Here is a 46,408-nt window from a genome sequence, read left to right as displayed (position 1 = left end):
TGCATTATAGAATTTGATGCTGCGGCCGTTTTCTGACACCGAATGAATTGCGCGCTTTAAGGTATTCCCCTGCAAATTGGCCCTGAGCACATCCAGTGAAGCACCATCCAGGTCGCATAAATGCTCAATCTTAATGCCTGCATTTTTCAGGAGCAGGAGCGCCTGTTCACATTCGCGCCTCCGATCGTTATACGCGCTGTCGCGGAGCGAGTGCTTTACCCCGCTGTTTACCAGGATAAAGTGGACCTTGTTTGGATCGACCCCCACGTATTCAAATGATAAATCACGCGTATCGAGGATCATTGCAGCATTTTTTCTTCCGTTAATGACCGCAAACTGGTCCATAATTCCACAGGAGACCCCTGCGAATTCCTGTTCGACCCTTTGGCCCAATCTTGCAAGCCCCGGCGAATCAATCCGGATGCCGTCCATTGCGGAAACCGCGAAGAGCGTTATCACGGTAATTGCGGCGGAGCTTGATACACCTGCGCCGGAGGGTATCGAATTATCAAAACTCAAATCGTAGCCTTGCGTACCCTCAAGTTTTAGCAGGCTGATAGCCCCGTACGGATACAGCCAGACTTTTTCAACATCCGTACCAGGTCTAAAATCCCCCGGTTGGAAATCCTTCCGCGCGTTGAAAAGGAGATCATTGAACCGAATGAGGCCGAGATCATTTTTAGAGATCGCCACATGAATCCTTTTATCGATCGCGGCGGGGAATACGTGGCCCCCGTTGTAGTCTATATGTTCACCAATGAGATTGATTCTGCCCGGGCAGGAAAAACACCGGATGTCGGCTTTCCCGGGGAAAGATTTCCTATGCCGGGCCTTTAATTGAATGCAAGGATCCATCATGTCGTTAATCCTTGTCGGCAAATGTGGCCGGGCGGCCTTGAGTCAACGAGGACGCAATCAATGCGGATTTTGGAGACCCGACAGGAACTTTCGTCCCTGTTCGGTCAGACAAACCTTGACGGAATCCTGCCCGCCGGTTTCTTCATACAACAGGAGTCCGAAATACTTCATCCAGGTGAAAAAGTAGAAGTCGAGAAACGAGATCATATGCAGATCATTTATTCTGGAAAAACCGGTCAGGTCAAAAAAGGCGTTCGAGGCATCGTCAACGGTGAAGCTCCCGTGATGCTTCAACATGATATCGATAAGAATATATCGATCCTTTTTAAGATCTCGTGCGGCGCTTTCATTCGAAGGAAATATATCCTCCCATCGTACGCTGTTCCAGAACGAGGAAAAAACCAACATGAAAAGAGAAGTTCCTGAAAATATCCTGTCGGTGATACGAGCCTTCCCCCGTTCCGAAACAAGCACGCCGGACTGCCTGAGCATGATGAGAGCCTGTTTTAAATTGATTTCCAGTATCTCGGCGTCCGCGTGTTCCGGGACAATTTCCTTTTCCGTGAGTTCGCGGATGCAAAAGGTATAAAAATCTTTACTGAACCTGTAATCCCTGGTGCAGGAGATTGCAGATCCCTGGAATTTTTCAATAAGGAATGAACAAAGCTTGACCGCGAAGCATTCGTAGAATTTTTCCTCGGAAATGTACTCCTTCTCGAGCAATATCGTACGCGCAGAACCGCCCGTAGTAACGTGTTTCACGGGTTCGTATACGGTTTCGTAGCATCGCCGCATGACTTTTAGAAGAATCCTTTCCCTAATCGCGTTTCCGGAGTCCGCAAAAAGCATATCGATTTCCCTGAGAACCCGTTTCCTGGAATAATTATTGCTTACAGCCTTGTGCGCTAGTAAATTAATTTCCACTTCCCGCCGGCTTATCCTGGCCTGTGACGCACTTTTCATGTAAACGGGTTTCTCCTCGTTTATTCTGTTGGAAATGAATGGGAAGCAAATCGAATTTTAACGGCTATCCCGTCAATTATACTCAAATTAATTTTAAGTCAATTATATTTTGAGAAAATCCTCTGAAATTTAAAAAAATATCCTAAAGTCAATTAATTTCTTATCCACATTTCGTCAACACTGGCGGCTTTGTGCTCGCGCTAAACAATGATTTCAGTCAAGCTGTTCATAATATAAATATTAATATATTTCTGTTTTTGACAATTAATTGACTTCCACCTGCGTACTTCGACTTTGGATTTAATCTTTCCCCTCGTATTTAAGAAATAATCTTGAAATATTTCGCCTCTTATCCATATGAATCCATGTATCGTGAATTAATAACAGTTAATCACAAACAACTCACATGCTGCACACAATATTTAACAGAAACCGCGCCGCGAAACGTGAGATACTTCATAACTCTCACGCGATTATCGATTTTCTCTCAAATTCGCTCGGAGAGCGCACCCTGAGAAAATACGAGAACCTGGCCGCGGCTTCGACCTACATCGCGAACAGGTTCGCCCAGTTCGGCCATATACCGATCGAAGAAGGGTACAGGGTTGACGACAAGCGCGTTCACAACATAATCGCCGATATCCCGGGAAAGGATCCGTCCAGGGGACTTGTTCTTATCGGAGCCCATTACGATACGATCTCTGATACCCCGGGCGCGGATGATAACGCCTCCGGCATCGCCGGGCTGCTGGAAGTATACCGGCTTCTCTCCGCCGGATCGTACGCACGCACGATCCGATTCATCGCGTTTACCCTCGAGGAACCTCCGCATTTCTCCGGGGATACCATGGGGAGCATGGTGAGTGCGAAAAATTCCCGCGACCGCGGAGACCGGATCGATCTTATGATCTGCCTGGAAATGCTCGGTTTTGGGGGAAAACACGTTGAGCAGCATGTCCCTTTCCGGGATATGGCCCGCAAAACCCCAAAGCGCGGAGATTTCCTGGCCGTGGTTTCGCTCCCCTCTTCCTCTGCATACACGTTTTTGTGGAAAAAACTTTATAACGGCCGGGCGCGCCGTGAGATTATCGACATGGTAGGTCCTTCTTCAATCCCAGGAATCAGCCATTCCGACCATTACAGCTATGTAAAACAGGGTTACCCGGCAATAATGCTCACGGACACCGCTTTTTATCGAAATATGAACTACCATACCGAACTCGATACCATGAAGACCATTAACTTCCAATTTCTAACCGAGAATATCTGGAATATACACCTTACGCTGGCCTCGCTGGCGAACCTGGAGACACTGGTTTCCGCATCAGATTCAGGGCTCAATCGTTGAGGGGGCCGAAACTGTAGGAAATGGCGATAACAGGAGAATGATACGCGGCTTGCAAATCTGGTTACATGAAGTTCTCGAATCGTTCTTTTTTTGCTTTGCAGACGGGACAGACCTCGGGCGGCTCCTCCCTTGCACACAGGTAGCCACATACCGTGCATCTCCAAACCGGATATGCCAGGCTCTGCGTGTCGGATACCTTCGCCATTTTCTCCGCTTTCGCGAGCCTTTCCTCATCCGGGAGGCGTCGCTCAGGTATGGGATGAACCGTTACTTCTCCAGCAAGGACCCTTAAAGAAACGTACAGACCGCAATAGCATGCATCAAATTCGCCAAGATCCGCGTCCCTGTAATCGCACGGGCAAATAATGTCCAGGTCGTTTTTTTTCGATCCCGAGGCGAGCCTGCATGGGCACGCCCAGTAGCCGTATCGGTTTTCATTGATTAAAAGCCCGATAATGAGCTCCCGTGTGAAGTCAGCATCGGGATTCAGATGATATCCGCCCGATTCCGCGTCCTTATTAAGCGCCCGATAATTTCTTTCTACGTCCGTTGCGGGAATTTCCATGGCAGCTCACCCGAGTTCCTTGAGAATCTTACCCTCGTCGAATCCTACGACACACCTCTCTCCGTCGAAAATGAGCGTAGGAAAAGAACAAAGGGGATTCCATTTTTTAATGTCTTCCTTGATCTTGGAATTTTCTTCGGATTCAAGGAGGTCGACATAAATGTAAAAATACTCAACCCCCCTTTCATCAAGAAGGTTTCTCGCCTTCTTGCACCACACGCACGTGCTTATCGCGTAAAGCTCGATTCTTCCTTTATCCTTCCCTTCGACACGGGTGAAATTTGCCATATCCGGTTTCTCCTTGCCCTGTAAAAATATCTTTTGCGATTGCCGATGTCAAATAGTAATAACGCAGTGGGTTTTTATTTAATAATGTCAGCAGGGGAAATAGTGGTTGAACGTCAGGGGTATATCGAATAAGCAGTAATGGTCGAGCGGCATAATTGTAAACGGAGCCCCGTCAATGAAGAGAATACCGCCTATCCTTCTGATCCTTGCGAGCATAGGCGTATTGCATATCGCCGCCTTCTCTCAGGTATTGTCCGGCATTCCCGAATCGATGCAGAATCCTCCCGGAATAGAGTGGAAGAAAATTGAAACGGAACATTTCCAAATCCTTTTCCCCGCAGAAATCGAGAAGGACGCACAAAGGGTCGCCAACACGCTTGAACACCTAAGGAATTTCAATTATAAAACCCTTCCTGCAAAATCGGGTAAGCTGACTGTCCTGCTCTTTAATAAATTCGCCGACTCCAACGGTATGGCGACGCTTGCACCGCGCCGATCGGAGTGGTACAATGTCCCCCCGCAGCATCCCTTCATAGGAACCAACGACTGGTACAACGTCCTGGGCGTTCACGAATACAGGCATATCATCCAATTCGACTTTATGAACAGGAATGTGAACACCTGTTTGTATTTTCTCGGCGGGGAACAGGGCCTGCTTATCGCGGAATTCGTTTCTGTCCCCCTGTGGTTTTTCGAAGGTGACGCCGTTGTCATGGAAACGGCGCTCAGCGACAGCGGTCGCGGAAGGGAGCCGTCGTTTGACGTGGAGCTTCGGGCTCAGCTCCTGAGCGGCATCCGTTATCCCTACTATAAGGCCATGTTCGGGTCTTACTTTGACTGGGATCCGCTTCAATCTCCCTATCTCATGGGATACTACATGGTTTCATACGCACGAAGGCACCATGGGGCCAATACGTGGAGCCGTGTTATCGACAAAACCACCTGCCTGCCGGTTCCCTTCTGGTTTCATTATTCCCTGTATGCCGACACGGATAACGGCGCGGTCGGAACCTACGAGGCCGCTATCGATGAAATTCAAAAATTATGGCGCAGTCAGGTAGAGGGGCTCACGCTGACCGGCGCGACAACGCTCACCACCGGGAGCGAATCGGCGTGGACCTATTATAATGCGCCCCAGTTCACCTCCACCGGGGATATCCTGGTTTTAAAGTATGGAATGGAAGACAGGTTCGAATTTGTTAAAATAGACCCTACGGGCAGGGAAATTCCAGTATTCAAGCCCGGAATGATCAGCCACCTAAATTCCTCGGTCGTGGGTGATTCCGTGGTATGGACGGAAAGTGTTCCCGACCTGCGCTGGGGGCAGCAGAGCTACTCGGTCATTAAGCGCTATAACGCCCGGACCGGGGCGCTACACACCTTCCGCTCACGATCAAATTTATACGCGCCCGCGCTTTCGTCGGACGAAAAAGAAATCGCCTGCGTCGAGTTCACCGAGCAGAACCTCTGCTCCCTGGTGGTCCTCGATGCCGCGACCGGCGAAGAGCGATCCCGCATCCCCAATCCCGGAAACCCGTTCATCATGACGCCGCAATGGACCCCCGGCGGAACAAGCCTGGTGTACACGAAGATCGACAGGAACAAGGGAAAAGCGCTCATGCTGTACGATATCGGCACCGCAAAAGAAGCTGATATTATCACTTACGCGCATCTTGACGCCCAGACGCCCGTATCGGACGGCAAATACATATATTATGGCTCTCCCTTCTCGGGGATCGACAACATATACGCCGTCGAAATCGCCACCCGCCGGGTGTGGCAGGTCACCAGCAGGAAGTTCGGCGCCTATAATCCCGCCCTGTCGCCCGATGGGAAAATACTGCTTTTCAATGATGTCACTGCGCGCGGATACATGGCTGCCCGCCAGGAGCTCGATCCCGCTGCGTGGATTCCCCTGGAAAAAGTCGAAAAGCGCAGTGTCGATTATTTTGCTCCGCTGATACGGCAGGAAGCCGGCTCGTCCATTTTAAAGGACATTCCGAACCAGGAATTCCCGGTGCGCGACTATGGCGGTCCCGATGCGCTTTTCACCCTGCACAGCTGGAATCCTATGCCCGGCCCAAACCCGAGCGATCTCACGCTGCTCGTTACCTCGACCAACATGCTCAATACGCTGCAATTGTCCGCCGGCTACATATATAACTACAATGAGCGCACCCACACCGGTCTCGCGCTCCTCAGCTACGCCGGCCTGTACCCGATCGTCGATATCGGAATTTTGTACGGAGACCGCACCTCGACCTATGACATCGAGTTCCCCGGCGGAAAAACAGAAACCAGGTATTATTCATGGAGGGAAGTTTCTCCCACCGCCTCGATCCGCGTGCCGCTCAACCTGACAAGGGACCGTTATATGACGCTCCTGGAATTGAAAACCGATATCGCGTATACCTTCATCTCGGACCTTGAGCTTCCCGAATCCCATAAGAATAATAACGGTACATTTGCGCCCCTTACCTATTCATTGAATTTTTCCAGGGGATACCAGTGGATTAAGGATATTTACCCGGTCCTCGGGCAGCAGGCTTCGGTATCGTATGCCCATACCCCGTTCGAGGGGGATTACCACGGCAGCCTGTTTTCCGCATGGGCCACCATGTTTTTTCCCGGTCTTTTTTCTCATCAAAGCCTGTATTTCCAGGGGGCCTATGAGCGCCAGCGGGAGCATAACTATAGATTTGAAAGCATGGTCCTCTTCTCCCGCGGGTATGAGTACGTCTTTTTCGACGATTTTTACCGGGTAAGCTCGAATTACACAATACCGTTGTATCTGACAAACCCCGGATTGCAGGCGCTTGCCGATTTGAAGCATATGTATCAGCACTACCTGGGAGGGCTGATATACATAAAAAGGATTTTTATCAATGCCTTTTATGATCATGGCACAGGCATGGGCAATAACCGGCAGCTCTTGTTCCGTTCAGCGGGGGCGGAACTCAATTTCGAAACCCATCTGCTCACCCTGCCCATCCCGTTGGTCATAGGCTATCGCCAGTCCTACCTGTTCGACCAGAAAAACAGCAAGAATCGCAATGAACAGACCAGGGAGATATTTTTCGCGATCCTGGCCGCTCGAATGTAAGAATGTAGTAAATATCTTTCAACCTGGATCGATTCTTCTTGTCTTTTATCGGTATGGAGCGTAAAAAATTATTGACAAAATGATGAGTGATCCTTATGTTGTGAGTGAGCACTCACTCGTTTTGTTTCGAGCTGCTTAAGAAAAAGCCTTTACTATCTGAATCCGTCATGGAGGAAACCATGTTAATCAAGCTGACGTACCTGATCTTCTCGTTCGTGTTTAAGACTTCGATCGTAAAATACTTTCATCGCAGGAATCTTCAGGCGCAAAACGCACCCCGGTAGAACCACGCGGGGATGTCCCTGATTTTCAGCGAACCGAGTATTTTCTTGACAACGGTGTAGTTATCACTCAGATGGAAAGGGCGGGTGCAGAGCCTGCCTTTTTCATGATACCTGTGAAGATTACGCTAGCAGAGGGCGCGCGCCTGCCGTCCTATCAGAGCCATGGGGCCTCCGGGGCCGATATTTTCGCGCTCATGGATGCGCCCCTGAGCATTCAGCCCGGATCAATAGCGCTCATTCCGACCGGGATGGTAATCGAACTGCCCGAGGGTTTCGAGGCGCAGATTCGTCCCAGGAGCGGACTCGCCTTGAAGCATGGCATCACCCTTCTCAACACCCCGGGCACCATTGATTCCGACTATCGCGGCGAAGTCAAAATTATAGTGGCCAATCTCGGCAAGGAGCCTTTTCTCGTGGAGAACGGGATGAGAATAGCCCAGATGGTGTTCGCGCGCGTATTCAGGGGCGATTTTGAGCTTTCGGGGGAACTTTCGGGCACAGAGCGCAATGACGGAGGATTCGGTCATACCGGTATATGAAACATAGCAGGGAACAAAAACTGACCATTATCCCGATAGGCGGCCTCGCGGCTATCGGAACCAATATGACGCTCTTCGAGTTCGGGGACGATATAATGGTAGTCGATTGCGGCATCATGTTTCCCAACGAGGAGATGCCCGGAATAGATTTCATCATCCCGGATTTTTCGTATGTGGTCAAGAACCGGTCCAGGGTGAAGGGGGTCATCATAACCCACGGACACGAGGACCACATAGGCGCCGTCCCCTACCTTATGCAGCAGATATCCGCGCCCATATACGGGACAAGGCTGACCCTGGGTCTCATCCAGAGCAGGCTCGAAGAAAAACCGCCGGCAGAGAAACCCGTCCTGATCGAAGTGGAACCCGGTTCACAGGTTCGGATCGGGGGATTCCTCGTGGACTTTCTAAGGGTTAATCATTCTATTATCGACGGAACGGCCCTCGCGATCTCGACCCCCGTGGGCGTCATTATTCACACGGGCGATTTCAAGATCGATTATTCCCCGGTTGACGGAAAGGTAACCGACATCTTTCGCTTTTCGGAATATGGAGAGAAAGGCGTGCTCCTTCTCATGTCCGACAGCACGAACGCCGAAAGGAAGGGGTACACCCGCTCCGAAAGCGTTCTCGCCTCAAAGCTGTTCGAAATATTCGCCGATGCGCGGGGAAGGATCATCGTCGCCACGTTCGCGTCCAATATCCATCGCATACAGCAGGTACTCGACGCGGCCCGAAAATACAACCGGAAGGTCGTCTTCTCCGGCACCACGATGATCAAGAATGTCGAGATCGCGAAAAACCTGGGCTACCTCACCTACAAAGACAATCTCGTGGTGGATATCAAGCAGGCGGGTTCAATCCCCCAGAAGCGCCTCGTGGTCATTTGCACCGGATCCCAGGGCGAGCCCATGTCGGCGCTCGCACGCATGTCCTCCGGAACGCACAAGAATATCATGGCAGGGGCCGGGGACACCGTGATAATAACCGCATCGGTCATTCCGGGGAACGAGCGCACGGTGTACACGGTGATAAATGCCCTCATGCGGATGGGGGCCGATGTTTTCTACGAACAGGACGAGGATATCCATGTCTCGGGTCACGCGTCGCAGGAAGAGCTGAAGCTCATGATTTCCCTCACGCGACCCAAGTTTTTTCTCCCCATCCACGGCGAATACCGCCACCTCCGCGCGCATGCCCGGCTTGCCGAATCCATCGGAATCCCTACTTCCCGCATCCTTATCGCCGAAAACGGCGACGTACTCTCTCTTACGGGTAAAAGCTTCGAAAAATCGGGCAAGATCGAGCTCTCCCAGGTCTTCGTCGATGGAAACGAAATTGAGGACATCTCGAGCGCAATCATCACGGATCGCAAATCGATGTCCCACGAGGGCATCGTGGTGGTAACTGCCGTCGTATCGGAAGGTATGCTCGTACGAAGACCCGAGGTGCTCGCACGGGGGTTCATCACCGGTCGCACCACGCGCATCGTCGACATGATCAGGGCCGATGCGGAGGAACAGGCGCACAAGCTTCTTGAAGACGGCACCCCCGCCCGGGAAATTGCCATAATCTTGAAGAAAAACCTCAAGAACCATGTATATCGCCTCACCCGCAGGAATCCGCTCATCGAGGTACTGGTCCTCGAAGTTTAAGGCAGTATCGGATCCTTACGAAGCCGCCGTCCCGGAAACAGGGCCCGGCCCGCCGGGAGATCCGCCTTCCTTTCAGCTAACCCAAAAGACCGGGGAATTCGTGAAGGCGCTCCTTGTGCAGGCCGGTAGTATCGGTCATATTGTCTGAATCCGTTATTATTCTCGTTTGCTCAAGGCGCCATATTTTTACCCTCTGGTGCCGGGTGCCGGCTTAATCCACTAAAAAATCGCCTTCGTTGAACCGAAAATCAGAGGAGACAGGGAAAAGTCACCAGCCCGGCGCGGCGTCTTCAGGGGAATGCCCGATTTTATTCCCGCGTGGAGATATTCCGCCATTCCGGTGAATGCCGCGGATGACGGGCCTACTCTCCGTCAGCCGCAGTCCTGTGCGGGACTGGATGAAATTTTAGTGCATCGAGCAAGGAGGCATTGGGTGTTAAGCGACCGGCGGTACCAGGAGATTGCGGGCGTTTTGATTATAGTGTTTACTATTATCCTGATGCTCACCCTCGCAAGCTTCAGCCTGAACGATATTGACCAGCTTCAGCAGAACAGGCCGGTCAAAAATCTCATTGGCCCGTTTGGCGCCTGGATGGCCAATTTCCTCCGCACGGCATTCGGGTACTCCGCGCTGGTTCTGTGCGGCATATTCGGACTTTCCGGATATTCCGTGCTCACAAGGGGAAACATATCGCAGGATATTGAGCGGATATTTTCCCTGTCCTTTCTCCTCCTGACATTATCCGTGCTCCTGTCGCTCGTATTTGCGAGCAGGATGCCCCAAGATGCGGGCGGGTTCGTAGGCTTGTACGTTCACACCTTTCTCGATCGCTGTATGGGAAGCGTCGGATCTTCTTTGGTGATCGTACTTCTCAATCTCATAGGGCTGATATTACTGGGGGCGTTATCGGTGACCCGGATCATTAACAGCTCTCATTTCAAGTCGGTACCCGCGTTCAAGAACCGGCTTGCGTCGCTCACCCGCGTATTTTCCAGGAACCATTCCGCCCCGTTGAATTCCATTAACGAGGATCTTGACGACGCGCACCAAAAAGCGAAAAAGCCCCCCTGGGTCACCAGGAAGCGCGTAAAGGTGTATAAAGGCAAAATCCAGGAGGACGAAAGCGGCAGGGGCAGGTTTGCGCTCAACCTCCTGGAATTTCGCAATTCGCTTTCGGCGGAAACTACCGAACCCACGGGCGCGCCGGTACCGGATGGGTTCCCTGCAGAAAGCGACGAAGGATGGAATTCCGCGTTGGATTCCCGGGAATACGCTCCCCCCGCGGAAATTACGGTCGATTACAACCCCGTTACGGAGATATTGTCCGCGCCCGAAGAGGAAAATGCCCGTCCCGACGGCTTCGAGGAAGGCGATGTGCAGATAATAAAAAAAGGCCGCTTCACCATCTCCGATAACGAGGAAGAATTGAGGGATGCTGTCCGCAGCGCCCAGGCGGACGAAATCCTTGCGGCGCGGACGGCGCCGGTCGCGGATTTTCCCATCACGGAGACGATGCCGTCGCAGTCGGAAATTCAAAGCCCTGTTCGCAAGGGCGGCTCCCCGGGAGAGGTGCAGCAGACCTTCGACTTCGGGGGGATTGAAGCCGGCATGACACCGGAGGATAAGGTTTTCGAGGAAATCCCCATAAATCACGAGTATATAGTGCCCACCGCGTTTCTACAGTCATCCTCCGTGGTCGACGGGGACAGCTGGCGCGCCGAAATCATTAAAAATTCAGAATTACTGGTAACCACGCTTCGCGACTTCGGGATCGAGTCCAGGGTGATCAATGTAAACCGGGGCCCGGTTATCACCCTTTACGAGATGCAGATCGCGCCCGGCATCAAGGTCAACCGGATCGTGAGCTTATCGGACGATATCGCCATGGCGCTTGCCGGTTCGCGGGTGCGTATCGTCGCTCCCATCCCGGGAAAATCCGCAATCGGGGTCGAGGTTCCCAACGGCCACCGGGAGATGGTGTCATTGGGCGATGTCCTGGGCTCGCGCGAGTTCCAGGGTTCAACCGGCCAGCTCAAGGTCGCACTGGGAAAGGACATCCTGGGGAAACCCGTTATGCTCGACTTAAAGAAGCTCCCGCACCTCCTCATCGCGGGGGCGACGGGATCGGGAAAATCCGTGTGCGTGAACTCCATTATCACAAGCCTTTTGTACTGCTACGATCCCAATTTTGTGCGCTTCATCATGGTCGACCCGAAGATGGTGGAGCTCCAGCTTTATAACGGTATACCGCACCTTCTCCATCCCGTGATCGTCGACGCCCAGGTGGCGCCCAAGGCATTAAAGTGGGCCATGTACGAGATGGAGCGGCGCTATCGCCTGCTTTCCCAGCTTAACACGCGGGACATCGATCGCTACAACCAGAAGGTGAAGGGATATGGAACCACATACGAACGGCTTCCCTACATCGTCATCATCATGGACGAGCTCGCCGATCTCATGATGGTGGCGTCCAAGGAGATCGAGGGCTGCATTACGAGGATCGCGCAGAAGTCCCGCGCGGTCGGAATCCACCTGGTGCTCGCCACGCAGCGTCCCTCGGTGGACGTCATCACCGGCGTGATCAAGGCCAATTTTCCGGCGCGCATCGCCTTCCAGGTGGCCCAGAAAACCGATTCCAGGACCATAATAGACCAGAATGGCGCCGAGAAGCTCCTTGGAAAAGGAGACATGCTGTATCAGTCCCCCATGAGCTCTTTTCCCATGCGCATCCAGGGTGCGTTCATTTCCGAGGACGAGATCCAAAGCATAGTCTCGCACCTGCGCTCAATGGGAAGTCCCAACTACATTGACATCGATGAAAGCATTTTTGAGGAAGAGTTATCGGACGAAGATGAAGGCGATGACGACGAGCTTTTCGTCGAGGCCCTGAAGATAGTCGAAGAAACGAAAAAAGCCTCCGCATCGTACCTGCAGCGGAGGCTTTCGATCGGCTACAATCGCGCGGCCCGCATCATCGAGCTCATGGAAGAGCGGGGCTACATAGGCTCCCAGCAGGGGAGCAAACCGCGAGAGGTGTTCGTGTAGGGTGGAACGCTACTCCGCCTTTGTCCAGGTTTCGGAGCGGCCTATGAACGAGAATCCGATATATCCCTTCACCATGAGAACGCCGGAACCTTCCATCCACATAATACACTTATACGTGTCGCCGGAATCGGGATCATAAATAAAACCGTTTTCCCACTTTTCGCCGTTAAAATCGAAATTCCAGAGCATTATCTTGCCCAGGATTTTATCATTGCGGCGCGCCGGATCCGGGTTCTTCGTGTCGAGGTCGTCCGGATTCGTCTTGAGCCAGCTTATCTTTCCACAGATTTTATCTTCGCATTTGAAAATGGTGATTTTGGCGTCCTTCTTCGCGGTAAACCAGGTTCCCAGCGCATCGTCCCCTCCGGCCTTGACCGCGTTGGGCAGCATGAAAAGCGAAAGTGACAGGACTGCTACAGACAGAATTCTAAACATCGTTGATCCTCCTTCAGGGATTATAAGCGCATACAACGCCGCCACCATATATCACCGACCTGTCCTGTTCAATGCGAAAATTTCGCATTATGCGCGATTTCATATTTATTTTGCGCTATTTTCACTCAGGCTGACCGGTCAGCTTTTCCGTGGAAGAGGAATTTGCCGCTCTTCATCGGAATATGGACGATCTTCAAGGGATTCTTTCCCGTCATGGGGGGCTTCAAAATCGACTTGACCCGAAAGACACGCCATTCACTATAAGGAGGATTGATGTCCATGATAAATACTCCACACCATACCTCATTTTAGGAGACCCTGTATGAAAACCCGCATTACCAAGCTTTTCGGGATCGAATATCCCATAATACTCTCCGGCATGAGCTGGATCAGCGTACCCAAACTCGTCGCCGCGGTTTCGAACGCCGGCGGACTGGGCATTCTCGCGACCGGCGTCATGAGCGTCGATGAAACCAGGGCCGCGGTGAAAGAGATCAGGTCGCTCACCAAGAAACCGTTTGCGGCGAACATTACCCTCTATTTCCCGGGGGCGGAGCGCAACGCGCAGATACTCATCGATGAAAAGGTGCCCGTCATCAACTACGCGCTTGGAAAAGGGGACTGGCTGGCAAAGAAGGTACACGCCTACGGGGGCAAGGTCGTCGCCACGGTAACCACCCATAAGCATGCGCTCGCGGCGGAGCGCGACGGCGCCGATGCGCTCATAGTGACGGGATACGAGGCGGCCGGTCACGGCGGCGACATCACCTCCATGGTCCTCATACCGAGCATTGCCGAATCCGTCAAAATTCCGGTAATCGCCGCGGGCGGCATCGGCGACGGGAGGGGACTTGCGGCGGCATTAGCGTTGGGCGCAGAGGGCGTTTCCATGGGCTCACGCTTCATGAACACCGTCGAGAGCCCGGTTCACGAGAACATGAAAAGACTCAGTATCGAAAAGACCATCTACGATACCGTGTATACTCCGAAGGTGGACGGTCTTCCGGCACGTTTCATGAAATCGAAAAAGGTCAAAAAAATAATGTCGCGCCCCCTCAACCTGCTTACCGCGGCTATCAATTCCCGCGAAATCGCCCAGGCTTTGGGATATCCGTGGATAAAGATAGCCCTTGCAATCCTCCTGCAGGGTTACGGACGGGCCAAGAAAATGGCGACCATGGCCAACGGGTTTAAGGCATTCAGGGTGGGTACGATGGAAGGCGACAATTCCCAGGGCGTGCTTCCCCTGGGGCAGGTTACCGGCCTGATTCACGACACGCCAAAGGTTGCCGATCTCGTCAAGAGAATCGTCAAGGAAGCGAAGGAAGCGCAAAAAGCCTTTAATGCTAAAATGAAGTAATGCCGCGGCTCGAGTTGGCAGGGGGTTCGTAGAGACGTCCCGCCGGGACGTCTCTACGAACCCCCTGCCAACCTGGCCCTTTGCTTTAATCACATTTTTTTCTTGACCGAAAACATAACGTTGTTATGTTGTGTCTATACGGTACTTCTCATGAGAAAAAACAACCGTGAACGGATTCTGGATACTGCGCGTTCCCTACTGCCGCGCTACGGGTATAGCGGTATCTCGATCAGGGCCATCGCCGCCCGTGCGCGGCTTACCACGGGTGCGATATACTTTCATTTCGCCAGCAAGCGCGATATTTACAAAACCATCTGCTACGAGGCAATCGATCTCCTCCTCACCAGGTTTAGGGAGGGTATCGCCGGCAGAAGCACCCCCAACCAGAAGCTCATCTCGATATACGACTCCTACATCGAATTCTTTCACCGGCACAGGGATTACTACAACATCCTCATGGAGTACAAGGCCCATTACGGGTCCCAAGAATCCGGCTCCGATGAAATCGCCCGAAAATTTACCGAGCTCACCAGGGTTACAGAGGAGACGATTTCGCTGGGAATAAGCGAGAATAGAATACGCGCCATCGATCCGCTCATGCTCTCGGTTTTCCTTGCAGCGGTCACCGAGGGCATGCTCCAGTACAAAAAGCTCGGTCTTCTCGACGCGCTTGATATCACGGATGAGCGATTCCGCGGCTTCATGGCCGAGATCGTGGATCGGGGAATACATATTTAATATGCATTGCCGGAATAATCGATTCCGGCGGATGCCTGATAATGCACCTTTTGGCGATCGCACATCGCTGTTATTTATTTCACTTTTTAAAGGAGAAGACAATGAACACGAAGATCACAAAGCTGTTCGGCATCAAGTACCCCATCATTCTTCCGGGAATGAGCTGGATCAGCACCCCGGAGCTCGTCGCGGCCGTCTGCAACGCGGGCGGACTGGGTATACTCGCAACCGGCCCCCTCAACCCGGAACAGACGCGCCAGTCGATCAAGCGAATCCGCGCGCTCACCAACAAGCCCTTTGGCGCGGGAGCCACCCTGCTCATGCCGGGGGCCCGGGAAAACGCCGAGGTGCTCCTCGAGGAAAAGGTGCCGGTTATCAACTTTTCGCTCGGCAAGGGCGACTGGATCACCAAGCGCGCCCATGCGTACGGGGGCAAGGTTATCGCGACGGTGGTCACCCTGAAGCACGCGCTCGCCGCGGAACGCGACGGCGCGGACGCGCTGCAGGTGACCGGTCACGAAGCGGCGGCGCATGGCGGCATGGTTACCTCGCTGGTCCTCGTTCCCACGATCGTGCGCGCGGTTAAAATTCCCGTGATAGCCACCGGCGGCTTTGGTGACGGATACGGGCTCGCGGCCGCACTCGCCCTGGGCGCCGATGGTATCGCAATGGGTACGCGCCTTTCGGTGACGAAGGAAAGCCCTGTGCATGAAATAACAAAGAAGGCAACGATAGAGCGGGGAATGGACGATACCATTTATTCTAATCGCTTTGATGGACTTTATTGCCGCGTTATGAAGACGCCCGCCGCAAAGTCGTCAATCCGCAGGGGCATGAGCCTTCCCCGTGCGTTCGTCGCGTCAATCTCCATCACCCGCCAGCTCAAGCTCCCCTGGTTCAAGCTCATGCTGGGTACGCTGGTCAAGGGGCCTAAGATGATGATCCAGCTTTCGCAGATGGCCACCGCGTTTGCCCAGATCCAAAAAGCGACCGAGGCGGGCGATCTCAAAAAGGGTGTGCATCTCATAGGTCAGGTCCAGGGCCTGGTATGCGATATGCCCCCGGTAAAAGAGCTCTTTGATCGCACCATCGCGGAGGCCAAGGACGCGCTTAAAAAAATGAATGCGATGCTTAAATAGCAGGACGCCAGACGAGGTTCGCAAAAAAAGGAGAGGACTATGTTTCCGTATCTTTTCAGCCCGATAACAATAAATAAATGCGAAATAAAAAACCGTATCGTCTACCCGTCGCTCGGATTGCTCTATTCCTACGACGGGAAGCTCAACGACCGATACGTGAATTACTTCCGTGAGCGCGCCCGGGGCGGCGCCGGCGTCGTGACCGTGGGTCCCGTCGGTGTCGACCTCGTGGGTATCGGGTCCGTCGCGATGTCGCTCGCCAATGACCGCGAAATACCTTCGTTTAAAAGCCTTGCGGCCGGCATAAAAAGCGAAGGGGCCCGCGCATGGGTCCAGTTGTACCATGCCGGCGCTTATGCATATTCATTCCTGATAAACAATGAGAAGCAGATAGCGCCATCGGCTGTTTATTCCAAGATGTCGAAAAGCACCCCGCGCGCAATGACCATCGAGGATATCAAGAAGCTGCAGGAAGACTTCACACTCGCCGCGCTCAGGGCCAAGGAGGCCGGGTTTGACGGCGTCGAGATTATCGCCTCCGCGGGGTATCTCATCACCCAGTTCCTTTCACCGCTCAAGAACCTGCGCACCGACGAATACGGGGGGAGCTTCGACAACAGGGTTCGGTTCGGGCGCGAGCTTGTCGAGCTCATGCGGTCCAGGCTCGGGAGCGATTACCCGCTTACGATCAGGATCGCGGGCAACGATTTCGTTCCCGGGAGCAACACCTCGGCTGAAACCGTAGAATTCGCAAAGGTGTACGAGCGTGCCGGGGTAGACGCGATCAGTGTGACGGGCGGCTGGCATGAGTCTCATGTTCCCCAGCTCCCCATGGAAGCCCCGCGCGGTGTTTTTTCCTACCTCGCGCTCAACATCAAGCGCGCGGTCAAGATTCCGGTGTACGCATCAAATCGCATTACCGATCCGGAACTTGCCGAAAAAACGATCCGGGACGGGCTTGCCGATCTGATCAACCTTGGGAGGGTGCTCATCGCCGACCCGGAATGGCCGGTCAAGGCGCGCGAAGGACGTGTCGACGAGATCCGGCCGTGCGTCGCGTGCAACCAGGGCTGTACCGACGAGCTTTTCAGCGGCAGGCCGGTCTTTTGCGTGGGCAATCCCCGCGCGGGATTCGAGGCGGAGAGGGTGATAAAAAAAGCATCCTCCCCGAAAAGAGTGATGGTTATCGGTGCGGGACCCGGGGGACTCGAAGCCGCCGTGACCGCGGCGCAGGCAGGGCATGATGTGTCCCTGTATGAGAAATCGGACGATATCGGCGGGCAGCTCTGGATAGCGGGGGCGCCGCCACACAAGCATGAGCTTCTTCAATTCATCCGGTATTATCGGACCATGCTGAAAAAGCTTGATGTTCCGATATTCTTGAATACCGAGGTGACCGCGGCGACCGTTTCCGAACGCAAGCCGGACCAGGTAATCGTGGCCGAGGGCGCCGAACCGATCCTTCCGAAAATCGAGGGGATCACGGAGCCGACATCCGTTTCCGCGTGGGAGGTTCTCAGGCGCGATCCCATGCTGGGACAGGACATAGCCGTGATCGGGGGCGGCGCGGTGGGAATCGAAACCGCGCTCTTCCTGGCAGCCAAGGGCACCCTGTCCCCCGAGGTGCTTCATTTCCTCATGGCGTTCGATGCGGAGTCGTCCGACAGGCTGCAGCAGTACATGTTCCATGGATCGAAGTCGGTCACCATTTTCGAGATGCTCCCCACAATAGGCAAGGACGTGGGACGCTCGACCCGGTGGATACTCGTCGATCGCATCAAGCGTTTCGGCGTCCGCGTGGTGACGGGCGCGAAGGTGCTCTCCATTTCCGGCGGAAAGGTTCGCTACGAAAAGGAAGGCCGCGAAGACGCACAACAGTTCGGATCGATCGTGCTCGCGTTCGGCTCGAGGTCCGTAAAAAGAACGACGGCAGAAATCGAGAAAACGGGCGTGCCCTTCAAGGCTATCGGGGACTGTGTGCGCCCTGCGAAGATCAACGACGCGATCCACGAGGGATTTCTCGCGGCGCTGTCCATTTAATAGAATACAATTTACAACTGGCGAAAAACAGGTAGAGATTGGCAAATCCAGGTAGAGACGCGATTAATCGCGTCTCTACCTGGATTAATCGCGTCTCTACCTGTTTTTCGTCACCGGACCTGCCTCTGTATATACGCGCTGTAATCCTTAATCGCGGGGCTGTAGTGCTCGTTCAGGAGATGCGACGAGATCACGAAATCCGCGGTGGACCTGTTGCACGCGGTGGGAATATTGTAGAGAACGGCGATGCGAAGCAGCGCCTTTATATCCACGTCATGCGGCTGGGGCTCCATGGGATCCCAGAAGAATATCATGATATCTATGCGCCCTTCCGCGATCATCGCGCCGATCTGCTGGTCCCCGCCGAGCGGCCCCGATTTCAGCTTGGTCACCTCGACGCCAGTGCCGTTCCCCAGGCCGCTGCCCGCGAGCCTGGGGTTTATCGCGTTTTCCACGAGCTTTCCGGTCGTCCCAGTACAGATGAGATTATGGCGCATCAATACCTCGAAATTCCATTCCACCCATTCTATAAGATCCTTTTTCATGTTGTCATGCGCCACGAGCGCTATGTTCTTGATCTTGTCCATTAGTCCTCTGCCTTTTATTACTTCTTTTTACGATATCAGGGGATCGTGTTCGATTCCCGTCCTTTGAAAATGCTCAAGTTTCATGATATTTCAAATGATTTTCATTAAATATTCATCTATTCCCGCCGATTCGGGCCAGAACGGCCACCCCGGACCTGAATCACTCGTCTCTGCATTTAGTACTTGCATTTTTGCATTAATTCTCCCGTTTTGTAAATCTGTCGATATCGTGTTATTTCAATTTACCTTATCAACCGATCGGTGAATTCATGCTCGGAGAAATATTCAGCTTTTCCCAACAATCGGTGCACTGGTTCGATATCGCGCTCATAATCGCATACCTCGTCGGAATAGCCCTTTACGGGCACATATTCAGTTCGCGCATACATTCTTCCCATGATTATTTTCTTGCGGGCAAGTCCCTTTCCTGGTGGGTAATCGGCATGTCGATTATCGGCACCAATATCGGCTCCAACGATTACGTGGGCGGGGCCGGAGGAGCGTACAAGATCGGCATCGCGCAGGCGAACTTCGAATGGATCGGGGCCATCCCGGCGATGATCATCGCGGCGTTCATCTTCATCCCGTTCTACTGGCGCGCGGGCGTATTCTCCATCCCCGAGTACCTGGGCAGGCGCTACAGCGATCCGGTCAGGGTGATCTCGGCGGTGATCCTGAGCGTATTTTCCGTACTCATCGTGGGCGTATTTTTATGGTCGACCGCGATCATGCTGGAAATGTATATCGGCTGGTCCATCTGGTTCAGCATACTCCTGACCGCGGGCGTGGTGGGATTTTACACGGTCTCCGGCGGGCTTGCGGCAGTTACCTACACCGACGCGGTCCAACTGGTCATCATGTTTATCGGCGCCATTGTCGTCGCGATTCTCGGGATACATGAGATCGGGGGCGTCGATATATTCGTGTCCGAAATTCAGACCAAATTCCCGGAACATGCCCTGGCGTTCCTGCCCTCCACCCATGAGGAATTCCCCTGGCCGGGGGTGCTTCTGGGACTTGCGATGGTGCTCTCCCCGGCATACTGGTGTACAAACCAGGCTATATTGCAGAGATGCCTTGGGGCCAGGTCGGAATGGGACGGCAAGGCCTCCATGATGATGGCTGCGTTCGCGAAAACGCTCGTCCCCCTTCTCATCGTGCTTCCCGGTTTTTTCGCCCTGCTCCTTTGCAAGGATAAGCTCGCCAACGCCGATCAGGCCCTTCCGTGGGTCGTAAAGAATCTTCTGCCTCCCGGCGTATCGGGACTCTTGTTCGTTTCTTTTATCGCGGCCCTTCAATCCTCGATTTCCTCCACGCTCAATTCCACCTCGGTGATGGTGACGCGCGATATAATGGGCGTTCTCTCGAAGCGGGACGATGACGCACTGGAACTCAGACTGGGACGCAGGATCACCATGATCGCGCTTGTCGCCGGAATTTTCTGCGCACCGCTGACCGGCGAGTTCAGGGGCATTTACGTATTCGTTCAGCAGTTGCTCTCATTCTTCCAGGGTCCGATATTCGCCCTGATTTTAATGGGTATTCTCTCGAAAAAGATTACCCCTCGCGCCGGGCTCTGGGCGCTGGTCCTGGGGGTCATTCTTGCGGCACTGCTTTTTTATCTCGACATGAACATGCTCTATATGGCTTTCTGGAGTTTCCTGTTCTCCATCATCGTGCTCGTCACGATCAGCAGGTATACCGTTCCCAAAGGCGACGAGGAGCTCCGGAATCTCACCTATTCCACCGCGGAGAAGGAGGCCTGAGATGCCCGACTGGATACACGGACTTCCCCTCTGGACTGCAAAAATCGGTGCGGGCATTTTTTTCTTGAGTATCCTGGTCATTGCCTGGATCATGCCCCTCGAGTTCGTATTTCACGGGGCTCCCGACCGCGCGCGCTGGAGAGACCTTCGGATCTGGGCGACGATACTGGTTGCTGTCCAGTGCATCCTGTATTATATTTTTTAGCCGATGCCATCACCATGCGAATAAAATGAAGACCAACAACGACACTATTTCTCCAGGGCGATTTCAAGCAGCGCTGCTCATAATCCTGTTAAGCTGGTGTTCCTCCGCATATTCCTCCGAGGGCTTCAATTTTTACGTCCAGAGCGCCATGCGGGCCGCGACCATCGAGGATAAAATCGCCAATCTTACGAAGGCGCTCGAATTGTGCGGCCCGGAGCACGGAAAAGCGCTCAAGGCGCGGATCCTTTACAACAGGGGATCCGCCTATGTTAAGAAAAAATTTTACCAGCAGGCATATGACGACTTCAGCCGCGCCCTCGAGCTCGAACCGGGTTTTGCAAAGGCCTACAACAACAGGGGCATCGTGGCGCAGATACTTACGAGTACCGATCATGCCATCAACGATTACTCGATCGCCATCTACTTGAAATACGACTTCTACGAAGCCTACTACAACAGGGGAATCGCCTATTCCGGGCAGGGGCTCTACCTGAGAGCGATCGACGATTATTCAAGGGCGATCGCGTTTAACCCGTCGTACGCAAATGCATATAACAACAGAGGGGTCGCCTATCTCAAGCTTCGGGAGAATGACCGCGCAATCTTCGATTTCAACAAGGCGATCGATCTCGATCCCCGCGACGCCGCCTTCTACAATAATCGCGGTGTAGCCCTTTCCCGAATATCCCAGTTCACAAGCGCGATCGACGATTTTTCAAAGGCAATCAGCCTCAATCCTGCCAACCACGTCCTGTATAGCAACAGGGGCGTCGCCTACCATCGCAACCATGAATACACGGCTGCCGCACGCGATTATTCGCAATCCCTGCGCATAAATCCGCAGGACGACGAGGCCTATCGCAACCGCCAGTTCGCACTTCAAAGCGCGAAAATTCCCTCCTCGCCACTCGAATCGATTCCCAAACCGAACCCGCTGTACCGCCAATACGCCGAGGCCTCCTACGTTCAAGGCACTGCTTATTTAGAGAAAGGATATTACGATCTCGCCATAATGGAATATAACCGGGCCCTTGCGGCGGACCCCGGATTCGAGAGCGCGTATTCCAAGCGCGCCATCGCCTATGCGGAAAAGGGAAACTTTACGAGCGCGATTGAGGATTACTCGTTTGCGCTGCGCATCAACACCGACAATGCGGATATATTCTACAACCGGGGAGTGGCATATTTTAACCAGAAGCTCTACGCGCAGGCCGCGGAGGATTTTTCATCCTCGGTGAAAATCAATCCGCGTCATGCCATGTCGTTCAATAACAGGGGAAGCGCGTATTTCAATACGGGAAGCGTCCAGAGGGCAATCGATGATTATTCCAGGGCGCTTTCGATCTGGCCCGATTATTCCATGGCATACAGCAACCGGGGTATAGCCCATTATTTTGCCGGGGAGTATACGAAAGCGCTCACCGACCTCTCCGAATCGATCCGCCTGGACCCGGGCGATTTCATCAGTTTTCACAACCGGGGCATCGTCCGGTACATTCGAGGCGAGTACAAGGAAGCCATGGATGACTTCAGCGCGTCACTCAAAGCGAATCCGGCATATTCATACAGCGCCGCGTGGAGGCTTCTTGTAGCAGCGGCAATCTCCAAGGCGGAGTACGAAAATACCGTCAAGATCACCGCACCCTGGTACTCGGCGCCTTCCCCTTACTGGGCCCATACCGTGGTACGCTACCTCCTGGGCAAGGTAACTGAAGCGGAGCTTGCGGCGATCGCGCAGAAGGGCGTCGACGCTGAAACTGTCGGGAAGCAGGTTTCCGAATCGAATTTCTATGTCGGGATGAACCGGTTACTGGTAGTGAAGGATTCCGCCCGCGGGAATGAGTATCTGAAAAAGTGCATTAATAAGGACCTGAATTTTTTCTATCCCAATGTGGTCGCATCGTACGAATTGACCCGCGACAAGGGCACCACACGCTGATCTCATCTCCCCGCATTGCGGTACACGACTTCGCCGTCGCAAATCGTCCACTCCACCGACCCGTATAGTTCCCTGTTGATGAAGGGGGTGTTCTTGCAGCGGGAGGCGATGAATTCCTCGTCGATTCGCACCTTTTTATCCGGGTCTATTACGACGATATCGGCGATCTTGCCGGCTTTCAATTCGCCCCGATCAATCTTTAAAATTCTCGCGGGATTGATAGTCAGCTTGCTGAACGCGTCCAGGTAGGAAAAACCGTTTTCCTTCACCAAAATGCTTATAATGAGAGGCACCGCGGTCTCGAGGCCGATTATGCCGAACGGGGCATACTCGAGTTCCTGCATTTTTTCGTTCATGAGATGCGGCGCGTGATCGGTGGCAATCACGTCGATAACGCCGCTTCGCAGTCCCTCGATCATTGCCTCACGGTCGGTTTTTGTGCGCAAAGGCGGGCTCATCTTGGCCATCGCAAGATGCTCCCTGATGGCGTCGTCCGTCAGGGAAAAATAATGCGGCGCGGTTTCGCAGGTGACCCTGACGCCCGCATCCTTGGCCCACTTGATGATCTGGATCGATCCGCCCGAGGAGACGTGGGCGACATGGAGCCTCCCCTTCGTCAGCCGCGCAAGCAGGACGTCGCGCGCGATCATGACCTCCTCGGCTTCCCGCGGAATCCCCTTGAGGCCGAGCAGCGTCGAATTGACGCCTTCGTTCATGATTCCCTCGTCGGAAAGGAGAATATCCTCCGAATGGGTGATTATCGGAACATCGAACATTCGAGCGTATTCAAGGGCGCGCCTCATGAGTACAGAGCTCATCACCGGCCTGCCGTCGTCCGAAAAGCCCACGGCGCCGCCCTTGACAAGCTCGCCCATTTCCGTGATCTCTTCGCCTTTCGATCCCTTGGAAATGCTCGCGATGGGGAATACGTTTATCGGACCCTTCTCCGCCTCGAGTATTATGAACCTGACCAGCGCCTGGTTATCGATCACCGGTGTCGTATTGGGCATCGTGCACACGGAGGTAAATCCCCCCTTCGCGGCGACTATCGATCCCCCGATGATGGTCTCCTCATCCTCGCCGCCCGGTTCGCGAAAATGCGCGTGCATGTCAATGAGACCGGGAAGCACAAGGCACCCCTTCGCATCGATTACTTCGCTTCCGGGGGGTGCGACGATGGACTTCGCGATCTCCGCGATACCGGCGCCGGCGATCCTCACGTCCATTTTGCCTTCAAAGCGCGATTCCGGGTCCAGGAGCGTGCCGTTTTTTATGACTAATTCCATTGGGTAATCCTATTCCATGTCCTCGAGCGGGGTGCCGCCTGCGAGCAAGTAAAAGATAGACATGCGTACCGCGATTCCGTTGGTGACCTGTTCGTTGATAATCGAATTCGGGCTGTCGGCTACGAGGTGGTCGATTTCGATTCCGCGGTTTATGGGCCCGGGGTGCATGACTATAAGATCACGTTTCCCGCGCTTCAGGCGCTCCGTCGTCAGCGCGAACTGCTGGTGGTATTCGCGGATCGAGGGAAAGAGCGAACCCTTCTGCCGCTCGCGCTGAAGCCTGAGCATGTTGATCACGTCAAGTTGCGGGATGATCTCATCCAGGTTATACGATATTTCCACATCATACGCCGAAAATTCGTCCGGCACCAGCGTGGGCGGGCCGCAGAGTATGACCCTTGCCCCCAGCCTCTTAAAAACCTCGATGTCCGAACGAGCGACCCTGGAATGCTTTATGTCGCCCACGATGCCGATCGTGAGGCCCTCGAGGCTCCCCCTCTTTTCCAGAATCGAATACGCGTCCAGTAGCGCCTGGGTGGGATGCGCATGGAATCCGTCACCCGCGTTGATGACCGAGGCCTGGATATTTTTAGATAAAAAATGCGGCGCCAGGGACGCCGCATGCCGTATTATGATATAATCGGCTTTCATGGCCTCCATCGTATGAACGGTATCGATAAGCGATTCCCCCTTCACGACGCTCGAGGCCGCTACCGTCACGTTGATAAGGTCCGCCGAAAGGCGCTTGGCCGCGAGCTCGAAGCTGATCCTCGTACGCGTCGAGGGCTCGTAGAAGAGCGTGCACACCGTTTTACCCCTAAGCACGGGAACGGTTTTTATCGAACGGGTGAACAGGTCTTTAAAGTATCGCGCCGATTTGCAAATGAGGGAAATTTCATCGGTGGTGAGCGACTGAATATCCAGCAGGTCTTTTTGTTTGAGCCCTTTCATCTTAAGCCTTAGCGTTATCCCAGGAAGTGCCACATTGTCAAATTAAATATTTCACCCGCAGATAATTTTCTTTGACACGGACCTGCCGGCGCAGGGATAGTGACCGCCTATACTAAAGAGTGAGCCTGAATAACCGTGAAACCATTCATAGCCTTTTTCGATCTCGACCACACCCTCCTGGATACCAGCAGCGGACGCCTCTTCATAAAGTATGCCTACCAGCAGGGCATGATCAGTCACGGGGAATTAATTTCGGGAATGCTTATCGCGGCAATTCACCGATTCGGCATGTTTAACACCTCCAACATCTTTCAGAAATGGGCTCAAAAATTCGCGGGGTGGCCGGAAACAAAAATGCGCGATTTTACTGAGCGCTTTTTCATTGAGCGCGTCGCCTCCCGTTTCAGGCCTCAGATTGTCGACGAAGTCAGATTTCATAAAGCCCGCGGTGCCCATACCGTTTTGCTGTCTGCTTCGACATCCTACATTTGCGAGCCCGCCCGCCGGCACCTCTCGATGGATGCGGTATTGTCCACAACACTCGAGGTGGAGAACGGCATATTCACCGGCAGGACCAGGGGCAGATATTGCTATGGTGCGGAAAAGCTCGTCCGCGCCGCGGCCTATTGCCGGTCCATGGACATAGCCCTTTCTGAATGCTACTACTATGGCGATTCCTTTGCCGATCTCCCCGTACTCGAAAAAATAGGATTCCCCGTGTGTGTACACCCGGATCGTGCGCTGAGAAGAATCGCCCTGCAGAGAGGCTGGCGGACAATACCCTGACCGGCAGCCTGGATGTGACACACCCCCGGTTCTTCATGCTGAAAGCGTGTTCCTGCAAATCCTTGCCGTATTCTGCCGCCACGTTTCCAGTCCCGCTATTATTCGTTTTTGTAAATAGTGCTAAAAATATTCAGGAATTTGCCGATATTGAAAGCGCTACGGTGTGACATAATCAAATTATGACCGCCGTTTCCGGACCTAACGCTAATTTCGGGGGACAAATCATGAAAAAAACCATAATGGTGATCGGGGGCGGGCTTCTACAGGTGCCGGCCATTCAGGCCGCCAAGAAAATGGGTTTCCAGGTGATTGTCACCGATTACAACGAGCACGCCATGGGAATGAAATATGCCGATATTCCCATAGTCATGAGCACCCGGGACGTCCAGGGTTCCGTCCGCGTGGCAAAATCTCAAAACGAAATCACGCCGATCAGCGGCGTGCTCACGGTAGGTACCGATGCATCCACGACCGTCGCCGCGGTCGCCAACACGCTCAATTTGCCCGGCATCAAGTTCGACAACGCGGAGGCGGCAACCAATAAGATAAAGATGCGCATGCGCTTTAAGACCCATAATGTTCCCTGCCCGAATTTTCTTCCCGTATGGTCGCTCGCGGACGCGAAGAGGGCCTGCCAGATACTGGGGTTCCCGCTGGTGATCAAACCCACGGACAACATGGGCGCGCGCGGGGTGAGCCGCATTGACAGCAAGGGCCAGATAGCGGATGCGTTTAAGCTTGCAAAAGCCGCTTCCCCGAGCGGCGAGCTTATAATCGAGGAATACATGGAAGGCGAAGAGCTCTCGATTGACGCGGTCGTATTCAATGATGAAATCACCTTTACCGGTATCGCCGACCGGATTATCGAATATCCTCCCTATTTCGTCGAAACCGGGCACACCATGCCTTCGCAGCTTTCCCGGGAGAAGCAGGAGGAAGCGTGCGAGGTCATGCGCAAGGGAATACGCGCCCTGGGAATTTCCATCGGATGCGCCAAGGGCGATATCAAGATTACGAAACACGGCGCCATGATCGGGGAATTGGCCGCTCGTCTTTCCGGTGGCTTCATGTCCGCCTACACCTATCCGCTTTCAAGCGGCGTAGATCTCATGAAAGCCGCAATCGAAGTCGCGGTCGGCCAGGAGCCGGGCAACCTTGAGCCTTTGCACGACAGGGTCGCGATAGAGAGGGCCCTCATCACGAAGCCGGGCATAGTCAGGAGGATTACGGGAATAGAAGATGCGAATAAAATTCCCGGGATTGCGGAAATTTTTATAAATGTCAAACCGGGCGATACCGTGATTGTTCCCCGATCGAACGTCGAAAAGGCGGGGCACATCATCGCCGTCGCGGATACCCTCGAATTGGCCGAAGAGGCGGTGCGAAGGGCGAAAGAAGTCATCGCCATTGAGGTCTTTGAGGAAGCCGAGCTCTCAATGGAGGCGATCCGTGTATCGGCGCGCGAGCGCTTTAAAAAAACCTGCTACGCGTGTAAAACCTGCGACGGGAAGGACTGCGCGAGCGGGGTGCCGGGCATGGGCGGTATCGGGACAGGGGCCTCTTTCAGAAGAAATACGGAATCCCTTCAAAATTTCAAGATTAACACCAGGCTTATTCACGATGTGACCGAGCCCGACACCTCGGCGGTGTTTTTCGGGAACCGGCTGTCGATGCCCATCATGGCCGCCCCGATCACGGGAATGGGAACGAACATGGGCAGCGCCATGGATGAGCTCGACTACAATATCGCGGTGGTAAACGGCTGCCTGAACGCGGGAACCGTCGCGTTCGTGGGAGACGGGGCGACGCCGGATAAATATAAGATCGGCCTGCAGGCCCTGTCGGACGCCAGGGGCATGGGTGTTCCGGTCTTCAAACCCCGGAGCGACAACAACGAGGTGCTCGCGCGGATCAGGGCCGCCGAGAGATCCGGCGCCCTGGCGGTGGGGATGGATATCGACGCGGTAGTCTTCAAGACCATGAAAATGAAAAACCAGTCCGTGGGTCCCAAAAGCCTGTCCGATCTGAGAGGGCTTATTTCATCGACGTCGCTTCCCTTCGTATTGAAGGGAATAATGACGGTTCGCGACGCCTCCCTGGCAGTCGAGGCCGGGGCGCACGCGATCATCGTTTCCAACCACGGGGGGCGCGTGCTCGACCAGATGGCCGGCTCCATGGACGTTCTCGAGGAGATCGTGCGCGAGGTGAAGGGAAATATCCGGATCATGATCGACGGCGGATTCAGGAATGGTGTGGATATACTCAAGGCGCTCGCCCTGGGGGCGGAATTCATCCTCATAGGCAGGCCGGTTGCGATTGCCGCGGTGGGAATGGGGGCGCGCGGCGTATCATATTATTTGAATACGATCAAGCAGGAACTCGAACAGGCGATGATCCTGACCGGCTGCACCGGGATCGCGGACATTACGCCCGACATCGTCCGCTGCCTGAACGTGAAAAGTTCGCTGCCGGTCTGATTACGGCATAAACGGCCTCAGCGAATCGGGTGGGCACGCTAGATATACCCGCCCTCCTTCAGGCTCAAATACGATGCTCCGCCGATTATTACATGGTCCAGCAGTTCAATGCCTATTATTTTTCCCGCGTCCCGAATCCTGATCGTGGTACTGATATCCTCTTTTGAAGGCACGAGCACCCCGGAGGGATGATTATGCGCGACGATTATCGATGCGGCCGCCTCGCGGATCGCGTCGCGAAAGATTTCACGCGGGTGGACCAGGGCCTCCGATATCGTTCCGATTGAAACGACGGAATTTTTAAGAAGCATGTTCTTGTTATTCAGGATGAGCACCCGGAATTCCTCGTGAAGGAGGCGCGCCATCTCGGGCTGGAGCATCTTCCATACCTTCACCGGCGTATCCACGACCGCGGGCATCCTGGTCTGAACCAGCATTCGTTTTCCCAGCTCGAAGGCGGCATGAATTCTTACGGATTTTGCGGGTCCGATACCGCCTGTTTCCGAGAGTTCGCGAAAACCCGCGGCGCTTAAACCCTGCAGGCCGTGGAATGTTCTCAGCAGTTCCTCGGAGACCTCCCGTACGTCGCGCAACCGCGTGCCTGTTGCCAGGATCGCAGATAACAACTCGGCATCGCTCAGTGCCGATATTTCGCCGCCGGACAGGCATTTCTGCACCGGCATCAAATGCCGTATTGAATGGATATCGTTCTTCATGGCATTCCTGTATACGATCGAGCGGTGCATTTATAGTAAAGGATATAATCCCGAAAAGCGGGAGAACTGGCCATAGTTGAAAAATTTTCTACCTGCTGCCTATAGTTATTGACCTATTCAAATATTTGTCTATTTATGTAATAAATATCTCAAAATTGGAGAGGAACATGCTCGAGTTAAAGGAACTTGGGGAAGGGATCTGTGTAGCAAAGATTACCACCAGCGAAGTGCTTACACTGGATGTGCCTGAGCTCAAGGAAAAGCTCCAGCAGGCGATCGTTAATAAGGGGATCAAGAAACTAGTGCTCGATCTGTCCGACGTCAAGATCATCACCAGCTCCGGCATCGGCATATTCCTGAATATCAATCAGAGCCTGAAGTCCCTGCTCAGGCTGGCTGCGCCGCAACAGGAAGTGGAGAAGGTACTGGAGCTCACCAAAGTATCGTCGGTAATTAAGGTATTCAGCACCGTTGACGCAGCGTTAAAAAGCTTTTAAAAGAAAAATTATTAACGATGTTGACTTCGCCGCGATAATTACTATTATTAATTTAAAGATTAAGTCGTAGGGTTTAACAGGCGTTGCCGTACGATTTAATGCACCGAGGGGTGCATCGATTAAGGTACAGTAGTGTACCCTCAGAGTCACCTTCTTAGAATAAGAAAGAGGAAAGAATTCAAAGTGATTCCTTCCTCTTTCTTTATATAATTCCCTGAAAATCAGCCGAAAAACGGATTAAATTCCTTTTCCTTTCCTATGGTCGTCTCGGGACCATGCCCCGAAAGCACCCTGGTATCGTCAGGCAGCGCGAAAAGCTTGTTTTCGATCGAGGCGATCAAGGCTTCATAACTCCCGCCGGGCAGGTCGGTTCTCCCGATCGAGAAATTGAAGAGCGTATCCCCGCTGAATACCGTATCGTCGATAACAAATGAAAGTGAGCCCGGGGAATGCCCGGGAGTTCTCAGCAAGGTGATGGTTATGCCGCCTATCTCGACCGCGCCCTCGCCGGGCAGCTCGACATCGATTACAACCGGTCCGGGATTTTTCACCCCGAACATCCTCGCCTGCTGGGGAAGCGTTTCAAGCAATTCGCTATCCCCGCGATTCATCCACAGGGGAACACCGAATCTAGCCTTTACTTCGTTGACTCCTGCGACATGGTCAATATGTCCATGCGTACATAGGATCGCTTGAAGCTGGATATTTTCCTTCTCTATCCTGGCAAGCAGCTCCTGAATCGAACTTCCGGGATCTATAATTATCCCGGATCGAGCGGACATATCATATAACAGGTAACTGTTCACCTGGAACGGACCATTCTCTAATGTAACAATATTCATCCCGAGTCCCCCGATTATTTATATCAAGGAAGGGTTTGATCTTGACGGCCTGTCAAACCGATTTTATTATGAGTTACGGAATATGGATGAGCGCGGGCTATTGCATGGAATCCAAACAAATATCACGAATTGACATCCGGGTCGCTCCAAAATCATCACAAAGCAAAATCGTGATCGAGGAATCGGCACGCATAAAAGTATTCGTCAATTCTCCCCCGGCGGACGGGAAAGCCAACGCTGAATGCATACGGCTTATGGCCCGCGCGCTTGACATCTCAAAATCACGTATCGAGATCGAGAAAGGCGCCTCGGCAAGAACGAAGAGAATCGCCATCACCGGGCTCACCACGGATGAAATATTGAAGAGACTCACGCATCATGTCGAATCTTCCAGATAAATCGAAAACCGGATTCACTCCCGTTCCCACTGGAGACGGCTCGTTGACGCTTCTCGCCCATGATTACGATGAAGCGATGCATTCACTTTCCGGGGCGTTCGAAGAATCCCTGCTCAAACATGTACGGCCCTCGGGTCTTCCTGGATTGCGGAAATCAAATCTGCGGGTGCTGGATATCGGATTCGGTCTCGGTTATAACTGCCTTGCGACGCTTTTCGAGCTTCTGCCCCTGGCTGACGGGCGAACCGTTGAAATAGTTTCTCTGGAAAAAGATCTATCGGCCATACCTTTCATGAAGTCACTGTGCTTCAATGATTCGCGGGACGAACTATATGCTTCGATAATCCTCGCCGCCGAGTACGGGTCAATTGCCTCCGAGCGCTTCTGCATCACCGTAATTCGGGGCGATGCCAGGCTTACGATCCAACATCTGCCGGAAAAACATTTCGACGCTGTTTTTCATGATGCATTCTCCCCCCCAAAAAATCCGGAAATGTGGAGCGTGGAATTTTTCAATGAAATTAGCCGTGTGATAAGCCCGACCGGAATTCTCACTACATACTCCAGCGCCAGGCATATCCGAAGGGCGCTGCTTGAATCCGGTTTTCGAATTGGAAGGGGGCCGTCTGTCGGGAAGAAGCGGGAGGGTACGCTCGCGTCCATCGCGGGAAATATTCCCCTGATCCCTGAATCGGATAGTGCGATGCTTAGGGAAAATCGTTCTGCCGCTCCTTATCGCGATTTCGGGTTGTGCAATTCAAGGAAAGAAATACTCGAAATGAAACAACGGGTTGCCGACGGACTCAGACCAGATCATCGAGCTCGCGGATGACACTGTCGGATTCTTCTTTGTCCTTCTCAGGGTTGCTTTTCGGCTTTTCATCGGCCGCCTCTCCCGGCTCGTCCTGCTGCGGAGACAATTGAGGATTTTGACCCTCTTTAAAATCAAGGGCGCCGGATAAATCTCCCTCAGGACCCAAACGGTACTGGAAAGCCTGAATATAACAAAAAGCGACCTTTATTGCCTCATAAACCTTTTGCCCGTTAACCTTTTTAGCCCCTTCAATTGCCTGTTCGAAAACCAGCTCGTCCTGTGGATTATCTATTATTTTCTGCGGTCCGTTCATATCTTCCATCAATCGTACGAATTCGATAGAGCATTTTTCCATGAAAGAGGATACACTTCCCCTCAGGTTCTTCCCGCTGTTGTTCCTTTTCTTTTCAAGTTCTTCTATCCGCTTCGAGTAATCGATATACTGTGCATTGCTCGCAGGGCGTTCAGTCCGTGTCCGCTCGTAAGTTTCCATGATCTCCGCGTAGTCTTTGAACAGGGACATGCAGGTCCGTAGATCTTTATAGAGATCCGAAAGCTGGACCCTGAAATCGATCTTGCCCTCTGGGGAAAACACGACGTTATACTTGATTTTATTTGTAGTGAGGATGAACGAATATTCTTCATCAAACTCTCTGAAAAGCAGGAAAATAATAAGAACCTTGTCGGTGCCGTGAATAACCTTGAAATGTTTTTCGACTTCAAATTTAGCCTGAAGATCTTTCAAATCAAGTCTTGACATCATTTTCAGCCCGATTTTTGTCTCTTCAGAAATCGCAGCCTCTTTGGCCTCGCCGGTGTTTTCGTCCTCTTCCTGTTCCTTTTTCGCCGCGGCGGCCTGTGCCAGTATGTGCTTCTTGCGTTTTCCGGGCTTGTCTTCCTCCGCAATTCCCAAGAAGCGCTCCATACCCGGATCCGCGAGAGGGATCACGGTACCCGCGTAATGGCACATAAGCCAGTACAGGGCGTTAAACAGCCTGTAATACACGAGTGCTACGCTGTTGTTGATCTTTTTCTTTTTTGTCGAATATTCGCCGGCTTTCTTCTTTTCCAACTTTGCCTGGGTATTTATGGCCTTTTCAAACGCATATATGATGAAATCACGATATGAATGCAGCACGTACAGTTTCTTAAACAGCGCCATAAACGAGGTCCGGAATTCGCTCACGGGCTGCGCCACGTCCGGGAATGAAACATGCGACTCTACGATTTGATTCATGAGGGTTCTGTCGAAAACGCCGGCAGCCATTTCGATAAGCTCTAAATAGATGGGATTGAACGAGTCGAGGTCGTCGGTTACCGCCCTGCCTATGCCGGGGTTTCTTTTAATAATGTCCAGATACAGCAGTTGAATTTCGATAAGCGAAGCCTTGTAATCGGAATTGACCCTTTCGAGAAAACCGGGCTTTATGGTCATGCCATAAAAATCGGTAACCCCCAGGAAGAACAGCTTGAGCCTGATTTTCAATCGAAACCATATCCCCTGGAAGAAACCTGGACCGGCGATCGCGGAGGCATTCCTGCTTGCGGGAGTTGCTTTGGGCTTACGTACTACAGGTGCCGGGCTTTGAACCCTTTCACGATGCGTTTCAACCTTGGCCTTGTACTGTTTCTGCTTTTCACGGTCAAAGTCGACCATCGATTTTTTCGCGGATTCATTAATTACCTTACCCCCGGCGTCGACAAATCTATTGAAGAGGTCCTTCTTTTCTTTGTCGTCGATGCCGGTGGCGCCAATGTTCTTGCGTGTCTTATCTATTTTTTCATGGATGCTCATGGCGGCGGTCAGGTTTGCTTCAATGATTGCGCTTACAGTGTATGTAAGCGCCGTTGATATTTCAAGAGATTAATTTTAAGCCCGTTCCCGAAAGATGCATTTTCCTTCCCTAAGCCTATGCTGCCTGGAGAAATACCCTCACTATGTCCAAATGAACCCGACTTGAAATTGTGCCTCATCCAGGCCGGCGAGCACTCCAAGTTGAATTATATTTGTCATTATTCACCATATCCCTGATAATCCCCGAAAAAGATACCAAGGAGTCCAAACGATGATTCACACCATAAACGTAAGAACCCCGCAAAAAGAAGTACTGCTTGAAATAACCGGGGAAATCCGGAAAATCGTGCAGGAGAGCGGCGTGAAAGACGGCTTTTGCTGTATCTATACTCCGCATACGACCGCTGCGATTACAATTAATGAAAACGCGGACTTTTCGGTATCGCGCGACATAATAAAAGGTCTTGCCTCGCTTGGACTCGAACGGATTTCCTTTGCGCACGGGGAAGGCAATTCGCCCGCGCATATCAAATCATCTCTCGTCGGGTGCTCCGAGACGGTGTTCATTGAAGCGGGAAAACTCATGCTTGGAACGTGGCAGGGCATATTTTTATGTGAATTTGACGGTCCAAGAAACAGGACCGTATTGGTTAAAATCATGTAATCGCGTGGCATTCGCGAGAAACCCCGCTCGCGCAGTCATTATTTTTTTTCTTTACAAAATGAGCTATATTGAATGAATAAAAAATTATAACTGATTACTTTGGAGAAAGGTGGCGGAAATGGACTATTTCAAGGGAACGAGCGAATACGTACTGTCCTCCGAGCTGCGTGATAACGTTAACGTTTCAATAGAGCTCGGTCGACCGCTGCTCGTGAAGGGCGAACCCGGCACCGGAAAAACCCTGCTTGCGCACTCCATAGCGAAGGGTCTCAAGAAGGAGCTTAAAATATGGAATATCAAATCGACCACCAAGGCCCGTGAAGGCCTCTATGTATACGATACCGTGCAGCGATTGAACGATGCGCGCTTCGGCGACAAGGATATAACCGATATCTCACACTACATCAAGCTTGGAAAACTCGGCGAAGCCTTCACGGCGAAGGAACAGGTCGTGCTCCTCGTGGACGAGATCGACAAGGCCGACATTGAATTCCCCAACGACCTGCTGAACGAGCTCGACGAAATGAGTTTCTATATCCCGGAAACCGGCGTCACCGTCAAACCGGAGCATCGGCCCATTATCATTATTACTTCAAACAGCGAGAAGGAGCTTCCGGACCCATTCCTGCGCAGGTGCATTTTCCACTACATCGAATTCCCGGAAGAAAAACTCATGGAAGAGATCATCTACGTTCACTTCCCCAAGATACAGGACGTCCTGCTTCGCGAATGCATGAAAAAATTTTACTGGATCCGCCAATTCGACATGCTTCGCAAGAAACCCTCCACCAGCGAGCTCATAGACTGGATCCAGGCGCTTATCGCGGGGGGACTTGCTCCGTCGAAGATTGAAAAAGAGCTCCCCTTCCTGGGAACCCTGCTGAAGAAGAAGGAAGACGTGGACCTGGTGGCGCAGTCGGGGACCTCACACTACGCGTACAATTCCAGCGCAAGGTCGAGGAATGTTTATTAATTTCTTTTTCATTCTCAAATCGTACGGCATTCCCGTGTCCCTGCATGAATGGATCACGCTTCACCACGCCCTGACGAAAAACCTGAATGATTGCAGTCTCACGCGCTTCTACCATATCGCCCGCTCCATACTTGTGAAAAACGAGATATATTTCGATAAATTCGATCTCGCCTTTCTCGACACCTTCAAGGATATCGAGACCACGGATGAGATGCTCGAAAAAATACTCGCGGGCCTGAAAAAGGTGAAAGAGCTTCATCTGACCGAGGAGGAGAAAAGAGCGATTGACGAATTGAATCTTGACGAGGTGCTGCGAAACTTCGAGGAACAGCTCAGGCAGGGCCACTACAAGGAGCACGTGGGGGGAAACAAGGCCATAGGCACCGGGGGCCGTTCGACTCAGGGTGCTTGGGGCTACAACCCCGCGGGTATAAGAATTGGCCAGGGCGAATCCCGTCACAAACGCGCCGTCCAGATTGCCGAAAAGCGCGTCTTTAAGAACTATTCAAGCACTATCACCCTGGATACCAGGCAAATGAAGGTTGCGCTTGCGCACCTGAGGGCCCTGTTGCCGATATCGCCCGAGGAAAAACTCAACCTCGAGGCGACCATCGAAACTACCAGCAAAAACGCGGGTGAGATCGAGCTTGTCTGGGAAAACAAGGAGAAGAAGGCGGCAAAGGTAATCCTCATGATGGACGTGGGCGGGTCGATGACGCCCTATGCCCAGCTCGTGGAACGGCTCTTCTCGGCGGCGTCGTCACAGATAAGCCGATTCAAGCATTATTACTTCCACAACTGTCCCTACCAGGATTTGTGGGTCGATATCGAAAGGCGCGATACCATTTCGGTTTCGGACTTGCTAAAAAGCGAGGACAATGACTATAAGCTTATCCTGGTAGGGGACGCCGAGATGGCGCCCTCCGAGCTCACCTGGAAAAACGGCGCCATCGATTACTGGTACCATAACGACACGGCGGGCATCGTGTGGCTACAGCGCATCCGGGACAAGTTCAAGGATTCCATCTGGCTGAATCCCCTCCCGCGAAGATCGTGGGATTATATTCAAACGACACGCATGATCAAGGAATTGTTTCCCATGTTCGAGCTGACCCTTGAGGGCATGGATGACGGAATAAAGCATCTTATGAAAGGCAGGAGTCTCACGCTGTCTTCAAAGCAACCAGGAATTGCACGATGACACAACTCAGCGATTATTCCAGCCCGGCGTATATCCGCAAACTCAAAGCCCGCAACAAGTTCAAGGCCATCGAGGAACTCGCACGGTCGTTCCAGGGATCAGCGGTGTGCGAAGACCTTGAAGAGCTCGTCGTCGCACTCATCGAGCGCGAGAAAATCATGAGCACCGGGATAGGGTTTGGAATCGCCATACCGCATGCAAAGATAGCGAGCGTGAACCAGGTCGCCTTCGCTATCGGCGTATCAAAGCAGGGAATCGATTTCGAGTCTATAGACGGCCATCCCGTTCACATCATCATACTTGTCGCCGCGGGCGAAAAACAGCACAAGGACTACCTCAAGCTTTTATCAAAAATAATGTCGGTATTAAAACAGGAGGGGGCCAGGAACAGGCTTATCGAATCCGCTTCTTCCGAAGATGTGCTCAGAATATTTGAAATCCCCGTCGATGCGTGATGAACGTTTACTGCCGGCGTCAGGCGAAAATATGAACTTAAAAAGCAGGCTGGGCAGAATTTTCCGATCCCGGTACCTGCAAACCGACATAACCCGATATATCTCGCACATCCTAATGTCCGTGCTCATTGGAATCATCGCGGGACTCGCCGCGGTGTTCTTTCATTCCCTGCTCGAGGGTATGAGGAAATTATTCGAGTTCATGAGCACCGGAAACGCTCTTTCATTGGGGGTCGACCTGATTTTCATATTCCCGGTCCTGGGGAGCGTGATCGTCGCCGCCATGACCCTCGCATTTCCCGCGATCTCCAGGGAAAAAGACGTACTAAGCGTTATCAAGGCCATTCTCCTGCGCAACGGGAACATTCCCCTGACCAACACCGTATTTCACTTTTTCGCACCCATCATCTCCATCGGTTCCGGGGCGCCGCTGGGACCGGAGGGCCCCGCCGCGAAGATGGGAAGCGGCCTGGGATCGTACGCCTCCCAGCTTTTGGGCCTGAAACCTGAGGACATGAGGATGTACGCCGCCGCCGGCGCCGGTGCGGCGATCGCCGCCGTTTTCAACGCGCCCATCGCGGGGGTATTCTTCGGGATCGAAGTCATCCTGATGAACGATTTGAAGAACCAGGCATTGAGCGCGCTCATCGTCTCCGCCGTCGTCGCCGATATCATCTCGCGCGCATTGCTGGGAAACCATCACGTATTTATTATACCTGCCTACAGCACCGGTGAAATTTTCGAGTACCCCTGGTTCATGGTTCTCGGCATTCTCTGCGGATTCCTCTCGATCCTGTTTTTCTGGCTTCGCGGGGTTTTCCGGCATTTCTTCACGGAGTTCCTGAAAATTACCAATCCATTCATTAAGCTGATCCCCGTATCAGTCATATTTGGTGTCGTGCTCATCTATTTTCATCAGCTCTACGGGATCGGCTATTCCGCGATCAACGACGTTCTCGGCCTCAGGTTCTCACTCGAACTGGTGCTCGTGCTTCTCATGTGCAAGATGGTATTCGTATGTCTTTTTCTTGAGGCGGGTTCTTACGGAGGAATATTCGCCCCTTCCCTCATGCTGGGGGTATTTCTGGGCTATTCATTTGCGGGTCTGATAAATCTGGTTTTCGGCACGACGCTGAACCCGATCACCTTCGCTCTCGTAGGCATGGGCGGGGTGCTTTCCGGAATCAACTCTATCCCGCTCACCGCGATCCTGCTCGTGTTCGAGGTGACCAACGACTACCGGTTTATTCTTCCGCTGATGCTCGTATCGATAATTGCGTATCTCGTGGTAGTTTATGTAAACCACGGTACCGTGTACAGTAACGAGCTCCTGCAAGACGGGATCGACATCACCAAAAAAGGGGAAATAAACCTCCTCGGCAAGATAAAGGTCAGCGAGCTCAAGAGAACAAGTTTCGATTCGCTCAATTTCAGGACACCGTTCCCGCGCGTCGTGGACCGCCTGATAAACTCGATATACGGGGACGTGTGCATAGTCAATGACCGCAACAGGCTGGTCGGGGTGATTTCCCTCAATGAAATCCGTCAGGTAATTGCATCCACGGACATGACCGACCTGCTGATCGCCGGCGACCTCGCGACGCGCGTCCCCATAGTAACGGACGGCGAGTCCGTATCCGTCGCGATTCAGAAACTGGAGGAATACCATCTCCAGACGATCCCCGTTGTTTCGTCCGCTTCGGACCCCGTGGTGACCGGAATTCTCACTCACCGGGATATACTTCAGGCGTATACCATGCTGCTGGAAAAGTGGGGGACAGGCCAGTACCTGGTAAATTATTCATCCGTAAAAAAGTGATCGCACCCCTTTTGGAAGCACTTTTGTTTTCCTCAAGCCTTCCCAATCCGCGGTAATATCGGCAATAACCTGGTCCCTCGTGCAGCGCACCACGTGCAGGGCATATTCGACCAGGTTTTGAGCGCATTGTTCCGCGTTCTTAACTGACGGATTGCGGCCGTTCTTTTCCATCCATACTGCCAGATCCGCATACAGTGAATACGGATCCGGATGCATTGTTTCCAGCATCGCACTTATGCGGGGAAATCGCATGTTGTTAAACAAATTATTAATGAGCCTGGAAATTGTTCTAAGCATATCGAGATCACCGCTTGATATCCAGGGGGTCGAGATTACTTCATAGGGAGGTTCCGGGTTGAACTTAATACCCAGTTTTTCACTTCGAAGACGTAATTCCGTTCCCGGCAGTACCTTGAGAAACCCAACCTGTATCTGCTGCGGACCAAGCCTGTAAATTTCGTTGAACGAGGCGCGGGCATTTTCAATCGTATCGCAGGGGAGCCCCATGATCAAATCCAGGTGGACACTGATTTTCGTCCGGGAGATGAGCTGGTGGATTGCGAAGCGAACCGTTTCCCAGTCCATTGCCCTCTTCACCGCGCGAAGGGAGCGGGAATTAATCGTCTGTACTCCCACCTCGAACTGGAACCTTCCCGCGGGAACCCGCGATAAGAGCTGCCAATCCTCCTCTTCGAGCACCTGCGGATGAATTTCGAAATGGAATTTCGTGGACGCATTTTTTTCAATCAGCCATTTCCAGATCGCCCTTGAGTGCGACACGCGCGCGTTAAAGCTCCGGTCTAGAAATTTCACGATCTTCGGTTCGTGTCTCAGGATGGATTCCAGTTCGCGACATACCTGTTCGGGATCTCGATACTCGACACGCATACTTTCCCGTGAGGACAGGCAATAAGTACATCGAAAAGGACAACCCCTGCTTGATTCATAATAGACGTATCGGTGCCCGAAATTCGCGAGGTCGAGATCAGTATAGGGAAAGGGAATGGATGAAAATATGGGGTTTGATACGCTGACAACCCTTTCGGGGAGCTCCCCGTTATTTTCCAGCAGACGCCTGAACCCGGCTTCACCCGCTCCCTGAATGATGTGCGTTACTTCGGGAAATTCATCGAGCCACTCCTCCGAATTATAACTCACCTCGGGACCGCCGAGCACGATTTTTGCCCTGGGGAACAGCCGCGCGAGTTGAGGCAGGATTTCCCGAATATAATGGGCATTCCATATATAGACGGAAATTCCGATAATCGCCGGGTTCCGAGACGCGATTTCATTCAACAACACCCCCGGTTGCATATTGATGCTGCATTCCTTAACAAATATTTCGTAGTCCAGGCCGTCGCAATAGCGCCGCAGGGAATACAGGGCCAGAGCCGAATGCGTGAATCTTGCATTGATCCCGAGAAGCAGAACCACGTGACCGGGCGCGTAAGCTGTATGCTTTTGATTATACAAGGGAATATATCACCTACTGGTCGTTGAAGGTACGGCCTATACCGGATTCACCATACCCATGCCTGTAATTGAAGGGAAGCTCGTTCTCCTCATGCCCACGTCGGACTTATTCTTTGAATTGAACATGCTGCTCGTCCACATATCACTCTTCCTGCTGGTGATTTCACTCATTATTACCGTGATGATCTTCAAGCTTACAAGGAGAATATTAAACCTACCGTCGATCAGATCAATGAAATCACGCAGTCGCTGGCCGCGAGCGCCGAGGAAATCGCCTCATCGGCCGAAGAGATCAATGCCCAGACGGAATCACTGAACGCCCATATCGAATTCTTCAAAGTAAAGTCTTGACCGCCGGGCCGGCTTAGGGTGAGATGTGGCGCTGGACCTTGGCGGAGATTTGAATGGGACTGATATTCAGAATTATCAAATTCGCGCTGCTCGCCGTCGCGGGGGTGCACGTGCTATTTTTCCTGGCGATACTCGGCCTTTCGCTGGTTTTTTCCAGGATAAACCCGCCGTCCTCAACGCTCATGCTGTATCGGCACCATATTGACAAGCATGAAATCAGGGAAGTTCTATATCAGCCGCTGGACAAAATAAAACCGTGGATTCCGCATCTCACAATTGCGTGCGAGGACGCGGGGTTTTATCAGCACCGCGGAATTGATGTCAATGCGCTCAAGAGGGCGTATGCGATGAACAAGGGCCTGGGGGGAAATTTCCTGGGGGGCAGTACCATCACGCAGCAGCTCGCAAGGACGCTTTTCCTGACGCCCCAAAAAAGTTATTTCAGGAAATACGCCGAAATCATCGCGGCGCTTACCATGGAACTCGCGATGCCCAAAAAGCGGATACTCGAACTATACCTGAATTACGTGGAACTTGGCCGGGGGGTATTCGGGCTTGGACAGGCGGCGCGGACCCATTACGGAAAACCCCTGGACAACCTTTCGCAGGACGAGGCCGTAAGGCTCATCACCATCCTGCCGAGCCCCGTCAAGTACTCGCCAAAAACATTTCACTCCTCCGGGATTCTCGAGGACCGCTACAGGTCGCTGCGGGAGAAAATCAGGTCCGATTAATCCGGTAACGTTCAGTGCAGGTGGCAGGCGACACGCGCGTCACCAACGTTCCTAAGATACGGATACACCTCCCTGCACACGGGCATCACGAACGGACACCGCGGATGAAAATGACAGCCCGAAGGCGGGTTCTCGGGTGACGGTATTTCTCCCTTGAGGGCGGAAAAGCCGTGCTTCACCGGCTTTTTCTCGGGGATCGATTTCAACAGGCATTGCGTGTAGGGATGCAGCGGTTCGGCATAGAGACCCTGCTTCGAATTCTCCTCGACGATCCTTCCCAGGTACATGACGATAATCCTGTCGCTGATATGCTCCACGACGGCAAGATCGTGCGCGACGAACAGGTAGGTCAGCGAGAGCCTTTCCTTGAGGTCCGCGAGCAGGTTCAGTATCTGTCCCTGGATCGACACGTCCAGGGCCGATACCGGCTCGTCGAGCACCAGGAATTTCGGATTTAATGCGATCGCGCGCGCGATGCCGATCCGCTGTCGTTGACCGCCGCTGAACTCGTGCGGATATCGGTCGAAGTGATCTCCGTGCATCCCCGTCAGCTCAAGCAGATGCACCGTTCGGTCCCGGATTTCAGCCTTATTCAGGTTTGTATGCGTTCTAAGCGCCTCCGCGATGATCCTGCCGACGGTCATCCGGGGATTCAGTGCACCATAAGGGTCCTGGAACACGATCTGCATGTTTACCCTGAACTTTCTGAGCTCGTTCTTTCCGAGCGCGCCGACGTCGATCCCGTTCACGAGCACGCGCCCGCTGTCGGGTTCAAGCAGCCTGAGCATTGCCCGCGCGGCCGTTGATTTGCCGCTGCCGCTCTCGCCCACCATGCCGAGCGTCTTCCCCTGCGGGATCGAAAAACTGATGCCATCGACCGCTTTCACCCGTGCTGGTTTCTCAAAAAGCCCGCTTTTCCGGATGACAAAGCTTTTTTTCAGTGCGAATACGTGTACCATGAAACCTGCCTTGATCCAATTGGGCATCACTATCAATCCGCCCCATTCCAATTTCAATAAAATATTGCATCTTGAGAACAAATTTGAAAGGATACGGGGCACGGGTTCGAGCGGAATCGATGATGGCTTCAGAGGCGCCATCATCCTTTGGCTGTTATTTGGAGGGTTTTGCTCGCCCAGCGACGGGAAAGACAATCTTTCAAGAAGGAGAACCTCATGTCGGACTATATCGTTATCTTGTGTACGGTCCCCTCACTGCAGGTTGCGGAAAAAATTGCCCAGACGCTGGTTCCACGAAAGCTGGCGGCATGCGTGAACATCGTGAGCGGCCTGATTTCCGTGTATTGGTGGAAAGGGGAAATCTGCCGGGAGCAGGAGTGCCTCCTGATCATCAAGTCCAGGAGAGCACTGTTCCCCGGCCTGAAAGAGGCGATTCTTTCCGAACACCCCTACGAAGTCCCGGAGATTGTCACGATGCCCATAGAGGAAGGCCATCAGCCATACCTGGACTGGATTGAAGCATCCACGATCCCTTCGCCTCAGGAATGAGCCGCAATTTGCCTGACCGCACCGACCGCCTGCGTTATTTCCTCGCGGCTGGTGAAAATTCCGGGACTGAAACGAATAGTGCCGTTCGGGAACGTCCCAAGCGATTTATGCGCCAGGGGGCTGCAGTGGAGGCCAACCCTGCACAGCACATTGAACCGTTCGTCCAGCTCCAAACCGACTTCACCCATCCCCAGCCCCTCGATAATGAAAGAACACGTGCTAAGGTGACTCTTACCGCCCGGGCCGAAAAAAACGGTGACCCCATCGATAGAGGCCAACCCCTCGCGAAGAAGGGCGCCCGCCGCCATTTCCCTTGTAAGGATTTCCTCCAGGCCTGCTTCAAAAATATAATCCAGTCCGGCCGACAATCCCGCGATGCCCACCGTGTTGGGTGTGCCGCTCTCGCACATATCGGGAAGAAAATCGGGCTGATACTCCATCTCTGACAGGCTGCCGGTTCCCCCGGTTATCTGAGGCTTTATCCTGTGATGATCGAATCCGGTGCCAAGAACAAGGCCACCCGTGCCCTGCGGGCCCAGGAGGCCCTTATGCCCGGTAAAAGCCAGCATATCGATACAATCCCTGTCGAGGTCGATATCGATGATCCCCGCGGTCTGAGCCGCATCAACAAGCACGCAGAGACCCAGTTCTCGCGCAATTTTGCCGAACCCCGCAATCCCCTGGACCGCGCCGTTCACGTTGGACCCGTGATTGATGATCAACATGACGGTGTTTTTCCTTACGGCATTGCGCAGGTCATCCGCGTCGCACACACCATTGGGCGGCGTTGGGAGAATTGAGTATAAAACACCCCTCCCCCTTAAATCGTTCAACGTGCGCATTACGGAATTATGCTCCATGCCGGTTGTCAGGACATGATCTCCCTCCCGTAAAATGCCCCTCATCGCGAGATTCAGGGCGGCCGTAGCGTTCATCGTGAAGATGACCCGTGAAGGATCACTTCCCTTGAATAATCTCGCAAGTTTTTCCCGTGTATCGAATAGTATCCGCGCTGCATCGACGGAGAGCCGATGCCCCGACCTTCCCGGGTTTGCGCCTATATCCGTCATGTAGCCGGCCATGGCCGGCTGGACCCCCGGCGGCTTCGGCCATGAGGTTGCCGCGTTATCCAGGTAAATCATAATCCTTCTGCGCTGAAGATTTGACTAGCGTCCCCGCATGTCTTTTCAAGGCTGATCGTATACTCGTCATGGCTGGTTTCCACCACCGTGCGCCATCCCTGGCCGGCTGCCAGCCTGATAATATTGTCCCGTGCGGTGGGAGAGTCCACCAGCACCGTAAAATTGCCGTGCGAAAGCGAGAGCATTTTCTTCCGGGTTTCAAATACCGGTTGCGGGCAAGAAAGCCCTCTGGCATCAATCATATCACCCATGATGTCCCCCCTCTATATCTTTTGACGCATAAAAAAACCCGTTCCAAGACAAAACACCAGCCCGACAATCACCGCCGCCGGCCCCCATAAACCTGTACCCGCGGCAGAGCTTGCAATCGCGAAATTGTGCGCGAAACCGGCTCCCGAGATCATTCCAATTACAAAAACCGCCGAGTCCCCGTCGCCTTCCCCTGCCAGGAAAAGCTGCCTGCCGGGACACCCTCCCACAAGAGCATAGGCCAGTCCTGCAAGTCCCATACCAAGGAAATTCCAGATGTGTTCGGTATGGGCGATAGGCTGGCCGGTGAAACCCGGCTTGAACTGGTCGAGCATCAGGTTTGTACCGAACGCCGCCAGTACGAGCGCAAGTATCCCCCACATGAGATGCATATCCTTTATCAGAATCACATCCCTTATGGCGCCCATCGTACAAAACCGGGACCGCTGGGCTAAGAATCCAATCGCCAGCGCCGCGCCGAATGAAATAATCAACGGTGCGTGCTGTGAACCCGGACCGGACAGGCTGAAGAAGGGTGCGAACTTCCCCTGTTCCTTGTATATCACGGATTCGGGGAGATACGAGACATACATATTCGCCAGCAGCAGAACAAGCAAACCGATCATAAGCACCGGGAAAACCCATCCGGCCATTGCGGGGGTCCGTCTGCTGGACCCGAGAGAAAATCCTTTTTTTATGAAAAACACCCCCGCCCAAACCCCGGCAAGCATCCCGGCCAATCCCGTGAGCGCATTGAAATCACCGCCTGCCAGTCTCAGGAATGCCCTCCATGGGCAGCCAAGGAATACCAGTGCTCCGGTCATTGCAAAGAATCCAAGCATGAACCGCATCAAGGGCGCCGATCCCGACCGGGCCCGAAATTCACCGAACATTACGGCTGCAATCGCGGCCCCGAGTACCAATCCAATTATTTCTGGGCGCAGATATTGAACGACCGCCGCCCGGTGAAAACCGAGCGCCCCGGCGATATCACGCTCCATGCAGGCGACGCAAATTCCCATATTCGGCGGGTTTCCAAAATTCTGAAGCAGCGGGGCGATCACACCGATAAAAGCCCCGGTCAGTAGTATGCCTTTAACCGAGCCGAGAAATTCACTTATCCATTTCATTACGATTACCCAATATCAAGGTTTTTCCATCCAATGCCTTCGCGGGGGACATTAGAAATTATCAACCGGCAAAGACAATCATAAAATAGATAGCATGTATTCTAATTGTGAATTATTGTACTGGTTCGCATCCCCCGTATATTTTAATTGACAGATACGCCGACAAGCTTAATACTTTGCGCATCACTATTTCAGGAGCGATCGATGAAAAAAGCATTGTTCTTGCTGGTGCTGACGGCTTTTATCGGGACCCCGGCGATTTTCGCGAATACCGCGATAAACAAGCAGCATTCGGGATTGGCTAAAGACGGCACCAAGATCAACTGCGCATACTGCCATACAACCGCAGGACTTGAGAAGAAAGCGGGAAACAAGGCGCAAATGAATACTAATGCGTTCTGTCTCGGAAGCGGATGCCATCCCCGGTAAAGGTAGTACCGGATGAACGGAAGCGAAAAGCATGCCTTGATAAAGCATGCTTTTTTATTCCTTCGAAATATCGATAAGAAGCCGAATAATGCCATCTATAATCACTCATTTCAAGCTCATCGCCGAATCAAGGCTTCATCTGCAGAAAAAAAAGGAAATTTCTCCGTTCACCCGCACGCTCGAATCCCTGTTTTGCGAACCTGAATTCCTGGGTGCCGCATTTCTCGGGGCCATCGGGCCCGACATATATGATTATCTTTCCCTCGTAAGCGATCGCGACCACCTGGGAACCCCCCGTTCAGCGTTCCTGCATTCCCGTGGTTTATCAGCCTCGCTCATGTACCTGGCCGATCTCGCTCTCAAAGTCCCCACTTTTACCACCGAGTGGGCCGCAATGCAAAGGGCATATTTTTACGGCTACGTGTCCCATCTTATCACAGACCAGATATTTAATCCGTTCATGTTCTATCGGACCGGGTTCCCTCGGCCGGGATCATCAAGAACCGCGGCTTACTACCGGGAGCAACTATTACTGTTCGAATATAATCTGGATAATTACTTTCAGTATTATCATGATCAAAGTGAAAGTTATACGCTTGTTGCGGATTGCCTCGGCAAAACCTCCGTTAGGGATAGTTTTCACAAACTCAAGCCACCGCTCTACGCGCTGATTGCCGGGATGAATGCACTCCCTGCAACCAAGAACGGCCATCCGAGTTTCCCCTCATCCGGGGCCTTCAGCGGTATGCAAAAAATAATATTATCAGCGATGCTGCACCATCTCGTGCTGCTTATAGAAACGGTGCATAAATTCAAAACAACCAGGAGCCCTGTCCGTTCACGCGTTTTAAAGTCAGCGT

Annotated in this window: 42 protein-coding genes; 26 read left to right on the top strand and 16 right to left on the bottom strand. The window is 52.9% G+C overall.

What is annotated here, in order from left to right; genetic code table 11:
• Together EPN93_19515 and EPN93_19510 are read right to left on the bottom strand one after the other, a co-directional pair.
• The coding region (locus EPN93_19515) for a galactokinase (protein ID TAL30664.1) at positions 1-858 on the bottom strand (858 nt) is incomplete at its 3' end.
• Between the two features lie 57 nt (positions 859-915).
• Positions 916-1,821 carry a hypothetical protein gene (locus EPN93_19510; GenBank protein TAL30663.1) on the bottom strand — a complete coding sequence of 302 codons (906 nt, stop codon included), beginning with the start codon at positions 1,819-1,821 and terminating at the stop codon, positions 916-918.
• Positions 1,822-2,227: 406 nt separating this feature from the next.
• Here EPN93_19510 and EPN93_19505 point away from each other — a divergent pair, with 406 nt between their 5' ends.
• Positions 2,228-3,169 (top strand): M28 family peptidase, encoded by a 942-nt coding sequence (locus EPN93_19505; protein TAL30662.1) that lies wholly within the window; start codon positions 2,228-2,230, stop codon positions 3,167-3,169.
• A gap of 61 nt (positions 3,170-3,230) precedes the next feature.
• Here EPN93_19505 and EPN93_19500 read toward each other — a convergent pair whose 3' ends face one another.
• Together EPN93_19500 and EPN93_19495 are read right to left on the bottom strand one after the other, a co-directional pair.
• Positions 3,231-3,734 carry a ferredoxin:glutaredoxin reductase gene (locus EPN93_19500; GenBank protein ID TAL30661.1) on the bottom strand — a complete coding sequence of 168 codons (504 nt, stop codon included), beginning with the start codon at positions 3,732-3,734 and terminating at the stop codon, positions 3,231-3,233.
• Between the two features lie 6 nt (positions 3,735-3,740).
• Positions 3,741-4,022, bottom strand: coding sequence for a glutaredoxin family protein (locus tag EPN93_19495; GenBank protein ID TAL30660.1), 282 nt, complete (start codon positions 4,020-4,022; stop codon positions 3,741-3,743).
• Positions 4,023-4,197: 175 nt separating this feature from the next.
• On the opposite strand from EPN93_19495, the gene EPN93_19490 reads away from it, so the two are divergent.
• The 4 genes from EPN93_19490 (at position 4,198) to EPN93_19475 (ending at position 12,649) form a co-directional block, all read left to right on the top strand.
• Positions 4,198-7,125 (top strand): hypothetical protein, encoded by a 2,928-nt coding sequence (locus EPN93_19490; GenBank protein ID TAL30659.1) that lies wholly within the window; start codon positions 4,198-4,200, stop codon positions 7,123-7,125.
• A 388-nt stretch (positions 7,126-7,513) separates the two neighbouring features.
• Positions 7,514-7,948 carry a dUTP diphosphatase gene (locus tag EPN93_19485; protein TAL30658.1) on the top strand — a complete coding sequence of 145 codons (435 nt, stop codon included), beginning with the start codon at positions 7,514-7,516 and terminating at the stop codon, positions 7,946-7,948.
• Positions 7,945-9,603, top strand: a complete 1,659-nt coding sequence (locus EPN93_19480; GenBank protein ID TAL30657.1) for a ribonuclease J — start codon at positions 7,945-7,947, stop codon at positions 9,601-9,603. Before EPN93_19485 ends, EPN93_19480 begins: the two co-directional genes overlap by 4 nt.
• Before the next feature lie 835 nt (positions 9,604-10,438).
• Positions 10,439-12,649: a DNA translocase FtsK gene (locus tag EPN93_19475; protein ID TAL30666.1), complete on the top strand. Its 2,211-nt coding sequence runs from the start codon at positions 10,439-10,441 to the stop codon at positions 12,647-12,649.
• Between the two features lie 9 nt (positions 12,650-12,658).
• Here the strand turns inward: EPN93_19475 and EPN93_19470 are convergent, their stop codons facing one another.
• Entirely contained in the window at positions 12,659-13,132 is a 474-nt protein-coding gene (locus EPN93_19470) for a DUF2147 domain-containing protein (protein TAL30656.1), read from the bottom strand.
• A gap of 274 nt (positions 13,133-13,406) precedes the next feature.
• Here EPN93_19470 and EPN93_19465 point away from each other — a divergent pair, with 274 nt between their 5' ends.
• The 4 genes from EPN93_19465 to EPN93_19450 all read left to right on the top strand — a co-directional run bounded on the left by EPN93_19465 (position 13,407) and on the right by EPN93_19450 (position 18,361).
• Positions 13,407-14,444, top strand: a complete 1,038-nt coding sequence (locus EPN93_19465; GenBank protein ID TAL30655.1) for a nitronate monooxygenase — start codon at positions 13,407-13,409, stop codon at positions 14,442-14,444.
• Between the two features lie 150 nt (positions 14,445-14,594).
• Positions 14,595-15,182: a TetR/AcrR family transcriptional regulator gene (locus tag EPN93_19460; GenBank protein ID TAL30654.1), complete on the top strand. Its 588-nt coding sequence runs from the start codon at positions 14,595-14,597 to the stop codon at positions 15,180-15,182.
• 101 nt (positions 15,183-15,283) lie between these two features.
• A complete protein-coding gene (locus tag EPN93_19455) occupies positions 15,284-16,321 on the top strand; it encodes a nitronate monooxygenase (protein ID TAL30653.1) in 1,038 nt (345 codons plus the stop codon).
• A 39-nt stretch (positions 16,322-16,360) separates the two neighbouring features.
• Positions 16,361-18,361 (top strand): FAD-dependent oxidoreductase, encoded by a 2,001-nt coding sequence (locus EPN93_19450; protein ID TAL30652.1) that lies wholly within the window; start codon positions 16,361-16,363, stop codon positions 18,359-18,361.
• Between the two features lie 110 nt (positions 18,362-18,471).
• Here the strand turns inward: EPN93_19450 and EPN93_19445 are convergent, their stop codons facing one another.
• Positions 18,472-18,948, bottom strand: a complete 477-nt coding sequence (locus EPN93_19445; GenBank protein ID TAL30651.1) for a methylglyoxal synthase — start codon at positions 18,946-18,948, stop codon at positions 18,472-18,474.
• Positions 18,949-19,217: 269 nt separating this feature from the next.
• Here EPN93_19445 and EPN93_19440 point away from each other — a divergent pair, with 269 nt between their 5' ends.
• Genes EPN93_19440 through EPN93_19430 form a run of 3 tightly spaced genes read left to right on the top strand, consistent with a single transcriptional unit; the run spans position 19,218 to position 22,858 of the window.
• Positions 19,218-20,714, top strand: coding sequence for a sodium transporter (locus tag EPN93_19440; protein TAL30650.1), 1,497 nt, complete (start codon positions 19,218-19,220; stop codon positions 20,712-20,714).
• A 1-nt stretch (position 20,715) separates the two neighbouring features.
• Positions 20,716-20,919: a hypothetical protein gene (locus EPN93_19435; GenBank protein ID TAL30649.1), complete on the top strand. Its 204-nt coding sequence runs from the start codon at positions 20,716-20,718 to the stop codon at positions 20,917-20,919.
• Between the two features lie 25 nt (positions 20,920-20,944).
• Positions 20,945-22,858 carry a tetratricopeptide repeat protein gene (locus EPN93_19430; protein TAL30648.1) on the top strand — a complete coding sequence of 638 codons (1,914 nt, stop codon included), beginning with the start codon at positions 20,945-20,947 and terminating at the stop codon, positions 22,856-22,858.
• A 2-nt stretch (positions 22,859-22,860) separates the two neighbouring features.
• On the opposite strand, the gene EPN93_19425 is transcribed toward EPN93_19430, so the two are convergent.
• Both EPN93_19425 and EPN93_19420 read right to left on the bottom strand, forming a co-directional pair.
• Positions 22,861-24,144 carry a dihydroorotase gene (locus EPN93_19425; GenBank protein TAL30647.1) on the bottom strand — a complete coding sequence of 428 codons (1,284 nt, stop codon included), beginning with the start codon at positions 24,142-24,144 and terminating at the stop codon, positions 22,861-22,863.
• 9 nt (positions 24,145-24,153) lie between these two features.
• On the bottom strand, positions 24,154-25,095 hold the full coding sequence (locus tag EPN93_19420; GenBank protein TAL30646.1) for an aspartate carbamoyltransferase catalytic subunit: 942 nt from the start codon (positions 25,093-25,095) through the stop codon (positions 24,154-24,156).
• Positions 25,096-25,224: 129 nt separating this feature from the next.
• Between EPN93_19420 and EPN93_19415 the strand changes: the two genes are divergently transcribed.
• Entirely contained in the window at positions 25,225-25,881 is a 657-nt protein-coding gene (locus EPN93_19415) for an HAD-IB family hydrolase (GenBank protein TAL30645.1), read from the top strand.
• Positions 25,882-26,105: 224 nt separating this feature from the next.
• Positions 26,106-28,358: an ATP-grasp domain-containing protein gene (locus EPN93_19410; GenBank protein ID TAL30644.1), complete on the top strand. Its 2,253-nt coding sequence runs from the start codon at positions 26,106-26,108 to the stop codon at positions 28,356-28,358.
• 38 nt (positions 28,359-28,396) lie between these two features.
• Here the strand turns inward: EPN93_19410 and radC are convergent, their stop codons facing one another.
• Complete coding sequence (radC, locus tag EPN93_19405; protein TAL30643.1) at positions 28,397-29,104, bottom strand: DNA repair protein RadC; 708 nt, start codon at positions 29,102-29,104, stop codon at positions 28,397-28,399.
• Between the two features lie 137 nt (positions 29,105-29,241).
• Between radC and EPN93_19400 the strand changes: the two genes are divergently transcribed.
• Positions 29,242-29,571, top strand: coding sequence for an anti-sigma factor antagonist (locus tag EPN93_19400; GenBank protein TAL30642.1), 330 nt, complete (start codon positions 29,242-29,244; stop codon positions 29,569-29,571).
• Between the two features lie 221 nt (positions 29,572-29,792).
• Here the strand turns inward: EPN93_19400 and EPN93_19395 are convergent, their stop codons facing one another.
• Positions 29,793-30,413, bottom strand: coding sequence for an MBL fold metallo-hydrolase (locus EPN93_19395; protein TAL30641.1), 621 nt, complete (start codon positions 30,411-30,413; stop codon positions 29,793-29,795).
• A gap of 68 nt (positions 30,414-30,481) precedes the next feature.
• Here EPN93_19395 and EPN93_19390 point away from each other — a divergent pair, with 68 nt between their 5' ends.
• Complete coding sequence (locus tag EPN93_19390; GenBank protein ID TAL30640.1) at positions 30,482-30,811, top strand: DUF167 domain-containing protein; 330 nt, start codon at positions 30,482-30,484, stop codon at positions 30,809-30,811.
• Positions 30,792-31,643 carry a hypothetical protein gene (locus tag EPN93_19385; GenBank protein TAL30639.1) on the top strand — a complete coding sequence of 284 codons (852 nt, stop codon included), beginning with the start codon at positions 30,792-30,794 and terminating at the stop codon, positions 31,641-31,643. Before EPN93_19390 ends, EPN93_19385 begins: the two co-directional genes overlap by 20 nt.
• On the opposite strand, the gene EPN93_19380 is transcribed toward EPN93_19385, so the two are convergent.
• Entirely contained in the window at positions 31,615-33,420 is a 1,806-nt protein-coding gene (locus EPN93_19380; protein TAL30638.1) for a hypothetical protein, read from the bottom strand. The genes EPN93_19385 and EPN93_19380 overlap by 29 nt on opposite strands.
• 271 nt (positions 33,421-33,691) lie before the next feature.
• On the opposite strand from EPN93_19380, the gene EPN93_19375 reads away from it, so the two are divergent.
• The 5 genes from EPN93_19375 (at position 33,692) to EPN93_19355 (ending at position 38,532) form a co-directional block, all read left to right on the top strand.
• Positions 33,692-34,084 carry a YjbQ family protein gene (locus tag EPN93_19375; protein ID TAL30637.1) on the top strand — a complete coding sequence of 131 codons (393 nt, stop codon included), beginning with the start codon at positions 33,692-33,694 and terminating at the stop codon, positions 34,082-34,084.
• Between the two features lie 118 nt (positions 34,085-34,202).
• Entirely contained in the window at positions 34,203-35,057 is an 855-nt protein-coding gene (locus EPN93_19370) for a MoxR family ATPase (protein TAL30636.1), read from the top strand.
• Positions 35,047-36,258 carry a VWA domain-containing protein gene (locus tag EPN93_19365; GenBank protein ID TAL30635.1) on the top strand — a complete coding sequence of 404 codons (1,212 nt, stop codon included), beginning with the start codon at positions 35,047-35,049 and terminating at the stop codon, positions 36,256-36,258. Before EPN93_19370 ends, EPN93_19365 begins: the two co-directional genes overlap by 11 nt.
• Entirely contained in the window at positions 36,255-36,713 is a 459-nt protein-coding gene (locus tag EPN93_19360) for a PTS sugar transporter subunit IIA (protein ID TAL30634.1), read from the top strand. The genes EPN93_19365 and EPN93_19360 overlap by 4 nt, the downstream gene beginning before the upstream one ends.
• Positions 36,676-38,532, top strand: coding sequence for a chloride channel protein (locus EPN93_19355; protein ID TAL30633.1), 1,857 nt, complete (start codon positions 36,676-36,678; stop codon positions 38,530-38,532). The genes EPN93_19360 and EPN93_19355 overlap by 38 nt, the downstream gene beginning before the upstream one ends.
• Here EPN93_19355 and EPN93_19350 read toward each other — a convergent pair.
• Positions 38,515-39,966 carry a DUF4080 domain-containing protein gene (locus EPN93_19350; protein TAL30632.1) on the bottom strand — a complete coding sequence of 484 codons (1,452 nt, stop codon included), beginning with the start codon at positions 39,964-39,966 and terminating at the stop codon, positions 38,515-38,517. The genes EPN93_19355 and EPN93_19350 overlap by 18 nt on opposite strands.
• Positions 39,967-40,409: 443 nt before the next feature.
• Between EPN93_19350 and EPN93_19345 the strand changes: the two genes are divergently transcribed.
• Positions 40,410-41,090 carry a monofunctional biosynthetic peptidoglycan transglycosylase gene (locus EPN93_19345; GenBank protein TAL30631.1) on the top strand — a complete coding sequence of 227 codons (681 nt, stop codon included), beginning with the start codon at positions 40,410-40,412 and terminating at the stop codon, positions 41,088-41,090.
• A gap of 11 nt (positions 41,091-41,101) precedes the next feature.
• On the opposite strand, the gene EPN93_19340 is transcribed toward EPN93_19345, so the two are convergent.
• Positions 41,102-42,049, bottom strand: a complete 948-nt coding sequence (locus EPN93_19340; protein TAL30665.1) for an ATP-binding cassette domain-containing protein — start codon at positions 42,047-42,049, stop codon at positions 41,102-41,104.
• Positions 42,050-42,265: 216 nt separating this feature from the next.
• Here EPN93_19340 and EPN93_19335 point away from each other — a divergent pair, with 216 nt between their 5' ends.
• Positions 42,266-42,598 carry a divalent-cation tolerance protein CutA gene (locus EPN93_19335; protein TAL30630.1) on the top strand — a complete coding sequence of 111 codons (333 nt, stop codon included), beginning with the start codon at positions 42,266-42,268 and terminating at the stop codon, positions 42,596-42,598.
• Here the strand turns inward: EPN93_19335 and EPN93_19330 are convergent.
• Genes EPN93_19330 through EPN93_19320 form a run of 3 tightly spaced genes read right to left on the bottom strand, consistent with a single transcriptional unit; the run spans position 42,589 to position 45,119 of the window.
• A complete protein-coding gene (locus EPN93_19330; GenBank protein ID TAL30629.1) occupies positions 42,589-43,740 on the bottom strand; it encodes an aminotransferase class V-fold PLP-dependent enzyme in 1,152 nt (383 codons plus the stop codon). The two genes, EPN93_19335 and EPN93_19330, sit on opposite strands and share 10 nt — an antisense overlap.
• On the bottom strand, positions 43,737-43,991 hold the full coding sequence (locus EPN93_19325; protein TAL30628.1) for a hypothetical protein: 255 nt from the start codon (positions 43,989-43,991) through the stop codon (positions 43,737-43,739). The genes EPN93_19330 and EPN93_19325 overlap by 4 nt, the downstream gene beginning before the upstream one ends.
• Positions 43,992-44,003: 12 nt before the next feature.
• Positions 44,004-45,119, bottom strand: a complete 1,116-nt coding sequence (locus EPN93_19320) for a YedE-related selenium metabolism membrane protein (protein TAL30627.1) — start codon at positions 45,117-45,119, stop codon at positions 44,004-44,006.
• A 204-nt stretch (positions 45,120-45,323) separates the two neighbouring features.
• On the opposite strand from EPN93_19320, the gene EPN93_19315 reads away from it, so the two are divergent.
• Positions 45,324-45,548 (top strand): hypothetical protein, encoded by a 225-nt coding sequence (locus EPN93_19315; protein TAL30626.1) that lies wholly within the window; start codon positions 45,324-45,326, stop codon positions 45,546-45,548.
• An 88-nt stretch (positions 45,549-45,636) separates the two neighbouring features.
• On the top strand, positions 45,637-46,408 hold a 772-nt coding region (locus tag EPN93_19310), incomplete at its 3' end, for a hypothetical protein (GenBank protein ID TAL30625.1).

The organism is Spirochaetota bacterium (genome assembly GCA_004297825.1).
In the GTDB taxonomy this organism is placed as follows: domain Bacteria; phylum Spirochaetota; class UBA4802; order UBA4802; family UBA5368; genus FW300-bin19.
This window is presented reverse-complemented; position numbering and strand designations above follow the sequence as displayed.

Excerpts from the sequence above, each read along its gene's own strand:
- EPN93_19510 (TAL30663.1), bottom strand. The coding sequence starts at position 1,821 with ATGAAAAGTGCGTCACAGGCCAGGATAAGCCGGCGGGAAGTGGAAATT.
- EPN93_19505 (TAL30662.1), top strand. The coding sequence starts at position 2,228 with ATGCTGCACACAATATTTAACAGAAACCGCGCCGCGAAACGTGAGATA.
- EPN93_19500 (TAL30661.1), bottom strand. The coding sequence starts at position 3,734 with ATGGAAATTCCCGCAACGGACGTAGAAAGAAATTATCGGGCGCTTAAT.
- EPN93_19495 (TAL30660.1), bottom strand. The coding sequence starts at position 4,022 with ATGGCAAATTTCACCCGTGTCGAAGGGAAGGATAAAGGAAGAATCGAG.
- EPN93_19490 (TAL30659.1), top strand. The coding sequence starts at position 4,198 with ATGAAGAGAATACCGCCTATCCTTCTGATCCTTGCGAGCATAGGCGTA.
- EPN93_19485 (TAL30658.1), top strand. The coding sequence starts at position 7,514 with ATGATACCTGTGAAGATTACGCTAGCAGAGGGCGCGCGCCTGCCGTCC.
- EPN93_19480 (TAL30657.1), top strand. The coding sequence starts at position 7,945 with ATGAAACATAGCAGGGAACAAAAACTGACCATTATCCCGATAGGCGGC.
- EPN93_19475 (TAL30666.1), top strand. The coding sequence starts at position 10,439 with ATGGGAAGCGTCGGATCTTCTTTGGTGATCGTACTTCTCAATCTCATA.
- EPN93_19470 (TAL30656.1), bottom strand. The coding sequence starts at position 13,132 with ATGGTGGCGGCGTTGTATGCGCTTATAATCCCTGAAGGAGGATCAACG.
- EPN93_19465 (TAL30655.1), top strand. The coding sequence starts at position 13,407 with ATGAAAACCCGCATTACCAAGCTTTTCGGGATCGAATATCCCATAATA.
- EPN93_19460 (TAL30654.1), top strand. The coding sequence starts at position 14,595 with ATGAGAAAAAACAACCGTGAACGGATTCTGGATACTGCGCGTTCCCTA.
- EPN93_19455 (TAL30653.1), top strand. The coding sequence starts at position 15,284 with ATGAACACGAAGATCACAAAGCTGTTCGGCATCAAGTACCCCATCATT.
- EPN93_19450 (TAL30652.1), top strand. The coding sequence starts at position 16,361 with ATGTTTCCGTATCTTTTCAGCCCGATAACAATAAATAAATGCGAAATA.
- EPN93_19445 (TAL30651.1), bottom strand. The coding sequence starts at position 18,948 with ATGGACAAGATCAAGAACATAGCGCTCGTGGCGCATGACAACATGAAA.
- EPN93_19440 (TAL30650.1), top strand. The coding sequence starts at position 19,218 with ATGCTCGGAGAAATATTCAGCTTTTCCCAACAATCGGTGCACTGGTTC.
- EPN93_19435 (TAL30649.1), top strand. The coding sequence starts at position 20,716 with ATGCCCGACTGGATACACGGACTTCCCCTCTGGACTGCAAAAATCGGT.
- EPN93_19430 (TAL30648.1), top strand. The coding sequence starts at position 20,945 with ATGAAGACCAACAACGACACTATTTCTCCAGGGCGATTTCAAGCAGCG.
- EPN93_19425 (TAL30647.1), bottom strand. The coding sequence starts at position 24,144 with ATGGAATTAGTCATAAAAAACGGCACGCTCCTGGACCCGGAATCGCGC.
- EPN93_19420 (TAL30646.1), bottom strand. The coding sequence starts at position 25,095 with ATGAAAGGGCTCAAACAAAAAGACCTGCTGGATATTCAGTCGCTCACC.
- EPN93_19410 (TAL30644.1), top strand. The coding sequence starts at position 26,106 with ATGAAAAAAACCATAATGGTGATCGGGGGCGGGCTTCTACAGGTGCCG.
- radC (TAL30643.1), bottom strand. The coding sequence starts at position 29,104 with ATGCACCGCTCGATCGTATACAGGAATGCCATGAAGAACGATATCCAT.
- EPN93_19400 (TAL30642.1), top strand. The coding sequence starts at position 29,242 with ATGCTCGAGTTAAAGGAACTTGGGGAAGGGATCTGTGTAGCAAAGATT.
- EPN93_19395 (TAL30641.1), bottom strand. The coding sequence starts at position 30,413 with ATGAATATTGTTACATTAGAGAATGGTCCGTTCCAGGTGAACAGTTAC.
- EPN93_19390 (TAL30640.1), top strand. The coding sequence starts at position 30,482 with ATGAGTTACGGAATATGGATGAGCGCGGGCTATTGCATGGAATCCAAA.
- EPN93_19385 (TAL30639.1), top strand. The coding sequence starts at position 30,792 with ATGTCGAATCTTCCAGATAAATCGAAAACCGGATTCACTCCCGTTCCC.
- EPN93_19380 (TAL30638.1), bottom strand. The coding sequence starts at position 33,420 with ATGAGCATCCATGAAAAAATAGATAAGACACGCAAGAACATTGGCGCC.
- EPN93_19375 (TAL30637.1), top strand. The coding sequence starts at position 33,692 with ATGATTCACACCATAAACGTAAGAACCCCGCAAAAAGAAGTACTGCTT.
- EPN93_19370 (TAL30636.1), top strand. The coding sequence starts at position 34,203 with ATGGACTATTTCAAGGGAACGAGCGAATACGTACTGTCCTCCGAGCTG.
- EPN93_19365 (TAL30635.1), top strand. The coding sequence starts at position 35,047 with ATGTTTATTAATTTCTTTTTCATTCTCAAATCGTACGGCATTCCCGTG.
- EPN93_19360 (TAL30634.1), top strand. The coding sequence starts at position 36,255 with ATGACACAACTCAGCGATTATTCCAGCCCGGCGTATATCCGCAAACTC.
- EPN93_19355 (TAL30633.1), top strand. The coding sequence starts at position 36,676 with ATGTGCTCAGAATATTTGAAATCCCCGTCGATGCGTGATGAACGTTTA.
- EPN93_19345 (TAL30631.1), top strand. The coding sequence starts at position 40,410 with ATGGGACTGATATTCAGAATTATCAAATTCGCGCTGCTCGCCGTCGCG.
- EPN93_19340 (TAL30665.1), bottom strand. The coding sequence starts at position 42,049 with ATGGTACACGTATTCGCACTGAAAAAAAGCTTTGTCATCCGGAAAAGC.
- EPN93_19335 (TAL30630.1), top strand. The coding sequence starts at position 42,266 with ATGTCGGACTATATCGTTATCTTGTGTACGGTCCCCTCACTGCAGGTT.
- EPN93_19330 (TAL30629.1), bottom strand. The coding sequence starts at position 43,740 with ATGATTTACCTGGATAACGCGGCAACCTCATGGCCGAAGCCGCCGGGG.
- EPN93_19325 (TAL30628.1), bottom strand. The coding sequence starts at position 43,991 with ATGGGTGATATGATTGATGCCAGAGGGCTTTCTTGCCCGCAACCGGTA.
- EPN93_19320 (TAL30627.1), bottom strand. The coding sequence starts at position 45,119 with ATGAAATGGATAAGTGAATTTCTCGGCTCGGTTAAAGGCATACTACTG.
- EPN93_19315 (TAL30626.1), top strand. The coding sequence starts at position 45,324 with ATGAAAAAAGCATTGTTCTTGCTGGTGCTGACGGCTTTTATCGGGACC.